Annotated in this window: 43 protein-coding genes and 1 pseudogene (1 of these 44 running past the window's edge); 10 read left to right on the top strand and 34 right to left on the bottom strand. The window is 35.3% G+C overall.

The window, feature by feature from the left end; all coding sequences use genetic code 11:
• A protein-coding gene (ligA, locus tag A9G34_RS04260) for an NAD-dependent DNA ligase LigA (RefSeq protein WP_442902682.1) crosses the window boundary here: on the bottom strand, nucleotides 1-1779 show its 5' portion. Its footprint begins 252 nt before the window's first position; only the first 1779 of its 2031 coding nucleotides appear in the window; the start codon lies at nucleotides 1777-1779; the stop codon falls past the left edge of the window.
• A 236-nt stretch (nucleotides 1780-2015) separates the two neighbouring features.
• Nucleotides 2016-2957: a cell division protein ZipA gene (zipA, locus tag A9G34_RS04255; protein ID WP_442902681.1), complete on the bottom strand. Its 942-nt coding sequence runs from the start codon at nucleotides 2955-2957 to the stop codon at nucleotides 2016-2018.
• 409 nt (nucleotides 2958-3366) lie between these two features.
• On the opposite strand from zipA, the gene A9G34_RS04250 reads away from it, so the two are divergent.
• Entirely contained in the window at nucleotides 3367-4563 is a 1197-nt protein-coding gene (locus A9G34_RS04250) for an efflux RND transporter periplasmic adaptor subunit (RefSeq protein WP_051825294.1), read from the top strand.
• 19 nt (nucleotides 4564-4582) lie between these two features.
• Nucleotides 4583-7789, top strand: coding sequence for an efflux RND transporter permease subunit (locus A9G34_RS04245; RefSeq protein ID WP_034946618.1), 3207 nt, complete (start codon nucleotides 4583-4585; stop codon nucleotides 7787-7789).
• Nucleotides 7790-8100: 311 nt separating this feature from the next.
• Here the strand turns inward: A9G34_RS04245 and ruvC are convergent, their stop codons facing one another.
• The 7 genes from ruvC to A9G34_RS04210 form a co-directional block, all read right to left on the bottom strand.
• Nucleotides 8101-8586, bottom strand: a complete 486-nt coding sequence (gene ruvC / locus A9G34_RS04240; protein ID WP_065568971.1) for a crossover junction endodeoxyribonuclease RuvC — start codon at nucleotides 8584-8586, stop codon at nucleotides 8101-8103.
• A complete protein-coding gene (locus tag A9G34_RS04235; RefSeq protein ID WP_034946615.1) occupies nucleotides 8586-9329 on the bottom strand; it encodes a YebC/PmpR family DNA-binding transcriptional regulator in 744 nt (247 codons plus the stop codon). Before A9G34_RS04235 ends, ruvC begins: the two co-directional genes overlap by 1 nt.
• Nucleotides 9330-9518: 189 nt before the next feature.
• Nucleotides 9519-9815, bottom strand: coding sequence for a DNA-binding transcriptional regulator Fis (fis, locus tag A9G34_RS04230; RefSeq protein ID WP_025315996.1), 297 nt, complete (start codon nucleotides 9813-9815; stop codon nucleotides 9519-9521).
• Nucleotides 9816-9822: 7 nt separating this feature from the next.
• Nucleotides 9823-10830, bottom strand: coding sequence for a tRNA dihydrouridine synthase DusB (dusB, locus tag A9G34_RS04225; protein ID WP_034946608.1), 1008 nt, complete (start codon nucleotides 10828-10830; stop codon nucleotides 9823-9825).
• Nucleotides 10831-10867: 37 nt separating this feature from the next.
• Nucleotides 10868-11734 (bottom strand): 50S ribosomal protein L11 methyltransferase, encoded by an 867-nt coding sequence (gene prmA / locus A9G34_RS04220; RefSeq protein WP_065568970.1) that lies wholly within the window; start codon nucleotides 11732-11734, stop codon nucleotides 10868-10870.
• Nucleotides 11709-13160: a sodium/pantothenate symporter gene (panF, locus tag A9G34_RS04215; RefSeq protein WP_065568969.1), complete on the bottom strand. Its 1452-nt coding sequence runs from the start codon at nucleotides 13158-13160 to the stop codon at nucleotides 11709-11711. Before panF ends, prmA begins: the two co-directional genes overlap by 26 nt.
• Nucleotides 13161-13166: 6 nt before the next feature.
• Nucleotides 13167-13403 (bottom strand): YhdT family protein, encoded by a 237-nt coding sequence (locus tag A9G34_RS04210; RefSeq protein ID WP_065568968.1) that lies wholly within the window; start codon nucleotides 13401-13403, stop codon nucleotides 13167-13169.
• A gap of 178 nt (nucleotides 13404-13581) precedes the next feature.
• Between A9G34_RS04210 and ilvC the strand changes: the two genes are divergently transcribed.
• A complete protein-coding gene (gene ilvC, locus A9G34_RS04205) occupies nucleotides 13582-15060 on the top strand; it encodes a ketol-acid reductoisomerase (protein WP_065568967.1) in 1479 nt (492 codons plus the stop codon).
• A gap of 293 nt (nucleotides 15061-15353) precedes the next feature.
• Nucleotides 15354-15929, top strand: coding sequence for a cell division protein ZapC (locus A9G34_RS04200; RefSeq protein ID WP_051825289.1), 576 nt, complete (start codon nucleotides 15354-15356; stop codon nucleotides 15927-15929).
• 647 nt (nucleotides 15930-16576) lie between these two features.
• Here A9G34_RS04200 and A9G34_RS04195 read toward each other — a convergent pair.
• The 3 genes from A9G34_RS04195 to greB form a co-directional block, all read right to left on the bottom strand.
• Nucleotides 16577-17698 (bottom strand): YcbX family protein, encoded by a 1122-nt coding sequence (locus tag A9G34_RS04195; RefSeq protein WP_065568966.1) that lies wholly within the window; start codon nucleotides 17696-17698, stop codon nucleotides 16577-16579.
• Nucleotides 17699-17792: 94 nt separating this feature from the next.
• A complete protein-coding gene (locus A9G34_RS04190; RefSeq protein ID WP_141670588.1) occupies nucleotides 17793-18377 on the bottom strand; it encodes a hypothetical protein in 585 nt (194 codons plus the stop codon).
• Nucleotides 18378-18420: 43 nt separating this feature from the next.
• Entirely contained in the window at nucleotides 18421-18903 is a 483-nt protein-coding gene (gene greB / locus A9G34_RS04185; RefSeq protein ID WP_034946589.1) for a transcription elongation factor GreB, read from the bottom strand.
• Between the two features lie 44 nt (nucleotides 18904-18947).
• On the opposite strand from greB, the pseudogene A9G34_RS04180 reads away from it, so the two are divergent.
• Nucleotides 18948-21119: pseudogene (locus A9G34_RS04180) on the top strand (Tex family protein); the annotation flags it as partial.
• 859 nt (nucleotides 21120-21978) lie between these two features.
• Complete coding sequence (locus tag A9G34_RS04175; RefSeq protein ID WP_065568963.1) at nucleotides 21979-22746, top strand: hypothetical protein; 768 nt, start codon at nucleotides 21979-21981, stop codon at nucleotides 22744-22746.
• A gap of 323 nt (nucleotides 22747-23069) precedes the next feature.
• On the opposite strand, the gene A9G34_RS04170 is transcribed toward A9G34_RS04175, so the two are convergent.
• From A9G34_RS04170 to A9G34_RS04130, 9 genes are all read right to left on the bottom strand, one after another.
• The gene (locus tag A9G34_RS04170) at nucleotides 23070-23936 is read right to left on the bottom strand and encodes a YjjW family glycine radical enzyme activase (RefSeq protein ID WP_034947026.1); all 867 of its coding nucleotides are present in this window, start codon (nucleotides 23934-23936) and stop codon (nucleotides 23070-23072) included.
• A complete protein-coding gene (locus A9G34_RS04165) occupies nucleotides 23911-25452 on the bottom strand; it encodes a YjjI family glycine radical enzyme (RefSeq protein ID WP_065568962.1) in 1542 nt (513 codons plus the stop codon). The genes A9G34_RS04170 and A9G34_RS04165 overlap by 26 nt, the downstream gene beginning before the upstream one ends.
• A 231-nt stretch (nucleotides 25453-25683) precedes the next feature.
• On the bottom strand, nucleotides 25684-26985 hold the full coding sequence (locus A9G34_RS04160; protein WP_065568961.1) for a pyrimidine-nucleoside phosphorylase: 1302 nt from the start codon (nucleotides 26983-26985) through the stop codon (nucleotides 25684-25686).
• 163 nt (nucleotides 26986-27148) lie between these two features.
• A complete protein-coding gene (locus A9G34_RS04155) occupies nucleotides 27149-27568 on the bottom strand; it encodes a cytidine deaminase (protein WP_442902658.1) in 420 nt (139 codons plus the stop codon).
• A gap of 8 nt (nucleotides 27569-27576) precedes the next feature.
• On the bottom strand, nucleotides 27577-29550 hold the full coding sequence (locus tag A9G34_RS04150; RefSeq protein ID WP_065568960.1) for a bifunctional 2',3'-cyclic-nucleotide 2'-phosphodiesterase/3'-nucleotidase: 1974 nt from the start codon (nucleotides 29548-29550) through the stop codon (nucleotides 27577-27579).
• A gap of 48 nt (nucleotides 29551-29598) precedes the next feature.
• Nucleotides 29599-30750, bottom strand: coding sequence for an adenosine deaminase (gene add / locus A9G34_RS04145; protein ID WP_065568959.1), 1152 nt, complete (start codon nucleotides 30748-30750; stop codon nucleotides 29599-29601).
• Between the two features lie 240 nt (nucleotides 30751-30990).
• Nucleotides 30991-32244, bottom strand: a complete 1254-nt coding sequence (locus A9G34_RS04140; protein WP_034946566.1) for a nucleoside permease — start codon at nucleotides 32242-32244, stop codon at nucleotides 30991-30993.
• 236 nt (nucleotides 32245-32480) lie between these two features.
• Entirely contained in the window at nucleotides 32481-33197 is a 717-nt protein-coding gene (gene deoD / locus A9G34_RS04135) for a purine-nucleoside phosphorylase (protein WP_034946563.1), read from the bottom strand.
• A 56-nt stretch (nucleotides 33198-33253) separates the two neighbouring features.
• Nucleotides 33254-34483, bottom strand: a complete 1230-nt coding sequence (locus A9G34_RS04130; protein WP_065568958.1) for a phosphopentomutase — start codon at nucleotides 34481-34483, stop codon at nucleotides 33254-33256.
• A gap of 633 nt (nucleotides 34484-35116) precedes the next feature.
• Here A9G34_RS04130 and murB point away from each other — a divergent pair.
• From murB to birA, 3 genes are read left to right on the top strand one after another with little or no spacing between them, the layout of a single operon-like run.
• Nucleotides 35117-36124, top strand: a complete 1008-nt coding sequence (gene murB / locus A9G34_RS04125) for a UDP-N-acetylmuramate dehydrogenase (protein ID WP_065568957.1) — start codon at nucleotides 35117-35119, stop codon at nucleotides 36122-36124.
• A 58-nt stretch (nucleotides 36125-36182) separates the two neighbouring features.
• A complete protein-coding gene (locus A9G34_RS04120; RefSeq protein ID WP_065568956.1) occupies nucleotides 36183-37316 on the top strand; it encodes an MFS transporter in 1134 nt (377 codons plus the stop codon).
• Nucleotides 37300-38253 (top strand): bifunctional biotin--[acetyl-CoA-carboxylase] ligase/biotin operon repressor BirA, encoded by a 954-nt coding sequence (birA, locus tag A9G34_RS04115; RefSeq protein WP_034946554.1) that lies wholly within the window; start codon nucleotides 37300-37302, stop codon nucleotides 38251-38253. Before A9G34_RS04120 ends, birA begins: the two co-directional genes overlap by 17 nt.
• A 64-nt stretch (nucleotides 38254-38317) precedes the next feature.
• Here the strand turns inward: birA and A9G34_RS04110 are convergent, their stop codons facing one another.
• The gene (locus A9G34_RS04110; RefSeq protein WP_034946548.1) at nucleotides 38318-40642 is read right to left on the bottom strand and encodes a zinc/cadmium/mercury/lead-transporting ATPase; all 2325 of its coding nucleotides are present in this window, start codon (nucleotides 40640-40642) and stop codon (nucleotides 38318-38320) included.
• 363 nt (nucleotides 40643-41005) lie between these two features.
• Between A9G34_RS04110 and A9G34_RS04105 the strand changes: the two genes are divergently transcribed.
• Entirely contained in the window at nucleotides 41006-42208 is a 1203-nt protein-coding gene (locus tag A9G34_RS04105) for an MFS transporter (protein ID WP_034946546.1), read from the top strand.
• A 321-nt stretch (nucleotides 42209-42529) separates the two neighbouring features.
• On the opposite strand, the gene ypfJ is transcribed toward A9G34_RS04105, so the two are convergent.
• From ypfJ to A9G34_RS04040, 12 genes are all read right to left on the bottom strand, one after another.
• A complete protein-coding gene (gene ypfJ / locus A9G34_RS04095; protein WP_034946540.1) occupies nucleotides 42530-43387 on the bottom strand; it encodes a KPN_02809 family neutral zinc metallopeptidase in 858 nt (285 codons plus the stop codon).
• Between the two features lie 1324 nt (nucleotides 43388-44711).
• Nucleotides 44712-45596: a putative type VI secretion system effector gene (locus tag A9G34_RS04090; RefSeq protein ID WP_065568955.1), complete on the bottom strand. Its 885-nt coding sequence runs from the start codon at nucleotides 45594-45596 to the stop codon at nucleotides 44712-44714.
• The gene (locus tag A9G34_RS04085; RefSeq protein ID WP_065568954.1) at nucleotides 45593-46480 is read right to left on the bottom strand and encodes a putative type VI secretion system effector; all 888 of its coding nucleotides are present in this window, start codon (nucleotides 46478-46480) and stop codon (nucleotides 45593-45595) included. The genes A9G34_RS04090 and A9G34_RS04085 overlap by 4 nt, the downstream gene beginning before the upstream one ends.
• A complete protein-coding gene (locus A9G34_RS04080; RefSeq protein ID WP_065568953.1) occupies nucleotides 46477-47358 on the bottom strand; it encodes a putative type VI secretion system effector in 882 nt (293 codons plus the stop codon). The genes A9G34_RS04085 and A9G34_RS04080 overlap by 4 nt, the downstream gene beginning before the upstream one ends.
• The gene (locus tag A9G34_RS04075; protein WP_065568952.1) at nucleotides 47355-48215 is read right to left on the bottom strand and encodes a putative type VI secretion system effector; all 861 of its coding nucleotides are present in this window, start codon (nucleotides 48213-48215) and stop codon (nucleotides 47355-47357) included. The genes A9G34_RS04080 and A9G34_RS04075 overlap by 4 nt, the downstream gene beginning before the upstream one ends.
• Nucleotides 48212-49099, bottom strand: coding sequence for a putative type VI secretion system effector (locus tag A9G34_RS04070; RefSeq protein WP_065568951.1), 888 nt, complete (start codon nucleotides 49097-49099; stop codon nucleotides 48212-48214). The genes A9G34_RS04075 and A9G34_RS04070 overlap by 4 nt, the downstream gene beginning before the upstream one ends.
• The gene (locus A9G34_RS04065; RefSeq protein WP_065568950.1) at nucleotides 49096-49944 is read right to left on the bottom strand and encodes a putative type VI secretion system effector; all 849 of its coding nucleotides are present in this window, start codon (nucleotides 49942-49944) and stop codon (nucleotides 49096-49098) included. Before A9G34_RS04065 ends, A9G34_RS04070 begins: the two co-directional genes overlap by 4 nt.
• Before the next feature lie 15 nt (nucleotides 49945-49959).
• Nucleotides 49960-52866, bottom strand: coding sequence for a T6SS effector BTH_I2691 family protein (locus tag A9G34_RS04060; RefSeq protein WP_141670336.1), 2907 nt, complete (start codon nucleotides 52864-52866; stop codon nucleotides 49960-49962).
• Nucleotides 52775-53200 (bottom strand): hypothetical protein, encoded by a 426-nt coding sequence (locus tag A9G34_RS04055; RefSeq protein ID WP_065568948.1) that lies wholly within the window; start codon nucleotides 53198-53200, stop codon nucleotides 52775-52777. The genes A9G34_RS04060 and A9G34_RS04055 overlap by 92 nt, the downstream gene beginning before the upstream one ends.
• Nucleotides 53201-53245: 45 nt before the next feature.
• Nucleotides 53246-54502, bottom strand: coding sequence for a type VI immunity family protein (locus A9G34_RS04050; protein ID WP_065568947.1), 1257 nt, complete (start codon nucleotides 54500-54502; stop codon nucleotides 53246-53248).
• 44 nt (nucleotides 54503-54546) lie between these two features.
• Nucleotides 54547-56109, bottom strand: coding sequence for a VRR-NUC domain-containing protein (locus A9G34_RS04045; protein ID WP_065568946.1), 1563 nt, complete (start codon nucleotides 56107-56109; stop codon nucleotides 54547-54549).
• Nucleotides 56110-56119: 10 nt separating this feature from the next.
• On the bottom strand, nucleotides 56120-57671 hold a 1552-nt coding region (locus tag A9G34_RS04040; protein ID WP_141670334.1), incomplete at its 5' end, for a DUF2345 domain-containing protein.

The following is a 57671-nucleotide window of genomic DNA, read 5'->3' as shown; positions in this document are numbered from 1 at the left end:
TTGTGGATCAACATTTTGCCAATGAATACCAATTTCGTCACTTGTTAGCTGTTCAATTATATTACGATTATGCGGTTCTTGAAAAAAGTCTACAATACTTTCGGCAATCACTATGCCAATATCATTAACCAATTGTAATTGTTCAAGTGTAGCATTTTCTATAGCGAGTAAATTACCAAAATGATTAACGAGATTTTCGGCTGTCACTTCACCTACGTTGGGTATGCCAAGAGCGAAAATAAAACGGCTTAATGTTGTGTTTTTAGATGTATTTAACGCATTAATTAAGTTATTAGCTGATTTTTCCCCTACTTTGTCTAAAGAGCAGAGTATAGGTACTGTAAGTTTATAGAGATCGGCTGGGGTTTTGACGTAACATTTATCAACTAATTGTTCAATAAGTTTATCGCCCATACCGTCAACATTCATCGCTCGACGAGAAATAAAATGTTTTAATGCTTCTTTACGTTGCGCAGGACAGATTAATCCACCTGCACATCGAGAAATAGCTTGACCTTCATCTCTAACAACAAGTGAATCACAAATAGGGCAGTGAGTGGGAAAAATTATCGCTTTGGTATCAGCAGGTCTTTTATCTAATAGTACCGAAACAATTTTTGGAATAACATCGCCAGCCCGGCGAATTGATACATAATCTCCTTCGCGTACACCTAATCTTTCTATTTCATCACTATTATGCAAAGTTGCATTACTGACAATCACCCCTGCTACTGAGACAGGCTCAAGTCTTGCAACAGGTGTGATTGCCCCTGTGCGCCCAACTTGAAAGTCTACTTTCTTTAATTGTGTGACTTCTTCTTGAGCAGGGAATTTAAATGCGGTTGCCCAACGAGGAGCTCGAGCAACAAAACCAAGTTCGTTTTGTAATGCAATACTATTGACTTTGATAACCACACCATCGATATCAAAATCTAATGACATGCGTTCTTCACCAATTTGTTTGAAATAATCTAACGCCGCTTTTGCACCTTGACGTAGTTGTACTTTGTCACTGATAGGTAAACCCCAAGTTTTAAATTGCATTAAACGTGCATAGTGTGTATCAGGTAATGGAGTTCCTTCTATGATTCCTACGCCATAACATAAAAAGGTTAATGGTCTTTTAGCGGTTATTTTAGGATCTAATTGTCTTAATGAACCTGCAGCAGCATTACGAGGATTAGCAAATATTTTTTCATTCCGTTTTACAGCATCGGCATTTAGCTTGGCAAAGCCTTTGTGTGTCATAAATACTTCACCGCGTACTTCCAATCGATTGGGGATATTTTTGCCTTTTAATACCAAGGGTATGGTTTTAATGGTTCTAACGTTTGTAGTTATATCTTCACCAGTGGTTCCATCTCCACGTGTTGCTGCGCGGACAAGATGACCTTTTTCGTATAGTAAACTGACAGCTAAACCATCTAATTTGAGTTCACAACAATATTCGATAGATTCATTTTCACTTAAGCGCAAACGATCTTTTATACGTTTATTAAATGCAATAAAACTTTGTTCATCAAAAACATTATCAAGTGAAAGCATTGGCAGTTCATGTTTTATGGATGCAAATTGTGATAAAGGTGAACCACCAACACGTTGGGTTGGAGAATCTGGCGTGATAAGTTCTGGATATAATTGTTCTAATGTTTGAAGTTGTTTAATAAGTTTATCGTATTCGGCATCAGGTATCTCTGGTGCATCTAACACATAGTAACAATATTCATGATGCCTAATCACATCACGTAAAGTTGTTAATTCTTTTGTTGTTTGTTGTATTGATATTAAACTGTTTGTTGCGTTTTCAGATTTATTTGATAGTGACATGATAATAGGCTCTTAAAATTAAAATGTGATATAGGAAATATCATTACACACATATCGCGTTAGCTTTATTAGATGTTATTTTTTAAAAAATATTTAAATTTTATTTACAAGTTGTACAACATGCAGACTATTGCCAACAACATAAGTTGGTGGCAATAGTGTTAAGAGATTTGTTAAAATATTGTTGTTTAAATTTCGTTACAAGCTTTTTTAATACGTTCTTTATAGCTATCAATTTTTTGTGGGGTTAACATATGTTGTTTATCATCCAATACTACACCGTCCACATCATCAGCAATACGTTGTGCTGTTTGTAACATTAATTTAAAGTTTTGTTGATTGTTACCTTGAGTTGGCGCAATCATAAAAATTGATACACCAGGGGTTGTAAATTCGTGCATTGTTTCAGGATCTAAATGCCCAGGATTAATCATATTCGCTAAACTAAACAAAACAGGACCGTTTCCGGCTGGATCAACATGGCGATGAAAAATTCTCATATCACCAAATTGAAAACCTGATTGCATAATACTAGCTAACAACACATCACCTTGTAACAATTTGCCATTTATACCTGTGACATTTAAAACAATAATTTCAGTTTTACTTTCTTCAGGATTTAGATTTAATTTTTCAGATGTATTATTTTTTATAGATAAGTCTGTTTTTGCCGTTTCTTTATTAGGCTGGTTTTTATTGACTTCATTTTTAACATTTTTATTAGATTCAGCTTTTTCACTACACCTTGTTTGTGGTGGATTAGCAACTGGTTCCTTGTCGAAAAGATCACTATGAACGCTGATTACAGGATCAGAAGTAAATTCTGTTTTAGTATCATTATTATTAGTAAAGAGATCTTCTTGTTGTGGAATAGGTTCTTTTTCAACTTCTTTAGATGTTTTTTCAATATTAATTGTATTTTTTGTTTTGATTAATACCACATCATCTTCTTCAGCTTCATTGATATAAAGATTCTCTTGCTGTTGAGTATTGGGTATAACTTTGTTTTTCTTATCAGAATCAAAGAGAGAAGAACGTTCTTTTTTATTAATCCAAAATCCATGTATCAATAATGCAATTATGACCAAGGATGCAATAACAATTAGAACAATACGTAAATTATCCATAATAACCATCTCAGAATTTAAATTAATATCGACTCATCTTATTCAATAATATTTTGAATAAAAATGATTACGGCGTAAAACAATGCAAAATTTTAATCATTTATTTGTAAATTAAATAATTTTTTATTGGATAACAGTACATAGATGCGTTGTATTATACCATTATCATTTTATATAAGATACTTTTTGCACCTCAAATCAACCGAAATATAATACTTTATTTCCAAGAAGAATCCTATTTATCAATACAAATTTTTTATAGGAACTCTATAAATTTATTTTTTAGAACTCTGTGCTATTAACTCGTAAAGATATTTACAATTTATGCCTGTTTTTTGTAAAATCATCCGTTACTTTTAAATAAGATTCATTGTCTTAAAAATAACAATTAAGTTACTGAGGTCATTTTTATATGAGATTTAACAAGCTACTATTAACTGTGCCAGTGGCACTAACCAGCTTATTTTTATTAACAAGTTGTGATAATACGCAATCACAAAATGGTAGTAATCAAACGCCGAAAGTAACCGTATTTAAAGTGGAACCATTAACTTATACTTTAAAAATTGGATTACCAGGTCGAGTTGTTGCATCTCAAATTGCTGAAATTAGACCTCAGGTCGGTGGAATTGTTTTAAAACGTGAATTCGATGAAAGTTCGAATGTGAAAGCTGGTCAATCACTTTATCAAATCGACCCTGCCATTTATCAAGCTAATTACGATAGTGCTGTTGCCAGTGTTGCTAGTGCTAAAGCTAATGCAAGTATTGCGCAACTGACTTTAAAACGTTACGCAGGTCTACTGAATACCAAATCCATCAGTCAACAAGATTATGATAAAGCTGCAGCAGATGCTAAACAGGCTGAAGCTAAAGTGCTTGTTGCGCAAGCAGCTGAGCATACCGCAAAAGTAAATTTAGATTATACTAAAGTGTATTCACCAATTAATGGTTATATTGGTAAATCAAGTGTTACTGAAGGGGCTTTGGTTTCAGCAGGTCAATCAACTGCATTAGCCTTAGTTCAACAACTTGATCCAATTTATGTGGATATGACAGAGGCTGCGACACGTTATAACAAATATCTACAAGATCAAAATGTCATTTATGAGCCGGCTAAAGAAAACAATGTTGAACTCTATTTTAGTGATGGTTCAAAATACGCTTATTCTGGTAATATTAAATTTTCCGATATGACAGTTAATGAAACAACTGGTACTGTAACTTTACGTTCTCAATTCCCTAATACTGAAGGTAAAATTCTCCCTGGTATGTTTGTTAAACCGCAAATGACTCTTGGTTATATTAAAAATGCAGTTATAGTTCCTCAACAAGGTATTACGAGTAATAAACTTGGGCAATATACCGCTAAAATTTTAAAACCTGATAACACGATTGAATATCGCCAAAATATACAAGTTTATACGGGGATTAACGGATATTGGATTATAACTAAAGGTATTGATATTGGTGAACAAGTTATTACAACTGGATTACTTAATTTAACTGGAGTTGAGATGGGTAAACCAATGAAAGGTAAAATAGTTGGTGAACCAGCAATGCTTACTCAAGAGCAGTTAGATAGTATCATCAAAAACAGTGTGAAATAAAGCAGGGGTAGATTTAATTATGGCTAAGTTTTTTATTGATAGACCTGTTTTTGCATGGGTAATCGCTATCATGATGATGCTCGGCGGTGCTTTATGTATAAAGCTTTTAGCTGTCGAACAATATCCAGATATCGCTCCACCAGCAGTCACTGTTACCGCAAGCTATCCAGGTGCGGATGCTCAAACAATCGAGAATACTGTTACCCAGCTGATAGAACAGAATTTAACTGGACTTGATAATTTAATATACATGAAATCAACCAGTAGTGCACAAGGTGTGGTTCAAACAACGTTAACCTTCTCACCAGGTACGAGTCCAGATTTTGCGCAAGTACAAGTATTAAATAAAGTAGAGAGTATAAAATCTCGTTTACCTGAAAGTGTACAAAAAAATGGTGTTTCAGTAGCTAAAAATAATACTAACTTTTTAAAAGTTATTGGTTTCTATTCGACTAACCCATTAAAAACACAAGCAGATATTGCTGACTTTGTTTACTCAACGGTACAAGATCCAATTCGACGTGTGCAAGGTGTTGGTGATACACAGTTATTCGGCTCAGAATATGCGATGCGTATTTGGCTTGATCCTAATAAATTAACTTATTTTAATTTATCTATTGAAGAAATTACTGCTGCTATTCAATCTCAAAATGCTCAAGTAACTGCAGGACAACTAGGTGCATTACCGGTAATTGATGGTCAACAATTAAATGCTACTATTACTGCCCAATCACGTTTAAAAACACCTGAGCAATTCCAAAATATTTTACTTCGTGTTAATACGGATGGTTCTAACATCTTATTAAAAGATGTGGCAAAAGTTGAAATAGGCGCTGCTGATTATAGTTTTATCTCTCGTTATGATGGTAAGGCATCAGCAGGTCTTGGGATATATTTAGCAACTGGCGCTAACCAATTAGATACTTCTGAACAGGTAGATAAGAAGATTAAAGAGTTGTCTCAAATCTTTCCTGAGGATATTAAGTTTGCTTATCCATACGATACTACACCATTTGTTAAACTTTCCATTAACAATGTAATACACACACTTATCGAAGCAATTATTTTGGTTGTTATCGTTATGTATGTGTTTTTGCAGAATCTTCGTTCAACACTTATACCAACAATTACGGTTCCTGTTGTACTATTAGGGACGTTCGCCATTTTGTATATTTGTGGGTTTACCATCAATACATTATCGATGTTTGCTATGGTGCTGGCGATTGGTCTTCTGGTCGATGATGCAATAGTCGTTATTGAAAACGTTGAGCGTATTATGCATGATGAAGGTTTATCACCTTATGCTGCAACAGTTAAATCAATGGAGCAGATAACATCTGCGTTAGTAGGGATAGCCGTTGTTCTGTCTGCCGTTTTTGTACCAATGGCATTTTATGGTGGTGCTGCCGGAGGAATTTATCGTCAATTTTCTATTACTATTGTAACGGCGATGGGATTGTCAGTTATTATGGCAATTGTATTAACGCCTGCTCTTTGTGCTCAAATATTGAAAGCACCTTCTAAAAATAAATCTAATAAGACTTCATTTGTTGAAAATTTAGAAAATGTACCTCCATTTAGTTGGTGTTCTAAATGGACAAAAATATTTTTTGATTGGTTCAATCACTTTTATGATAAAAGTTTACGTGCCTATGAAAAAGGTGTAATAAAAGTAATTCGTTATCCTCTAATTGCTTTTGTTTGCTATGTGTTGATCATTGTAGGATTAGTATTTGGATTTAATCGTTTACCAACAGGATTTTTACCTAATGAAGATCAAGGGGTTCTTATTGTTTTGGTAGAATTGCCTCCTGGATCGACATTAGAACAAACCATGTCTGTATTAGATAAAACCACAAAATTCTATATGGAGAAAAAAGCTGATTCAGTGAAGGAAGTGTTTACTGTAGCTGGTTTTAGTATGGTTGGACGTGGGCAAAACATGGGGCTTGGTTTTATACGATTAAAAGATTGGGATATACGTAAACGTGCAGATCAAAAGGTGGATGCCTTAGCAAGAAGTGGTATGGGTTATGCTTCTACTATAACGGAAGGACGAGTCATTGTGACCAATTTGCCTGCAGTGCCTTCATTGGGTATGGCAAACGGTTTTTCTTACATGTTAAAAGATTCTGCTGGATTAGGGCATGATGCATTAGTCGGCGCATTTTTCCAAATTCTAGGTGAAGCTTCAAAACATCCTGATTTACAACAAGTACGTCCTGCAAGTATGTTAGATGTTCCACAATATAAAATTAATGTTGATTTTGAAACGGCACAAGCTCTTGGCATTTCGGTAAGTAGCGTTAATAATGTATTATCAACAGCCTTAGGTTCTGCTTATATTGATGACTTTGTTTATAATAACCGAGTTAAGAAAGTATATTTACAATCTGATGCACCATATCGTATGTTGCCTGATGATTTTAGTCATTGGCATGTAAAAAACAAAAATGGTCAGATGGTGCCGTATGATGCTTTTGCAACTACATCTAAAAGCTATGGTTCACCATCATTAGTCCGTTACGATGGTGTCGCTGCTATGGGTATTAGTGGATCTGCCGCTCCTGGTTTGAGTTCTGGTCAAGCAATGGCTGTGATGGAAGAGTTATCTAAACATTTACCGAAAGGGTTTACTTTTGATTGGACAGATATTTCTTATCAAGAACGTCAAACTGGTTCACAGACAACAACACTTTATATTATTTCTATTATAGTGGTGTTCTTGTCGTTAGCAGCTTTATATGAAAGTTGGAGTGTACCAATTTCGATCTTATTTGTTATCCCTTTAGGTATCTTAGGGACTGTGTTTGCAACTATGTTTAGAGGACTGGATAACGACATTTATTTTATCGTGGGGTTATTAACAACAATGGGGCTATCAGCAAAGAATGCTATCTTAATTGTTGAATTTGCCAAAGATGCTCTTGAAAAAGAGGGTAAATCATTAATGGATGCCACCCTTGAAGCTTGTCGGCTTCGTTTGCGTCCGATTTTAATGACTTCATTTGCTTTTATTTTAGGGGTACTACCTCTAGCATTAAATAGTGGTGCGGGATCTGCAAGTCAAAATGCAGTAGGTACTGGTGTAATTGGTGGTATGTTAACAGCAACCTTTTTAGCAATATTTTATGTTCCATTGTTCTTTTTGTTTGTAACAAAAGTGTTTACAAAGCATAAAAATAAAGTCGTTTTACCGACAGAGAGAACTAAATCTAAAGATTAGCTCATTGATTTAATTAGTATAGCTAGTTTATTTTAGCCATTATAAAGTTAAGAAATATGAGACCTAATTTGATACTAGTATTAGCTTAAGCTAAAAAATGCACCAATTTATTTGGTGCATTTTTTTGATAAATTAGTTTTTTAAAACAAGATATTATTAATTAATACGATTGAATGATTTTGTTATGTGTATTGGAATCTCGTGTATCAATTAAAATAGACTTATTGGAATTGTTTTAAAAGAGGATAAACGTAAATCATAATTAACACTAAGTTAGTATTAATTATGTAGAAGTAGTTAACTTGAATTTACTAATAAGATTTTACTGAATGTTGTATCATATGAGCATGCGTTATTGCTATTGCTAAAGCATCTGCTGCATCAGCTTGGGGGGAGGCTGGTAGTTTTAATAGTAATTTCACCATATGCTGAACCTGCTTTTTATCTGCTGCGCCTGTTCCTACAACACTTTGTTTAACCAATCGTGCAGCATATTCAAAGACCGGTAAGTCTTTGTTAACAGCTGCAACAATCGCTGAACCTCTTGCTTGTCCTAATTTTAAAGCTGAATCGGCATTACGAGCCATAAAAACTTGTTCAATAGCAAATATATCGGGTTGAAATTGGAAGATAATTTCACTAACACCTGCATATATACGCTTTAAACGTGTAGGAAGGTCATCTACAGCAGTACGAATACATCCACTACCAAGATAAGTTAATTGTCGCCCAGTTTGACGAATTACACCGTAACCCGTCAAACGAGAGCCAGGATCAATGCCTAAAATAATGGCCATTAAAGTGTTGCTGCAACTTCTTCCGAAACTTCACCATTATGGTAAACTTCTTGGACATCATCACAATCTTCAAGCATATCGATAAGACGTAGTAATTTTGGTGCCGATTCAATATCAAGATCTACTTTCGTTGCTGGAATCATTGATACTTCTGCTGATTCAGCCACTAATCCTGCTGCATCAAGCACATCTTTTATTTCACCAAATGATTCAGGTGTCGTAAATACATCAATTGCACCATCATCATAAGTTATTACATCATCTGCACCAGCTTCAAGTGCGGCATCCATCACTTTATCTTCATCAGTACCAGTTGGATAGGAAATAACGCCTTTTTTGGTAAATAAATAAGAAACAGAACCATCAGTACCTAAATTTCCTCCAGCTTTGGTGAAGGCGTGTCGTACTTCTGAGACTGTCCGATTACGATTATCACTTAAACACTCAACCATGACTGCTGTGCCAGCTGGACCATAGCCTTCGTAAATAATCGTTTCCATATTAGTATCATCCTCACCTCCGACTCCACGAGCCACTGCACGATTCATGGTGTCACGAGTCATATTATTTGATAATGCTTTGTCCATTGCTGCACGTAAACGAGGATTTGACGCTGGATCGCCACCACCTATTTTTGCTGCCGTCACCAGCTCACGAATAATTTTGGTAAAGATTTTACCGCGTTTTGCATCTTGCGCTGCTTTGCGGTGCTTGGTATTGGCCCATTTACTATGACCTGCCATAAAATTCTCCAGATTAAAAAATTTAAAAAATCGTCACATTTTAACAAACTTTTAGTAAAACTTCATTATCAATATGTCTATTGATTTTACTTCTCAAATCTGACAAATTTTTTAAAAATTAACTAATAAAAAAAGCGCCTAATAGATTAGACGCTTTTCAATCATGTACAACATGCCAATAAGTATTGATTAACTCATCCCATATTGTTTTAATTTTTTGCGTAAGGTGCCACGATTAATACCTAGCATGTTTGCTGCTCGAGTTTGATTTCCACGTGTATATTGCATAACCATATCAAGGAATGGGTGTTCAACTTCAGCTAACACTAATTCATATAAGTCATTAGGATCTTCGCCATTTAATTGTGATAAATAGTTTTTTAATGCTTGCTTTACAGAATCTCGCAAAGGTTTTTGTGTTATTTGGTCTTGTGAGTTTACAGTTGTAAATTTAAGTGCTGCAGCTGTAACGCGTTGTTCTGACATAGTATTCTTAACTCTTTTGTTTGTATCTAATTTGACTAAAAAATGCTTTTAGTGTTTTTACTTGCTCACTTGTATTGTTGAGTACACTAAATAAGCGCCTAAATTGATCGCTATCAGCATAGTTCTTGGTATACCAATTGACATGCTTTCTAGCAATCCGTAATCCTTTGTATTCTCCATAAAACTGATAAAGGTCATCAAGGTGCATAAGCACTACTTGTTCCACTTCATCAATCGTTTTTTCTTTTTGTAACTTTCCATGTGTTAAATAGAATGCAATTTCTTCAAATATCCAAGGTCGCCCTTGTGCCGCTCGGCCGACCATTATAGCATCAGCTTGCGTATATTGAAAAACATCTTTTGCTTGTTTAGGTGTACAAATATCACCATTAGCAATTACTGGAATTGTAACATTTTCTTTCACTGCTTTTATTGATTCATATTCTGCTACACCATTGAAAAAGCAATCACGAGTGCGCCCATGAATAGTAATAGCCTTTACTCCACAATCCTGCGCAATTTGTGCGATTTCAATGCAATTTCTATGATTTTTATCCCATCCAGTCCGCATTTTCAATGTTACAGGCACATCAACTGCGCCAACAACTTTTTGCAAAATGGTTTTAATCAGTTCTGGATACTGCATTAATACAGAACCGGCTAGTTTTTTATTAACTTTTTTAGCTGGGCATCCCATATTGATATCAATCAATTGGGCACCGTGTTTGACATTAAACTCAGCTGCTTTGGCCATCTCATCAGGATCGGATCCGACAAGTTGTACTGCACGTATACCTTTATCATCAGCTGAGATAATTCTTAATGCTGATTTATCAGTATGCCATACATCTGAATTTGCCAAAAACATTTCTGATATTGTCATGCCTGCTCCAAACCGGTAGCATAAATTTCGAAACGGTTTGTCACTGATTCCAGCCATTGGTGCGGCAATTAAGTTATTTCTTAATGTGACCTTACCAATATTTAGCAAATTTAAGTTGGCTATATTACGCATTTTTTCTCGAACTTAAAAGGGGAAAAACGTCAATTTTTCACTTTTTTTTACCAGTGATGCGACACCATTCTTCCTGTTCAATAACAGGATCAAGCTCAAAATGAGATCGATAAGCAGTGCAAACACTATGTGATTGGGTTGTAAGTATCCCAGATAAACCTAATAATCCGGATGGTTTAACAAGTTTATTTATATTTGGTTCAAGTTCTTTTAATGGACCAGCTAAGATATTTGCAACAATGACATCTGCTTGTAAAGCATCAGGAATATCTTTAGTTAAATAAAGTTCTAATTTATTGCTAACATTGTTACGAGCTGCATTATCACGGCTCGCTTGAATTGCTTGTGGATCAATATCAATACCAATTACACGTTTTGCGCCAAGTTTTAAAGCTGCGATAGCTAAAATGCCTGAGCCACAGCCATAATCTATAACTAATTTGTCTTTTAAATTTAAGCTATCTAGCCAAGTTAAGCATAAGGCAGTGGTTGGATGTGTGCCTGTCCCAAAAGCTAAACCAGGGTCTAGCATAACGTTAACGGCTTTAGGATCGGGAACTTCTTGCCAGCTAGGACAAATCCATAAGCGTTTACCAAATTGCATAGGATGGAAATTGTCCATCCATTCACGTTCCCAATTTTTATCTTCTAATCGCTCAATTTTATAAGAATATTGTTCAAGATCTAATATGACTTTTAATTCATCCAAATCAATTTGATCATCATACAGACCGATAACGTCAGTATTTCCCCAAAGTTTTGTTTCACCAGGTAACGGTTCAAAAACAGGCGTATCATAAGTATCTTCAAAGGTAACTGATAATGCACCTGATTCTTCTAATTGTTCACTAATTTGTTCGGCAAGATCACTAGTAGTATTAATTCTGAGTTGAATCCAAGGCATAATTTTTTCCTGTGTTACCAAACATATTGGCAATAATGAAAACAACCAATCCAATAATTAACGATGGAACTATTGGATGGAAAGAATAAATTTTAATATTATAAGCAGCCAATAAAGCATAACTCGTAGCACCAGCAAACATTGAGCAAAATGCACCAGTTGCATTGGCATTTTTCCAATAAAGCCCAAGAATTAATGGCCATAAAAATACCGCTTCTAAACCACCGAACGCAAGTAAATTTAACCAAATAATCATATCTGGTGGATTTTTGGCTGCTAATATGAGTAATCCACCAAAAATAAAAGTAATACTAATAGATATACGGGTTAACATTTTGTCACTATATTTTGTATTAGGCTTTATACTTAAATAAAGATCTTTAATAATAACAGATGAAACTTGTAATAATTGAGCATTGATTGTCGACATGATTGCAGCTAATGGCGCAGCTAAAAAAATACCTGCTGCTAATGGAGGTAATACATGGATAATTAATGTAGGTATAATTAGATCTGGAACGGTTAAATCATCAATAATTGCTCTCCCAAGAGCACCCGATAAGTGCATAGTTAACATAATGATGGTCACTACGATAGTTCCAATGATGATACCTTGATGTACAGCTTTACTGTTTTTGTAAGCCATACAACGCACAGCCGTATGTGGTAAACCTACAACACCAAAACAAACTAATACCCAAAATGATGCCATAAAAGGGAAATCCATGAAATCGTTAGGACCTTGTGGAGTTAACAAAGCAGGATCAATTTCTTTTAAACGATCAATAATTGTGGTAATCCCACCACCAGCATAAATAATTGCAGTTAATAGCAAAATTGAGCCGATGATCATCACTAAACCTTGGAAAGCATCATTTAAAATACTCGCTCTAAATCCACCAAATGCGGTATAAATGACAGTACCAATGCCGAAAATTAATAATCCAACGCGATAAGGTATGCCAACAGAAGATTGCAATAAACGGGCTCCACCGACAAACTGAACCGTCATAGCGCCAATAAAAGCAACGACAAGAGCAATACTGGCAAACCAGACAATCATCTTATTTTTATAATGAGCATAAAGCATATCACTTAACGTTATAGCATTATATTTACGTGCTAAAATAGCAAATTTTTTTCCTAAAATACCAAGTGAAAGCAAAACAGTAGGAACTTGAATCATAGATAATAATACCCAACCTAATCCATATTTATAAGCTGCTCCTGGGCCGCCAATAAATGAGCTAGCACTAATATAAGTTGCTGCTAGGGTCATTGCGAGTAAAAAGCCTCCCATAGTTCTATTACCGATAAAATAATCGGTAAATTGATTTACTTTTTTTCGTTTTACATAAGCATAAATAGATAAAGCAAACACAAAAATGAGATAAATATAAATCGGTAAAATAATGTCGGTATTCATCATTAATCACTTAGTTTGTTCTAAAGAAATATTTTTGAACTGAAATTTTACAATCCCCCAGCATAGCAAAATAAAACTCAAAGGAGACATAATACAAGAAAGTTCGAACCACATGGGAAAACCTAAAATGCCAGATTCATTGCCAATATTATAAGCAGTGACAACCCATGCAATCAAATAAATTACTGTAACTAATAAAGATAAAATCGCTTCTTTATTTGCTTGCTTATATCGTGTATCCATATTGTAAAAAATAGTTAATAGATGAAAGGTGGCTTAGAGTAAAAGAAAGTATATTATTTGGCAAGTATATTGCAATTTATGCAATGTAATATTTTAAATATATCAATTTTAGCAATAATAAAATTGATATATAGTGCCAGTTAACTAATTTTTAACAACTCAAATCATGGAGAGCGTTATGTCAAACTATTTTAATACCCTAAATTTACGAGAAAAATTAGAACAGCTAGGGCAATGCCGTTTTATGAAACGTGATGAATTTACATCAGAATCTGATTTTTTAAAAGGTAAAAAAATTGTAATTATTGGTTGTGGAGCACAAGGTCTTAACCAAGGTCTTAATATGCGAGATTCAGGTTTAAATATATCTTATGCATTACGTAAAGAGGCTATTGCTGAAAAACGTCCATCATGGAAGAAAGCAACTGAAAATGGTTTTAAAGTAGGAAGTTATGAAGAATTAATTCCAACAGCAGATCTTGTTATCAATTTGACTCCTGACAAACAACATTCTGCCGTTGTTCAAGCTATTCAGCCGTTAATGAAAAAAGGCTCTGCGCTTGGCTATTCTCACGGATTTAATATTGTTGAAGTAGGAGAAAAGATTCGTTCTGATATTACAGTTGTGATGGTAGCCCCTAAATGCCCTGGCACTGAAGTTCGTGAAGAATATAAACGTGGTTTTGGGGTACCGACTCTGATCGCAGTTCACCCAGAAAATGATCCAAAAGAAGAGGGGCTAGCGATTGCTAAAGCATGGGCTGCCGCAACTGGTGGACATCGAGCAGGTGTTTTACAATCGTCATTTGTTGCCGAAGTAAAGTCTGATTTAATGGGCGAACAAACAATTCTTTGTGGTATGCTACAAACAGGATCATTACTTTGTTTTGATAAGCTAGTGGCAGATGGTGTTGATCCTGCTTATGCATGTAAATTACTCCAATTTGGTTGGGAAACGATCACAGAAGCGCTAAAACAAGGCGGGATTACTTTAATGATGGATCGTCTATCTAATCCAGCTAAACTGCGCGCGAATGCTTTAGCAAAAAAATTAAAAGCGATCATGACAGATCTTTATCGTAAACATATGGATAATATTATTTCAGGAGAGTTTTCATCTACTATGATGAAAGATTGGGCAAATGATGATGCGAACCTACTTAAATGGCGTAAAGAAACAGGTGAAACCGCTTTTGAAAAAGCTGCTGACTATCAAGGTAAAATTGATGAACAAGCTTATTTTGATCAAGGCGTTGTTATGGTTGCAATGGTTAAAGCAGGTGTTGAACTTGCGTTCGAAACCATGCTTGAATCTGGCATTTTACCTGAATCTGCCTATTATGAATCACTACACGAGTTACCATTAATTGCTAACACCATTGCACGTAAACGTTTATATGAAATGAATGTAGTAATTTCTGATACTGCTGAATATGGTAACTATTTATTTGCCAATGCAGCAATACCATTATTAAAAGAAAAATTTATGCCAATGTTACAACCTGGTGATCTTGGTAAAGCAATCCCTGAAGGTAGCGTTGATAATGCACTATTACGTGATGTTAACGAACAGATCCGTCATCATCCAATTGAGATCATAGGACGTAAACTTCGTAGTTATATGATTGATATGAAAAGAATTAATGTAGCCAATTAATTATTCATCGATTTTACCATGTTAAAAAGTGCTTAATTGCACTTTTTTTATATTTATTATTTTTAAAAAAGAGTTGATTGCTAATTTTTGATATGAATTGTGCCATGATTAAAAAAGATCTAATAATTAAAAAAAAGATCTAACTTAGATCTTCTTGATCTTAGTTAATTGTTATTAAATTTTTTAAAAATTAATTAATTAAATAAAGTTTATTTTAAATTTTATTTATTTTTTATCTATATTATGTTATCTTTTCGCCTATAATTAGTTCAACTGAAGAGGATGACATATCAATGAAAATGACTTTCAGACCAACAGATTGTTGGCGTTGGTATTTTGATAATCAGTACGATAGTCTGATGCTTGAAGTTTCAAACGATATGTTATTCCGGTGTTGTTATTCAAGTAAAATGTTGATTCCTGATGTTTTTCGAGAATTTCCTTTTTCTGTCAGTGATGCAACAGCATATTATCAATTTTATGATAGTTGCCAGTTTTTAAACTTAACAGAATCACAAAAAATAGAGTTATCGATTAATGCCATTATTGCTGCTAATTTTATAAAACCACAGATGCCAAAGAGTTGGTATTTCTCTCAACAGCCTATGTTATATACACCAAAAACAGCGGATATTGTTAAAGTTAATATACAAGATGGTGGAAAAAAAGTTTATTTAATGGTGGTTGAGGCTGGCGAAAAGGCTTCCCTTTGTGTTATTGCTCAGCCTACCTTTATGGTCATGAATAAAACTTTTTATTTTTCTGAAGTAATTAAAGTGATGAATGATAGATTAGCACCATTACAGCAAAACTTAATCGATAAAGAAATCTCATCTTTAGAACAAGTTGAGTTAGAAGCCATTTCTTAAACAATTCAATTTCATTACTTCTTTTGGAAAATCAGCTATAAACTTAATTAAAAACTTTAAATTCGGTTTTTCTAAGTAGTATACATATTTAATGTACATATAATTAAATACGCTAAATTAAAATATGAATACTACTGAAAGTTTAGATAGTAATACTGTTGTTAATAGAGCGAAACAAAGAATATTAAAGATTTGAAAGACACAAGCTCTAACAGTGTATTTGTCTAGTGATTAATAAAATTGACTTTGAGATGCATAATGGTAAGCCAAATAATACTTACATGATCAATGCTGTCTTTAATTACAATCAGTACGTTTGAATTCTATTTATATAAATAATAAAAATTATATTGATTTAGATAGAAAATCAGTTGATGGCACATCAATAATTACCGCTAACTGTCATGATACCAATTTAACTTTATAATTTTGTTTCGTTAGAGATTAAAATCAATTATTAATATGTTGATACAAAATAAAATAAAGGCTTTCCTGAAAATATAAAAATATCACATTCCTAGCACTTTTTTAATTTATTATAAATAATGGCTACCAAAATTGTTATCAATTAGTTATAAACTAATTAAATTGAATAATACTAGTTTGTTTATAAATAATGATCGTTTTTATCTTCAAATTACGTTGAGCTAACTGTTTTTATTGGCTACTTTTTTTATTAGCCCAATTTCGATATTGCCATTAGGTAAACAGCTGCAAGCTAAAATATGATTATTTCGTTTCTCAGCTGATTGTTTTAATGTGCTTATTTTTCCTTCTTTCAACTTTATTAAACATCGACCACATACACCGGAACGACATGAATAGGGTAATGCTATTTTGTGATGTTCTAACTGCTCTAAAATAGTTTGTTTATTATTCCCTTTGAATGATCTACCTTCGAATGTAATGATGCATGGTTGTGTTTCATTTATTGTTTCTGTTGGGAAATTTTTTATATAATTTTTGGCTGGCTGTCGTTCTAATATTTCTATTGGATCATTAACTGAAATTGAACCATTATTTCGAGCGATCATATTCATACCAAAATCAATTTTACCTTGTTCATCAGCTCGAAAATAGCGCAGTGTATTGAGAGGTTCATTATTAGCTAATGGTTTAGCTGAATTAAAATTTAATGTGGTTAGCATACAGCGATTGCAAGGTTTGACGATATCAAATATAACATTACCAATTTTAATTGTCTTCCAAGCATCTTCAGCGAAAGGCAAGGCGCCTTTTACAATAATATTGCTACGAAATTGCCGAATATCGAGTTTTATAGGGCACTTTTGTTGTAAATAATTAAATGATGCTTCATTCAATAATAAATAAGGATAGCGATCGGCAAAACTAATTGGTATTTGTGGATATCGTTTAATTCGTCTTGTTAGGTTATTGCCAACCCAACGTATTTGAACATCTTTTCGTAGAAATTGACTAAAAAATTGATTAACTCTGATTGAAGCGATTTGAGATGTAAAATGATTGCCCCAAACTTCAGTTGGTTCATTGTTTTTTGAAAATTCGTCAAAATTAATCGTAATCGCTTTTTGAGAAGAAATAGAAACGTCAATATTATTATTCATCACTGAAGTTTTCAGTTTTAAAAGCTCAGGATATTGTCTTGCTGTAATAAATGTTCCATCAGGTTCGCTAATCATCAATACACGATCGTATTCAAAACCACCGTCAACCATTTTGTTTTTTTTAAGTGATATTCCTTGAAGCGATTTAATTGGATAAATATATAATTGATTGACAGAGATCATAATGTACCAATAAATAATAAACGTTATTATAATTTTAAAATTAATAAACCCTAAGTTATGAATAGTAAGCTGTACACTTATGGCTAATTAAGTGTTACATAGGAAGTTCCTTTAAAACTTTTGCATATTTGTCTGTATATGGCTTAGACATTTCAGAACTGTTTGTAAAGTAGAAAACAAAATGCCCATTACTAATGACTTTTGTAGGTGTTTTTAGCTCATTACATTCAACTATAGTACTGCTGTATAAAAATGAATCTCGAATAACTTTCTCATATTTATCGGCCTCAGACACCGAACTAAATGTTAATATATTGATTGTAAAACTTGGATAATAATCACCATTGATGGGGGTTTTGCTTTTAAATTTAAAGCTTTTCAAGCCTGAACCATTAAATTGATAGACTTGCTTTGATTTACAATCTTGAATACTTATTTTTTGAGATGTGTTGCTTGATTCTAACGAAAAATTATCTTGATCAAGCCTTTTAAAAAAAGGTATTATTTTTTCAAATTCAACACTATCAAAGTCAAGTATTAACTCATTTTTTAAAAATGATGAATTAGCATCCTTACTTGGATTAATTAAATAGTAAGAAATTGCCATAATCAATAATATAATCAAAAGCACACATTGTGCAACGATAACTCTTTTATTTCTCATGTTTATTTTTTGCATTCCTTCATTTCATGAATTATATAAACTATTAAAATAGTATATATCATATTAATTGCTTATAGCGAATTTCTAAAATATAAAAATAATTTTTGCCATTTGGTGTAATGACCGATATTTCATCATCAACTTTATGACCAATTAGTGCTCTGGCAACTGGGCTATTAATTGAAATCCAATTTTTCTTAGGATCAAATTCGTCTGGACCCACAATACGGTAAATATGTGAATCACCTGATTCATCTTCTAGCTTAACCCAAGCGCCAAAAAACACTTTGCCTTCTTGCCTAGGATCGGGATCCACAATTGTTAATATTTCTAAACGTTTAGTTAAAAAACGAATGCGCCTATCAATTTCACGTAACCTTCGCTTTCCATAGATATATTCAGCATTTTCACTGCGATCCCCAAGTGCAGCTGCATCGGAAACTGCTTGTGTGACACGAGGTCTTTCTTCTCTCCATAAATATTTGAGTTCGCGATCGAGTGCCAAGTAGCCCTCTCTTGTTATATAATTAGCTTTTTGCATAATAAGATTACATTCCGTTAATTGACAGAATATACAGAGATACCATGATAAATAACCAAATAAGCCATATTATAGCGAATGAACTGACTGTAAAACCAGAACAAGTTTTAGCTGCGATCCAATTATTAGATGAAGGCAGCACTGTTCCTTTTATTGCTCGTTATCGAAAAGAGGTCACAGGAGGACTTGATGATACCCAATTACGTGCTTTAGACAGCCGTTTAAGTTATCTGCGCGAACTGGAAGATCGCAAGCAAACCATTTTAAAATCAATTGAAGAGCAGGGTAAATTAACTCCAGAGCTTAGCCAAAGTATTACACAAACACTAAGCAAAACCGAACTTGAAGATCTTTATTTACCTTATAAACCTAAACGACGCACTCGTGGGCAAATAGCTATTGAAGCAGGTCTTGAACCATTAGCTGATGACTTATGGCAAAACCCGACGCTTGATCCTGAAAAAGAAGCAGAAAAATATTTTAATGTTAATAATGGTATTGCTGATACTAAATCAGCTTTAGACGGCGCACGCTATATTTTAATGGAACGATTTGCCGAAGATGCAGCACTGCTTGCTAAAATACGTCATTATCTTTGGAATAACGCTCATTTGGTTTCACAAGTGGTAAGTGGCAAAGAAGAAGAGGGCGCAAAATTTCGAGACTACTTTGCACAAAGTGAACTTATTTCTAAAGTGCCTTCTCATCGTGCATTAGCAATGTTTAGAGGTCGCAATGAAGGTTTTTTACAGCTTTCATTAAATGCCGATCCACAATTTGAAGAAGCGCCCAAAGAAAGCTATTGCGAACAGATTATTATCGAACATTTAGGCGTTCATTTTAACGCTCAGCCTGCTGACAAGTGGCGTAAAGCAGTCATTAATTGGGTATGGCGTATCAAAATTTTGATGCATATGGAAACCGAACTGATGACCACTTTACGTGAACGTGCCGAAGAAGAAGCAATTAATGTTTTTGCTGCAAATTTACACGACATGTTGATGGCTGCACCTGCAGGTATGAAAGTCACCATGGGGATGGATCCAGGGTTAAGAACCGGAGTTAAAATTGCGGTTGTTGATGCGACCGGCAAATTAGTTGCCACCGAAACTATCTATCCGCATACAGGACAAGCTGATAAAGCCGCTATGATTGTTGCTACACTTTGTATTAAATATCAGGTAGAGCTAGTAGCAATTGGTAATGGAACAGCATCACGCGAAACCGAACGCTTTTATCTTGATGTTCAAAAAAAATACCCAGAAGTAAAAGGACAAAAAGTAATTGTAAGTGAAGCGGGAGCATCAGTATATTCTGCATCAGAACTTGCAGCTCAAGAGTTTCCAGATCTTGATGTATCAATTCGTGGTGCGGTATCCATTGCAAGGCGATTGCAAGATCCATTGGCAGAGCTAGTTAAAATCGATCCTAAATCGATTGGAGTAGGTCAATATCAGCATGATGTAAGCCAAACTCAGCTAGCTAAAAAACTTGATGCAGTTGTTGAAGATGGTGTTAATGCGGTAGGTGTTAACTTAAATACCGCATCAATGATGCTACTTGCGCGCATTGCTGGACTCAATAAAGTTATCGCCCAAAATATAGTTGATTGGCGTAATGAAAATGGGCAATTTACCGATCGTAAGCAGTTATTAAAAGTATCACGCTTAGGTCCTAAAGCATTTGAACAATGTGCTGGCTTTTTAAGGATTATGGATGGTAAAAATCCGCTTGATGCATCAGCCGTTCACCCTGAAGCTTATCCTGTAGTAGAGCGAATTTTAGAAAAAAATCATAAATCATTAAAAGACATTTTAGGTGATTCAAACTACTTAAAATCACTGAAAGCCATTGATTATGTAGATGATCATTTTGGGGTACCAACCGTGACAGATATTATCAAAGAGTTGGACAAGCCAGGTCGAGATCCAAGACCAGAGTTCAAAACGGCGCAATTTGCGGATAATATCGAAACCATGGAAGATTTAAAGATTGGCATGATAATGGAAGGTGCGGTAACGAATGTAACCAATTTTGGTGCATTTGTGGATATTGGTGTGCATCAAGATGGCTTAGTTCATATATCGGCATTATCTGATAAATTTGTAGAAGATCCAAGGACGGTAGTAAAAGCAGGTGATATTGTTAAGGTTAAAGTTATTGAAGTCGATATTGCGCGTAAACGTATAGCTTTATCAATGCGACTTGATGATCCTGCAACATTAAAATCAAATGTTGATAAGCTTGGCCATAATAAATCTTTTGCCAATACCAAAAATAATCGCACATCATCTTTAGCAAACAGCACAATGGGAAATGCCTTTGCTGTTGCTTTTAAGAAAGGGAAATAGCCCAATACATTCCTATCATTAGGCTTTTTAATCTTAATGATAGGAATATCATTTCAAATTGGTCGTTTGTTAAAGACATTAGTGATGAAAAGCAACTTAGTAAACTTATGTTTTTGTCGATATATTATACGAATGTGTATGATTAAGTTATCTATCTAATTTTATATTCATTTGATTTAAATCAAATCTTCTATTTAAAAATATCTTTGATATTGATATCATCTATTGATGAAATATTTGCTTTTATAATTTTAAATGATTAAAATTGTACCAACTTATACGGTTTTATTAGTTATCTTTTTTCACGTCCCAATAATCTTTTTTATTAAGCCATCTTTAAAACGTATTGAATAATAAAATAAGTAATCATTTGTTGTTAGTGATATTGTACTAAAACGAACTCATCAAAGTTTTTAAAAATTTTTCTATATTAATAATTAAGTAACAAAATATTTATAACAGATAAAATTGGCTTTACAGCGTATTTTTTTAAAAATGGTGTTTAAAAATAGCCAATTAATCACTACGCCTCAAAAGCAAATATTTATTTAAAGGTTTATATTTTTCTTAATCGTGTCATTTTAAAACGTCTATTCCAGTTATTAAATAAAAGACATAGCGATTTTGATTCTATCTATTAATCATTAGCATTTTAAAAGTAAATTTGATGTTAATAACAGTAACCTAACTTTGGTTGTATGAAAGGTGTTAAGAGGGGGTAATAATGAATATTGATTTAATAACATTCAATAATAAAAATTATCAATTCTTACTAAATAAATTTGTTATTAATAAAGTAAAACAGATTCTTTTAATTCTTTTTATTTTTCCACAAATTACTTTTGCTAATTTATCGTTACATTCGGCTAATGTCTTAAATATTATTCATGGAAGTTCTCCATTAATTTTCCCCAGTGTGGATACTAAAATTTTTAATTATCTTATCGTAAAATTAAAAGCTCCAAATAGTGCTCCTTTAACTCTATTACCTCATGAAAGTGATAAGATTTATATTGCATATGATACTTCCCCAAGTGATTACTCCTTTAGTATTGATATATCCAGATTAAATGATACCGATATCTTAGACTCAAATGGCAATTATTTGCGATTGCAAAATGGCTATAAAATTGAAAGTATTAAAACTGAATGGAAAGATGCAAGCAATAATGTTTTAACTTCAGATTCAAAGGTTATTTTGGGAAATAATATCTGCAATGTAGAACAGTATAAAGATAATGTCCAAGTAAAAGTGACTGTTAATTATCGGACATTTACTGAATACGGTAATCCTAGCGTTTCTGATTTAAAAAAAGCCATTAAAACTTTTTCTGCTATTGCTAATGATGGAATTTGTTATATTCAACCTAGTTTACTGGCATTAAATATTCGTAATGGTTGGTTGGACGGTGGTAATTGGCTTGATATAGGCGCTAACCCAATTAATCGAAGAGAGCCTTATTATCTAAATCAGCTTATTATTCATAAATGATTTAAAACAACATTAATTGATACTAATTGTAATATTTTTCAACCTCGATATTTTCTGATAAATCATTATGATATTTATGTTGATATGATAGTTAAAAACCTGAGTTATTATTTAAAAAGTAGAAATTGCAGCTTAGTTACCGACTTGATAAATAAGTTTGCATTTACCGACAACTGATCAAACACGGTTGGTGAGTTTATTATTTTTATTGTAAGTATTCAGTCAAAAGCACAATTTTATGTGCATTTCTTATATCCACATATAGGAAATTTAAACGTTATCAATTGGAATGATGAAAATACTTTATGTTAAATAGATGAATATTACAAATAGAGGCTTGGTAATACGATATTATGCAGACCATATTGTCTTAATTGTGCGGCAAATTGTTCAACTTGTTGTTTGGTTGCAGGTTCCCAATTTTGGGCGATACCACGAATTCCACGATTATGAAATGCATTGATTCTAATTTTAATATTTGAATCAATTTTCATTAAGAAACAAGCAATATATTTGGCATTAACTTGTAAATCGGTGTGGTTGGGAATAAGCAAAAATCTAACTTCATATAATTTATTTATACTTGCAAGGTATTCAATGGTTTTTTTAACACGTAGGTTATCGCGACCAGTCAATTCTTTATTTATTTGATTGTCCCAAGCTTTAAGGTCAATCATTGCACCGTCCATCACGTTTTCTAATTTTTGCCATCCTGTTTGGTGTAAGTAACCATTGCTATCAATAAAGCAAGTAAGGTGATTTAAATCGTTGGCTTGTTTTATTGCTCTAAATAGTTTTTCAATAAAAGGAAGTTGCATAGTAGCTTCTCCTCCACTAAGGGTTATACCATTTAAAAATGGCAGATATTTTCGGATAATTTTTAATATATCTTCAACACTGTATTTATAAGTCATTGGAGTTGAGTGATGAACACAAGTATTAATACAAGTATCGCATTGTTGGCAAACTGAAGTTTGCCATATAACGCGGTGATTGTTAAAACTTAATGCCTGATGTGGACAAGTACTCACACAATCACCACAATCTTTACATAATGATATAGTGTAAGGGTTGTGGCAATTTAAACAACGAAAATTGCATCCTTGTAAAAATATGACTAACCGATTGCCTGGTCCATCAACACAAGAAAAGGGTAATATCTTATTAACGATTGCCCATGACTTGTTCATGACTGATAACTCTTGGTTTTCGACATAAATAACTATTGTTTTTAACGTCATTAGCAGCTTCTGCTCCTAAAAACGTTGTATTAATTCGTGATCCTTCTTGTTTATACTTTTTGATGTCCGATAATCTAACCATATAACCAGTTACTCGAACAAGATCATTACCACTGATATTAGCAGTAAATTCGCGGAAACCTAATTTAAAAGCTGCTTTACAAATTTGTAGTAAGGCTAGAGGATTATTTTTGATTGTTTCATCAATTGTTAAAATATCGCTGATACCTGATGTGTAGTAATGATGGTGTTTAAATAGCGCCATAATATGGGTAACAGGATCAGGTTCATGACCATAAGGAATGCGTAAACCAGGGGTTGTGCCTCTATCTGAACTAATACCAGATTGCGAGTGCAACATAGCCTTTCCTTTCCAAGCATTTTTTATTGTGTGTGTATCAATAAATTTGGCAACGAGTTGGGTAATGGTTAATGCTAGCTCATTGGCTTGTTGGTCAAAACCATAACGACCTGCTAAATTTGCTTTTTCTTGCAGGATATTGACCGCTTCAGCCATACTAAAGATACCAAACATGGGGGCAAATCGATTGGGATCGATTAATCCTTCTTGGACTAAAAAACTGCTATTAAAAAAGTTGGATTGATTATAAAGAAAGTCCGATCTTGCTTGAATAAGATTAAATTGTAACTGACAATAGTAAGGTAAGGTATTTGTCAAAAAATCCTCACTATTTTTACTGCGTAATGCTACTTCTTTTAAATTGATTCGTGAAAGCGTACTTCCTCCGCCGGCAACGGGTAGTGAATTATAGCAACTTACTACGCCATATCCTTGGTCATCAAAATCTTTTTTGATCATATTATTGTTTGCAATATGAGGTTTGCTTGTTTCACAAATATTTTCTATAGCGACTAATAATAGTGATTCTGGTGTAATGTCTTCATCATAGATAAAGGTTAAATTAGGTGCAACTTGTTTAAGCTCTCTATCTACACGTAAGATTACCCGACAGATAATATTATCAGTTGGGCCAATATTGGCATGCATAAACGCATCGGGCAAATTACGATCAAGCATGATCCAAAAACGCTTTAATCGTTGATAAATTTCATCTTCAGTAAGATTACCAATGTAAGGAAGTAAAATTTGATCTAAGCATCCTAAATAAACAGGCATACCTGTTACCGAAGGAACATGATGATAAGCAATAGTTAGCATATTTAGTGCATCATCAAAAGTCTTGGCAGGTTCAAGTTCAAGCCATTTTGAACCTTGTTGTAAGAATTTAGCATAATCAGGGAGCACATAGCGTGGTTTATATGGAGCGTGCCCCTCATACATGTCACAAATAACACGTTCATCTAAAGCTTTTTGGGTTTCACTATCAATATCAACATAAGGCAAATTATTTTCTGCTGCTAGTGCGAGCAAATTGGCTTTTTGTTTTGGTGACAAATTTGGGTCGGTCACGATTTGATAACAACTATTTTGAAATTCTGTCATGTGAATGTTAACCTCGATACTAAAAAATATAGTTTAATTCTAAATTTTTACCAATTTATTCTTTGTTAGCAATAAATTACTTTTGTTGATTATTCAAATGTTAATGGGTGATCAAACTTATTTTGCAAAATTAAACATATAATTATTAATTTTATCATCCTTAATCTGATCACCATTTTTTATTAAATCTTAAACAATACTGATGTTTTTTAAATCTGCTTGCTCAATTAGTTATTGTGTAATGATTTTATAGATGAGCTGAGGCTCTTTTGCACTATCACTAATTGTAATATTGTCATAAAGTTTTTGTTTGATTGCATCAATCTTATCGGTACTGGCATGGATCGTTAACAATGCTTCACCTTCGGTCACTTTATCGCCCACTTTTTTATGTAACACAATTCCAACAGCAGGATCGATAATATCTTCTTTAGTTGCACGGCCTGCACCTAATTGCATAGCAGCAATACCAATTTGATCAGCAATGATTCTTGAAACATAACCTGATTTAAGTGCAGGTAAAGCAATTTGGTAAGGTGCACTAGCCAATTTTTCAGGATGATCAACAACTGAGCTATCCCCACCTTGTGCTTCAATCAGTATTTTGAACTTCTCAACAGCTTTGCCATTCTTAATAACTTCTTGAAGTTTTGCTCTGGCTTCTTCTAATGTTTTGGCTTTATTAGCAAGTACAACCATTTGGCTACCTAATGTTAAAACCAATTCAGTTAAATCAGCAGGGCCGTGGCCTTTTAAGGTATCAATTGCTTCTTTTATTTCAAGTGCATTACCAATAGCGTAGCCAAGTGGTTGTGACATATCCGAGATAATAGCCATCGTTCTACGGCCAATTTGGTTACCAATATTCACCATTTCATGAGCTAATTTTTCAGAATCCGCCATATCTTTCATTAGTGCTCCATCACCTGTTTTAACATCAAGAACAATAGCATCAGCGCCAGCAGCTAACTTTTTACTCATAATTGAACTTGCAATAAGTGGAATAGAGTTAACCGTTCCTGTAACATCACGTAAAGAATATAACTTTTTATCAGCGGGGGTTAAATTGCCTGATTGACCAATAACGGCAAGCCCTTTATGATTAACTTGATCGATAAAATCTTGTTTACTTAATTCAATTTTAAATCCTGGAATTGATTCAAATTTATCGGTAGTGCCACCAGTATGACCTAAGCCACGTCCAGACATTTTAGCTACTGGTACATCTAAAGCGGCCACTAAAGGAGCAAGAACTAAGGTTGTTGTATCGCCCACACCACCAGTTGAATGTTTATCAACTTTAATACCTTTGATAGATGACAAATCAACGGTATCGCCAGAATACATCATTGCACTGGTTAAATCTGCGCATTCTTTTGATGTCATACCTTGATAATAAATTGCCATTAATAAAGCACTAACTTGATAATCGGGGATGGTACCATTAGTATAGTTAGTAATAAAAAATTGGATTTCTTCAGTAGTTAAAGAATGTCCATCACGTTTTTTTTCAATAATATCTACAAATCTCATAACGATTCTCTCTTAAAATCAATAAATCAAGTTAGTGTATTGCGCTGTTCATACAAGTATGACTGTTTAGTTCTTGTCGAAATAATCGACGAAAAATTGAATAGTATAAATAAACCTCATATTAGATTTACTATTTTTTATTTTGATCAAAAATAAACTAAAATTAATCAAGATCACTTGGTGAAAACGACCAAGGTAATAATTCCCCAACTGTAGTTTCTTGAATTTTTCCCTGCATATTGGTCAAAATAACCGGCATATCTTTAGCACAAAACTCACTAATCACTTGTCTACAAGCGCCACAAGGTGAGATAGGACCATCAGTATTGCCAATTACCACCAATTTTTTAAATTTTGTTTTACCTTCAGAAACCGCTTTAAAAATTGCCGTTCTCTCGGCACAATTTGCTAGCCCATAAGATGCGTTTTCAATATTACAACCTAAAATTGCTTCATCATCTTCAGTAATTAGCACGGCACCAACCTGAAATTTAGAATAAGGCACATAAGCTTTAGAACGGGCAGTTTTAGCAAGTTCAATCAGTTTTTCAATTTTCATATTAATAATCCTTTTGGTCGTAATAAATCTAACTAAATTTTAGGTTGAGCTTTAACAGGAGACTGTAAATCTATCTTATAAACACCAAAACCAGATGTATCTATGTCAATAAAGCGAATAGGGTATAGTGAATGTTTTTCGATATAGGATTTAGCTTCATCTGTTGATGATGATTCAAAGCGAATATCCAAATTTTTATTACTAGTAATCCGAGCAATTTGCCAATTATTATCGACAGTGACATCTACTATACCGTTCTTTTGGGTCATATTGGTGATATAAGCAGAAAGAATCAATCTTAAATCATCTGGTGAATTGAATTTAACATTTTTTTCGCCTGTGCCGGGAAATAAACCGCCATAAGCGCGATAGTTATTGGTGGCAATTAAGAATTCTTGGTTAGGATCAATTGTTTTTTGTTGATAAGTCAGATTCTTAATTCTTTCAGATGTTGGATTAATTAACTGGCAATTTGCATCGTAACGAGGTGGTTTAGTAACATCTATTTGATAATTAACCCCATCAATAATGTCAAAATTATAGGTTCTGAATTTATCCCAATTAATTAAATATTGTGGTTGTGATGAATTAGTATTAATTTGATTATACACACCAGCTGAACATTCCAACCACTCTTTAACATCTTTACCTGTAATTTTCACAGCAGATAACATATTAGGATAAAGGTAAATATCTGCAGCGTTTCTAAACGACAAATTGCCTTTTTTAACATCAACAAAAGCACTTGGATCGTTTTTTCGTCCGCCAGCTTTAAACGGTGCAATAGCTGATAAAATAGGTAATCCATTCAGATCAGGATCACCTTGAATAAATTGCTTAACATAATCGATCTGTGCATCGTTAATAATTTGTAGGGCTGAGCTATCTTCGACCAATGCTAAATAGCTAGTAATATCGGTTGAAACTTTACCTATTGGTTTGCTAACAAATTCACGTGTACCTTGGTGATCCTTGACTAGAATATCAACAATTTTGGCGTCTGCTTCAACTAGCGCTTTTTTGTTTTTTATATCATAAATTGGACGAGCTTCGGATTTTCCTGAAACTACTTGCCAATTTGCTTGTTCGCCTTCAAGAACTAAGTCAACTACTCCTAAGTGGCTACCCCAATGTCCGGGCATTACAGCAGGGACATGATTAATATTGCCCGTTTTAATATCTGTATTAGGTAATGATTTGAACGCTTCACTTGGAAACACGCTATGAGCATGACCAAACATAATGGCATCAATACCCTCTACTTGGCTCAAGTAGTAAACCGAATTTTCAGCTAATGCTTTATAAGGTTCAGTTGAAACACCAGAATGTGGAATAGCAATAATAACATCAGCGCCTTGTTTTTTCATTTCAGGGACTAATAGCTTGGCTGTTTCTGTAATATCTTTGACGACAACTTTGCCATCAAGATTAAGTTTGTCCCATTGCATAATTTGTGGAGGCACAAAACCAATATAGCCAATTTTAATAGTGTGTTTATTGCCGTTTCTATCAATAACAGGAGTATCTAAAATAATATATTGTGTAAAAAATGGCTTTTGAGTTTTGGCATCATAAACATTAGCGTTAATGTAAGGAAATTTAGCCCCAGAAAGACTTTTTTGCAGAAATTCCAATCCAAAATTAAATTCGTGGTTACCAATATTTCCCACAGTATAATCAAGCGTATTAAGTGCTTTATAAATAGGGTGAATATCATCATCATCAAGACCTTTATGTACGGCATAATCAGCCATCGGGCTACCTTGAATCAGATCACCATTATCAACAAGGACACTATTTTTTACTTCACTTCTTGCTTGATGAATTAAATTAGCAGTTTTTACTAATCCAAAAGAATCAACAGACTGATCTTTAAAATAATCATAATTCATCATGTTACCGTGTAAGTCGGTTGTTTCGATTATCCTTAAATCAACCGTTGCAGCATTAACAAAACCAGATATAAATAGGGTTAAGAAGTTAAGGATTAACTTGTTATTTTTCATACAAATCTCCTATTTATTTTTGATATATTGCTTATTTACATGTAGTGCTTATAAAAGTTCTTGATAAGTTTTAAACCTGTCAATAATAGCAAAATGGTATTTTTTATCAGTGATTGCTTGTTGAAGCATTTGTTTATCATTAGCAGTAAATAAGGATAAAACATAATGTGTTAATCTCACCTTTACTGACTCTTCAACAAAAGCAGCATCAATGCCACAAAGTGTAATATCAAGTAATTCTAACCTTGAAAACTGAAATACTGTTTGAGCAATGTGATACTCTTTTTCAATATCTGTACCAAAAATGCCAGCATCATCCGTATTAAGCGTTATACGTACACCTTGCTCATACAGTTTCCTCACTGGGTGATTATATATATTGCCATGAAGTTCGTTAACTAAAATACGGTTACTTGTTAATGCGATTTCTAATGTGATTTTTTTATCAATTAATTCTTGAATTAACTTTTGATTTTCAATGGCTCGAATACCATGCCCAATTCTATTTGCACCGTGTTTTAGAGCTTGAATAATACTTTCTGCTGAATCGATTTCGCCTGCATGATAAGATTTTTTTAATTTTAATTGTGATGCTAATTGATGAGCATCTTGAAAATCATCAAAATGCCCAGCTTTTTCGTTTCCAGCAATATTAAAACCGGTTATAAACTGATGAGGATTCTTTTCGATAAATCGCAATGTGTCATAAACAATTTTGGCGCCAAGGTGTCTAACCCCAATAACATGATATCTTACTGTGACATCAAATTCTTTCTGTACATCAATAATTGCTTTATCCATTTGCTCTAAGGTTTGATGAAATCTTTCTTGATTCCAAATAATTTCGCCATTAATTTCAGTTGTACAAATATGATAAGGAGAAAGGAACAGTTCGCAGTAAATTAATCCTTGCTTTGCGTTTCTATAAAGAAAATCGTAGGTGATTAAGTAATAATCTTCGGGTGTTTTAACAAAACTAGAAACCGTATCATAAGTTTGAATAAATTCAACAAAGTTAGTTTCGTCGTATCGATATCGACCATTTTTAAACTCATTTTTATCATACTCATTGGCTTGATAACATAATGAATTAGGAAAAATGATATGATTTTTATCGGCGAGCTTCTGAGCCATAAAAGGAGTAATACTGCCTTCAACATGCTCATGTAATATGACTTTTGGGATAATTTGATTATGCATTTTATATTTTTCAGTTTAATTCTGCCTATTGGATACCTGCAATAATAATATTTAAACGCCACTGGAAGGTTTGTGCAGTATAGTTAATTTATAATTGCATACACGCTATTGTACCTGGATAAATTACATGTTTTCCACACATTTTGTGTGCTTATTTTTTTCATTTTTTATCAGGGAAATATTAATTTAATTTTTCCTAAAAAGCAGCAATAGTACTAAATATTGCTGCTGATTCCTTTATTAATTAATAACCTGAAAAGCTTTTTCTTCTGTTTTTTCGTTTTTAAATATTAATAAAAATATGATTGCTAATACTAAAGAATAACTAGCAAAAATAAGCCAAATAGTGCGCCAATCAATAATTCCATCTGATGTATAATAATCAACGACAAAACCACTGATAGTTGAACCTAAATAAGCACCAATTCCATTGGTCATAATCATAAAAAGCCCTTGTGCACTGTTACGAATATTTGAAGATACCGATTTTTCAACATACATAGAGCCAGAAATATTATAAAAATCAAATGCACAACCGTATACGATCATTGATAATAATAATAACGTGAAGCCAACAGGAGAAGGATCACCATAAGCAAATAAGCCAAAACGAGCAACCCAAGCAATCATACTAATTAACATTACATATTTGATACCAAGGCGTTTCATAAAAAATGGAACAAACAGTATAAATACTACTTCCGATATTTGTGAAATAGAAAGTAAAACAGAAGGGTATTGTACTACTAAACTATCGGCATATTCTGGAACATTTTTAAATGAAAGCAAGAAAGGATTACCAAAAGTATTTGTAATTTGTAAAATTCCTCCAAGAAATACAGCGAATATGAAGAAGATTGCAATTCTAGGTTCCTTAAATAAAACAAATGCATCTAGACCTAAAGAGCTTACAAGAGACTTTCTTTTCGAATTATCTTTAGTTATTACAATTAATGGTAAAGTAAGTGAGTATAGGCTAAGTAAAATTGAACCGGTAGCGGCAATATAAAGTTGCATATTGCTTAATCCAAATTTTAAAAAGCTCACTAACCACATTGCAATAATAAAACCGATAGTACCAAAAATTCTTATATTAGGAAATTGAGTGATAACATCCAAACCTTGCGAAGCTAAACATGAGTAAGAAATTGAGTTAGAAATAGCTATAGTAGGCATAAAGGCAAGGCAATGAATTAACATAACAACAACCATCATCAAAGGTGATGTAATTGATGCTGCAATAAATAGGGTAATTGCACCAATTAGATGGCAAATCATAAATAACCTATTAGCAGGGATCCATCTATCTGCTACAACACCAAGTAAGCCTGGCATAAATAAAGAAGCGATTCCCATCGTACTATAAACTGAGCCTACTGTCGTACCGCTAAATTTTAGAGTCTCCATCATATAAGAACCTAGGGTGATAAGCCAACTTCCCCAGATGAAGAATTGTAAGAAAAATATAATCTTAAGTTTAAACTTAATATTCATTTCGATTCCTTATTAAATGAGATATTTGATAATCTATTGCCTAACAAATTATTAATGAATAAATTTAAATATTAGCGAATACTATGTTTGCTTATATAACGCTATGCTTATTAGTATGCGGTTAAAATAGCTTACTGATTTTTGTTTTAAAAAATGTTTTATCTAATTTAACTGTTAATATTTTTATTATTCTAAAAAATAAACTTAAAAAAAATGGCAATTGATCTGCCATTTTTTTAATTCTGATTTAATAATACTGATTCCAATGCTACTGTAATCATTTCTTTAAAGCCCAGTTGGCGTTGTTCTGCCGACATGGATTCTCCTTTTCGAATATGATCTGAAACTGTACAAATTGCTAGTGCCTTTGCACCATATTCTGAAGCAACTCCATAAATGCCAGCAGCTTCCATTTCAACGCCTAAAATATTGTATTTTTCCATAATATCGAACAATTCGGGTTCAACACTGTAGAATAAATCAGCTGAAAAAAGATTACCAACTTTTACATTTACACCCAATTGTTTCGCTGCATTAACTGCGTTACAGGTTAGATCAAAATCGGCAATTGCGGCAAAATCATGATCTTTAAAACGAATTCGATTGACTTTAGAATCAGTACAAGCTCCCATACCGACAATAACATCACCGATGTTAACATTTGGGCTAATTGCACCACATGAGCCGATTCGTATAATATTTTTAACTCCATAAAACTTTATTAATTCGGTTACATAAATAGAACAAGAAGGAATGCCCATTCCATGTCCCATAACTGAGACTTTTTGCCCTTTGTAATAACCTGTAAAACCTAGCATTGCTCTTACATTAGTGACTTCTTGTGCGTTTTCTAAAAATGTTTCTGCAATAAATTTTGCGCGTAGCGGATCGCCAGGCATTAAAACAGTTTCTGCAAAAGCATTATCAGCGGCATTAATATGCGGGGTAGACATCAAATTCTCCTGATCTTTGTTTCTAAAAAAGTATTACTTTAAAATGGATTAGTTATCTATTTTCTAATAAAAGATTGACCATAATCCATTGGCGACAAATCAAAATAATCAGCGACACTTTGCCCAATGTCGGCAAAAGTTTTCCGATGACCTAAAGATCCAACTGGCACGCTATCACCATAAACAAGCACTGGAATATGTTCACGTGTATGATCCGTTCCTGGCCATGTAGGATCGCAACCATGATCAGCACTGATAATCAGCAGATCACCTGGTTCAACCAGTGCTAGCATTTCAGGTAGACGGCTATCAAAATATTCTAAAGCTGCAGCATAACCTGAAACGTCGCGTCTATGTCCATAAGAAGAGTCAAAATCAACAAAATTAGTAAACACAATGGTATTGTCTCTAGCTTGCTTTATTTCTTCAAGCGAAGCATTAAATAGCGCTTCAATACCTGTGGCTTTAACTTTTTTTGTTATCCCAACGTGTGCATAAATATCGGCTATTTTACCGATTGAAATAACGTGACCATTTTTTTCATCAACTAACTTTTTAATCATTGTTGGTGCAGGTGGCTCAACAGCAAGATCATGACGATTACCAGTACGAACAAACTCACCTGCTTTTGCACCGATGAAAGGTCTTGCAATAACGCGCCCTATATTGTAATTGCCTTTATTAAGTTCATCACGTACTATTTCGCAAATTTCATATAATTTTTCTAAACCGAACGTTTCTTCATGACAAGCGATTTGGAAAACTGAATCTGCTGATGTGTAAAAAATTGGTTTACCGCTTGCCATATGTTCCTCGCCAAGTTCATCTAGAATAATCGTGCCTGATGAATGGCAATTACCTAGATAGCCAGGAAGATTTGCACGTGTAACAATTTTATCTAAAAGATCTTGAGGAAAGCTGTTAGTGGTATTAGTAAAATAACCCCAATCAAAAAGAACGGGTACACCTGCTATTTCCCAATGTCCTGAAGGCGTATCTTTACCCGAGGAAATTTCGCTTGCATAACCATAAGAACCAATGATATCACCTTCAGATTTCATGCCTTTTGGATAATGCCCTGTTGATTCATATGCAGCTTCTAGTAATCCTAACTTACCTAAATTAGGTAAGTTTAGCACTCCACTGCGTCCGCACTCAGCTTTGCCTAATGCACAGGCTTCGGCGATATGACCTAAAGTATTAGCGCCTTCATCGCCATATTTTTTCGCATCTTCAGCGCCACCTAGTCCGAAGGAATCAAGGATCATAATAAAAACTCTTTTCATAATTTCCTCTAACTTTCGAATACAACCTTACTCACATAAATTTATTGGCTTATATTATATGAAATAATAACATGTAAAAATGTGATCTAATACCCAATTGATTATTTTTATAATAATTCACAATAAATATAACAGACATTTTCGGGCTGATTAAATTTCTTCTAATTTAAAAAAGATCGAATGGTTAGCTATGATACATGATTAAAAAAAAACAAAAAAGATTTAAGCATTGTTTTAGCTGATTATTTGATTAATGTTAACGTTTAATAAAGAAATAGGGCAATCATTTGGGAAAAAGTGCATATATTAGGTTTTAATAGCCATAGTAATTATTTTTAATGTGTTTAAAATGGAGAATCATCGAAGTTTAGATAAAATACCCCATACTGTTGTGATAACATATTGCATTATATATATACTTAAATGATACAATAGTTATTTATCTTGCCATATGCATAAACATTTAGTCATTCTATTTACATATTAAAGTTGAAAATCCAACTTCAAATTTTAAAGTTAAAAGCTTTATAAAATTAAAAAGAAATAAAATGATTGAACAATACACTCACTACTGGCTAAATCAATTTCAAGGTATAACATATTTTTCTTCAAAGGAAATAAAGGTAGTTATTAATGAAACAAAAAATCCCGAATACTTTTGGGCTAGAAGCTTATGCTCAGCATGTCATTACTGTTACAACGGTTGAACAACTTAAAACTGTTTTTGAAAATCATAAAAATCAACCAATTATGATTATTGGCGAAGGAAGTAACACACTATTTACTTGTGATTTTAATGGCATAATTATTGTTAATCGTATTAAAGGGATAACCATTACTGAAACCGACCGAGAATGGCATTTAAAAGTTGGTGCAGGTGAAATTTGGCATGATGTAGTATCACAAACAATTGAAAAAAATATACCAGGGCTTGAAAACCTTGCTTTAATTCCTGGCTGTGTGGGTTCTGCGCCTATTCAAAATATTGGTGCTTATGGGATTGAGTTTCAAAAAGTGGCGGATTATGTGGAACTGCTTGAGCTTGCTACAAATAAAATCCTTACTATCACCGATGGTCAATATGGATACCGTGAAAGCATATTTAAAAAACAATATTTACAAGGTTATGCGGTGATTAATGTCGGTATAAAATTACCCAAACAGTGGCAACCAATATTAAATTATGGTGAATTACGTAACTTTGAGCCACAAACTGTTACCGCCAAAATGATTTTTGATAAAGTCTGCGAAATTCGCCGTAGTAAATTGCCAGATCCAAAAGTTCTAGGTAACGGTGGAAGCTTTTTTAAAAACCCTGTGGTCAATAAAATTGTAGCGGACAAACTACTTGAAATTTATCCAAACATGCCAATATATCCACAAGCCAATCACCAAACCAAATTAGCTGCAGGTTGGCTGATTGAACAGTGTGGTCTAAAAGGATACCAAATAGGTGACGCTGCGGTACATCAACAACAGGCATTGGTCTTAGTTAATAAAGGTCAAGCAACAGCACAAGATGTGGTTGAATTAGCTCGACATATAAAAAAATGTGTATTACAAAAATTCTCGGTGAATTTATCACCAGAAATCCGATTTATCGGCAACTCGGGTGAAATTGATGCAGACAGTTATTTATAATTAGCACCAAATTATAATTACCCACAAATTTTAACTTATAATTATACGCGATAACATTATGAAACATTCGTATTCATTTCCTATTTTATTAGCCAGCTTATTATTTGTGACAATCTCATTATCAGCGTTAAACACACAAGTACCTTTGTGGTTAGTGCGTAATGAGTTTTCGCTTGAACAAATTGGTCTAGTTGGCTCAAGTTATTTTACTGGCAACCTTATTGGTACCATTTTCGCCAATTGGTTTATTAATAAATTTAATGCGCGTCACACATACACTTATAGTTGCATTATTTTTGCCATTGCAACTATTGGATTAAGTTTTTCAATGAATTTTTATAGCTGGATAATGTGGCGATTTTTTATAGGGATTGCTTGTGCGGTCACTTGGGTGGTTATTGAAAGTTGTATATTACTCACTGGTCCGGTACGTACACGTGGAAAAATGCTTGCAGTATATTTAACTACTTATTATTTGGGTTCGGTTTTGGGACAAGCATTGTTACAGTATTTCCCGCAAAATATATTGTATTTTGGATTGGTTATTGCGTTACTGATGGGGCTTGCAATTTTATTTATTTTGCTGACTCATTATAAATTACCAAAAAGGAAAAAAAGCAGCTTTAACATCATGCCAATGATATTAAATAAACCCTCTCGACTTGGATTAACCGGTTGTATTATTGCAGGTATGTTAATTGGCTCATTATATTCGCTCTTACCGGCCTATTATTCGCACTTAGGCTATAGTGATGTTCAGGTGGCTAATTGGATTATTTTACTTATTTTATCTGGAGTAGTTGCCCAAATGCCGGCTAACTGGTGTGCAGATAAATTTGGGCGACAAACAGTATTACTAATCGAATCACTACTCATGTTGATTGCATGTATTATGCTGATATTTAATTGGTGTGATGTATTAGCAATTATCCTATTAGGCGTAACCATTTATACCATTTACCCCATATCTATGGCTTGGGCCTGCTCGTGTGTTAAAAAACAAGATATTGTGGCGATGAATCAAGCAATGCTATTAACCAACACATTAGGCAGCTTAATTGCTCCTGCAGTGATAGCATTCATTATGGATAAAACGAGTAATACCTATTTATTTGTCAGTTTTGCTATAATTTCGTTATACTTCATCATTTTATTAATCAAAAAAAGAGAAGCGGATGCGCAACCACAATAATCCACTTAAATTAATAGCAATACTTGCAGACGGCAAATACCATTCGGGCGAAGAATTAGCAGTAATATTTGGCATAACACGCGCAGGAATTAATAAATACATCAAACAACTGCGTGAGTGGGGGATTGAGCTAACTTCAGTGCAGGGTAAAGGCTATTGCTTGGCAGCACCTCTTAATTTGCTTAATAAAACTAAAATTGATCAGTATTACCAATCGAATAGTCGATGTGACATATTGCCAATTATTGATTCAACTAACCAATATCTACTGGATAGAATTGGTCAACTAACATCGGGCGATTGCTGTGTCGCCGAATTTCAATCCAAAGCACGAGGAAGGCGAGGGCGAAAATGGTTTTCGCCTTTTGGCACTAATTTATACTTTTCAATGTATTGGCGACTAGAACACGGTATCGCAGCGGCAATGGGGCTGAGTTTAGTTGTTGGTATTGTTATTGCCGACACCTTACGTACATTATCTGGTCAAGACATCAAAGTTAAATGGCCAAACGATCTATATCTTAACGATCAAAAACTAGCGGGTATTTTAGTTGAGCTTGCAGGTAAAACGGGCGACTGTGCCCATGTTGTGATTGGTGTTGGCGTCAACTTAACCATGACAAACCCTGACACCACCATAGTTAACCAAAAATGGGCTAATTTAGGTAATGTTGATCGTAACTTATTAGTTGCACAGATTGCCAAAGCTTTAAAAAGCCAATTAATCGAATTTGAAAAACATGGGTTGGCGCCATTTATTAATGATTGGAATAGACTAGATAACTTTGTTAACCGACCTGTAAAACTATTAATTGGCGATAACATTATTCAGGGAAAAGCAAAAGGCATAAATGATCAAGGAGCCTTATTACTAGAGCAAAATGGTAAAATTAATGCCTATATTGGTGGTGAGATATCACTAAGAATGGATGAATAATGATCCAAAGCCATTAAAAACTATTCCGCTTGTGACAAGCGGAATAGGGTAGGCAAACAACTTTTTAACTTTTATTTTTAAATTTCAAAACTCGAAGCGCATTAGCTGTCACAATCGCAGTCGTACCTGAATCAGCTAACACAGCCAACCATAGTCCAGTAAAGCCAAATAAACTAGTAATCAAAAACACTAACTTAATGCCCAACGCAATGGTAACATTTTGTTTAATATTACGAGAGGCAAAACGCGTTAAACCAATTAGCTTAGGCAAACTTAACAAGCTATTTTTAGTTAATGCGGCATCAGCAGCCTCTAGCGCAACATCAGTACCGCTACCCATAGCAATACTTACAGTTGCCGCTTTCATGGCTGGAGAATCATTAATTCCATCGCCCACCATAGCGATCGACGTTGAGATACGCATCTTTTCAATTTCTGCCAATTTATCAGCAGGCAACAGTTCTGCTCGGTAATCCATACCTAATTGAAAGGCAATAGCTTTGGCGGCTCGCTCATTATCGCCTGTTAACATCAAAGTTTTAACGCCAAGCTTGTTAAGCTCATTCATTGTAGTCATTGCATCACTCCGTAACACATCTTGCAATGCAATAATGCCCATCAATTGTTGACTTGTTACTACAACCACTACTGTTTTACCCGCATTTTCAAGTTCCTCAATAATTTTGGTATGTTCAGCCTTCAAAGGCGCTGAAACAGTTACAACCTTACTTGGTGATACAATATAAAAAGTTTGATTATCAACCTCGCCTTGAACACCAACCCCCGCAATTGCTTTACGATTATCGGCCTCATTGACATTTAATTGATTTAGCAATGCATAATCAACAATCGCCTTAGCAATGGGATGATGCGAACCACTTTCAATAGCGGCAACTAACTTTAATAATTCTTCTTTTGAAACATCTTCACTAATAACATCGGTGACTTGCGGTTTACCTTCAGTTAACGTACCGGTCTTATCGAACGCCACTAGCTTAACGGAACCAATATGCTCTAACGCTGCACCACCTTTAATTAGTACACCTTGTTTTGCTGCATTAGACAAAGCAGACGTTATTACCGCAGGTGTTGAAATCACAAGCGCACAAGGGCAACCAATTAACAACAGTGTTAAACCTCGATAAAACCAAGTATACCAATCAGCATTAAACAACAAAGGTGGTACAATAATTACTAACAGTGCAAATAAAGCGATTGTCGGCGTATAATAACGACTAAACTTATCAATGAATCGCTCAATCGGTGCTTTACGCTCCTCGGCATCTTCAATCAACTGTAAAATACGATCAACTGCGTTTTTTCCTTTTTCAGAAATAACTTTGAGTTGAATTGTATTATCAACAACTAGCGAGCCTGCCAAAATTTTATCACCAGCAAAATAATTAACCGGAATGGATTCGCCCGTTAAAGCACTCTCATCAATGCTTGCCTGTTCGCTGAGTAGAATTACATCAGCTGGTAAACGACCACCGGATGAAATTTCAATTATGTCGTCTGGTTGTAAACTATGGCTAGTAACAGTTTTTCGTTTACCATCAATAATAATAACCGACTCTTCAGGCATTAGCTCAGCAAGCGACGAAATGCCCTTTTTAGCTTTACTTGTTGCAACGCTTTCTAACATCTCGCCAATCATAAATAAAAATATAACCATAGTGGCTTCTTCGGCTGCACCAATAAACAGTGCACCAATTGCTGAAATGCTCATCAACGATTCAATAGAAAACGGAGTACCACTACGAGTTAAAATCAAAGCTTCTTTAGCGATTGGAATTATGCCGAATATGGCAGTTGCAATAAAGGCGCATTCACCAACATATTGATTAAATAAAAGAATAATATAACTGATAATAATTAAAATCCCTTGAATGACTAAGGGGATAAACGCTTTTTTATCAAAATGATGGGAATGTTTGTGGTGGTGAGCATATTGTGTTGAAGTTACTAATAAAGGTTTATAACCGAGTTCAATTACTTTATCCTCGATTAATTTAATCACTTTTTGGTTCTTTTCAGGGACAAAAACAATAAGTTTTTCAGTTGAAAAAAGGATCTTGGTATGAGTAATATTGGGTAAATTTCTGATGCCATTTTCGATTTTTTGTGCGCAACTGGCACAATCCATGCCTTGGATCTTCCATGTCAATTTAATATCTTTACTTTTTTGCTCAGACCCATCGGGAGGATCATCCGATTCATTTTGCTCAAGCTCTGTGTGCGTATTTCCCCCACAACTATCGGTTGATTCTTGGCTACAATAGGTATCATGATTAGAATAGTTATGATTATGCTTAATATTTTTGCAATTACTGTGACAACATTCATGGTTAACATGGTGATGATGTATATATTTGTTATTATATAACATAACGTTACCTCTATTTGTTGATGAGTTTGATTGTACGCTAAAACAGATAAAAATAAATCATTTTTTAAGTTTATTTACTACCACGGCTAAATTATTATATCCACTGATAAAATGAATTTATTGATATGGCAGTAGAACATTTAAATTAAATAGTATCAAACACACAAAACTTATAACTATTTTAATGGTTGAAAAGATCTAAAATAACCGAATGGATAAAATTTTATAGTGACATAACCGTAAGGTGATTGGTGTCTATTTGTGGCAAACAGTCTTCATACTACTAATTAGTATCCCCAAATTTCTATATAAGCATGGAATTTAAGTATATAATTACGACTACTTAAACGATTAGGAAAATCTATGTCTACAATTTCATCTTTTCGCCAACGGCAAAGTACCATTTTTATAGCCTTTCTTTTTTCCACGTTTATTATTGGTATCGCAGGCGCCTTACAATCACCGACGCTAAGTCGTTTTTTATCTTATGAAGTTAATGTTAATGAAATTTTGGTTGGTGCTTTTTATTCTGTTAATGCTATCGCAAGTATTATAGGTAGTTTCTTCTTAGCTAAATATTCTGATAATAAAGGTGATAGACGCAACATAGTTATTTTTTGCTGTCTAATGGGGATTACTAACAGTATTATTTTCGCTTTTGTTCGTCATTACTCTATTTTAATCACATTAGGGGTATTATTTTCAGCACTAACCTCTGCTGCCATGCCACAAATTTTTGCATTAGCGCGTGAATACGCAGTTAAAACAGGGCGAAATGTCGTTGCATTTAATTCCTTAATTCGTGCTCAGCTATCTCTTGCTTGGGTAATTGGTCCACCATTATCTTTTTTATTAGCTATTAACTATGGTTTTACCACCATGTACCTCAGTGCTATGACGATGTTTATTATCGCTATAGTTTTTATTGCTATTTTCTTGCCCTCTGTTGAAAAAAATCCCATAACAAAATTTGATAACCCTAACGAGTTATACGCAGCCAACCAGCCCCTTTTAAAAAATAAAAACGTGGTTTTCTTATTTCTTTCCACCGTATTTATGTGGACAGCAAACATGATGTACATCATTGATATGCCGTTGTATGTCGATTCTGTATTACACTTATCAGATGCATTACCTGGTCAATTAATGGGGTTAGCCGCAGGGATTGAAATTCCTATCATGCTAATTGCTGGTTTTTTAGTACCCTATTTAGGTAAACGAAACTTATTTATCATTGCAATAATTTGCGGTGCCTTATTTTACGTTGGGATTATTTTATTCTCATCAGAACTTGCATTATTTGTTTTGCAATTATTTAATGCACTATTTATTGGAATAGTTGCAAACATTGGTATTATCTATTTTCAAGACTTACTACCAACCAGAATGGGGGTTGCATCCACCTTATTTAATAATGGTATGACCTGTAGTGTTATTTTGGCTGGCATGATTCAAGGTTTTGTTTCTGAAGAATATGGGCATGAAGTGATTTATAAAATTGCCTTAAGCATGATAGTGATTTCATTACTATTTTGTTTACTGGTTAAAGATGTAAAAGAAAAATAAATAAAATACTGGATAAATGACGTTTTACAAATAATATATAAAACGCCATTAATTTATTACCTGCCATTAAAAATTTAATAACAAATAACGAAAAATCGGCAGAGCTAACTATAAACGCCATAACTTGTTTTAAAGCCTTAAGCGAAAAAAATGCTTTTAAGCACACCGAACAAGATGCATCACATTAATCAACAACTCGAATCACACTAAAACTTTGTGTAATATTTTTAAATATTCCAATGTCTATCATCTTAACGCCAGCATTATTGACTGATAAAACGAGATTGACTAATTTTTGAGATATACTGCCTACTTTATTTTTTATTCAGTAAAAGTATTACATTGCTCAATAGAACCACTATCAAATCCTTTTTTAAACCAAGTATAACGTTGTTTAGATGAGCCATGGGTAAAGCTATCAGGAACAACATATCCCGCACTTTGGCGTTGCAAACGATCATCACCAATAGCTTGTGCTGTATTTAATGCTTGCTCAATATCACCAACATCAAGCAGATTTTGTTTTTGCATAGCATTGCCCCATAAACCGGCATAACAATCTGCTTGAAGTTCTAATTTAACCGACAACTGATTATTATTTAACTCAGATTGGTTTTGCTTTAACTGCTCTATTTTATTGAAAGTGCCCAACAAATTTTGTACATGATGACCAATTTCATGGGCGATCACATATCCTTGGGCAAAATCACCACCACCACCTAAACGTTGTTTCATCTCTTGATAAAATGACACATCTAAATAAACGGTTTTATCTGTACTGCAATAAAATGGTCCCATAAAGGATTGACCTGTACCGCAAGAAGTCTGAGTTAAACCGGTATAAAGCACTAATTTAGGCGGAATATAAGTTTTACCTAACCGATTAAATTCTTTGCTCCAATAATCTTCAGTACTAGCTAAAATGACTGATGTAAATTTAGCAGCATCAGGATCATCAATAGCATATTCAGTAGTGGATTGTTGTGGATTATTAAGATCAATAAGATCAGAGTTAAGCAAACCGGTTAAGTCAACGCCATAATACCCAGCAATTAATACAACAAAAAATAAAACAACTTTACCTTTACCACTAATTGGAATTTTTGTTCCCAAATCACCTGTTGATTGCGAACGGCGATCTTCAATATTATCACTCTCTCTTTGGTCTCTCCAACGCATAGTAATTATCTCATCAGTTTTGGTAAGTTTATTTTAAAGGATAATAGAAAAGGATACTAGGTTAAAGTTTCTACAATTTTGGTGTGATTTTGATTTTATGCGTATTACGTTTTGAGCATAAAAATTATTGTTAGTCTAAAGATTAACCCTTACGAAAGTAAAACCGATTCCTTATTAAAAGGTCGGAAACTATAACCATAAAAAAATCGGTAAGAATTAATATTTTTTTATCTAACTATTGTTTAATTTACGTATCATGATGAATTTACATTAAAAATTGGTACATTTTGGTAAAACGACATAAATTAAAGTAATCTTACTTATAGTATATTAAAAATCAATAAGTTAAAAATCTTTAAAAATTTAAAAAATCTGGTAGAATTTATCGGTCGCTATAACTGTAAATAAAACAGATAGCTACAATTAGAGTGTTCCCTGTATACACAGGGATAAACCGCCCTGCAATCGCTCGCATTCAACTGGTGTTAAGTGTTCCCTGTATACACAGGGATAAACCTGCAGTCAGAGCTACAACATGGTAACCCTGTACGTGTTCCCTGTATACACAGGGATAAACCGAGGTGATAAGATTTAATTCTTATTCATTAACTGCGTTCCCTGTATACACAGGGATAAATTCTAAACAGCATTAGTTAGCGTTGTTTTAAAATAGTCATGATTGGATGCAGCAAGCTTTAAATTCTTTTGTGGTTAGGTTTCGGACGTTTAGTCTTTAGTGACACTAAAATGAATGTAGTGTTCACGTCCGAGTAAAGGAAATTTAGCGTGAAATTTCCTTTACAATCCTAAGCTCGCCGCCAGAAGTACTGGTCACTGCGTGACTGCCCTCGCTTTGTTAATTAGCATTAAACGAACCGATGAGTATTGCACTTCCTTGTGCGCCCTCATCTCATTTGGCATCCTGCCCAATGTTCTATGCTAATTAACTCACTCGGCAGTACTTAAGCGGAAATACAAATTCAATGATTTAATTAGATTTTTAACATCATTAATAAAAATTTATTGTCTATCCACTTAATAATTGTTTGTGCTAATTCCGTGCCATACAAAGTGCTGACAACTAAGGCTGGTTAGCAAGTCAAACAAGGCGGTTTGGCAAGTTCGTGTTTTGTTTGGAACAAATCACCAACGGGCGTTAAAACCTGACAAAGGAAGAAGACAATTGCAAAGCGATCACTTTGTTTTAGGCATCAGCGTGGGGATTATAAAGGGGGATTGGCAATTCCTTTTGCTCGGACGTGAACGCTGATTTTATTTTTGTTTCACAAACGGTTAAAACATCCGAAAATAAAGCCTTATTTGTTCAGCTTTTGATTGTGGCGTTATTTTTTCCATACTTTCGCTTATCTTCATCCTTTCCCGTGTGGATCACGGTAATGTAATCGGGAATGGGTGGGGCTTTGCGGTAGAAGGCGACCCATTTGACGCCAGGGGGATCTTTGCGTTTAAATTCATCGGTGTTCACGTCGATATAAAAATTAGGTTCGTTCATGGATTTGTTATTGAAAAACATCTCCATATATTCTTGTTCCATATTAACCGTTTTTGGTTTGGGGTAACCTAAAGTAGCAAATATTTTATCGGCGTCTTTGGAGCCTCCGCCAAGCATACCTTGATCACAATAAAATAAGATTAAAAAAATTGATCCTCCAACTAAAATATCAAGCGCAAACATTAAGGTTAAAAAAACTAAATCATCACCAGAAGCTATTGTGAAAATAACCATACTTAGGATAAAACAAGGAAATGTAATTTTCCCAGCAAATTTAAAAGATTCTTTATTACTGGCTTTGGTTCCTTTCATAGCCCAAGGGTATAACCATAGGCGGTGATCGATGGGGCGGCGAAGGGCATAGGCGTAGTAGCTGCCATCGTCGAGCGGTTCGACCACCACTTCGACCTTGTCGCCATTGCGGAAAAAAGCCCGACAAAAAATGCCGTGTACGGTGAATTCACCCAGTTTACAGCGAAAGTATTGCACGCTGTTAAGGTAGTCGGCGGCTTCTTGTTGACCGCTTGCCATGCCAACTTGGCTAGCAGCTTCGGCGCTGTTGCCAAGCGCCAGTTGCCCAAGTAGTGGCAAACTGGCAAAACTGCCGCCGCCAAAGTGTGATAAGTCGGTATCTATCACTTCTAGCTCAGTGATTTTACCGGTAATGATTTGATAATAGTCACTATTTACTTTCATTTTTTCCGCTTATTTTTATTATTGTTGGTTTTTTCCGTGTGGATCACGGTAATGTAATCGGGAATGGGTGGGGCTTCACGGTAGAAGGCGACCCATTTGACGCCAGAGGGATCTTTGCGTTTAAATTCATCGGTGTTCACATCGATATAAAAATTAGGTTCGTTCATGGATTTATTGTTGAAAAACATCTCCATATATTCCTCTTCCATATTAACCGTTTTCGGTTTGGGATAACCTAAAGTAGCAAATATTTTATCGGCGTCTTTGGAGCCACTGCCAAGCATACCTTGATAACTATAAAATAAAATTAAAAAAATTAATCCATCAACGATAAAAGCGCCAATGCACGTTATAATAAAATAAAATAATTCTTTACCATTTGTTATATTTGCGAAGCTAATACATATTGCTGCGAAACTAATACTTAAGATATATATACCAAGTGAAATAGAACCAGCAAACTTAAGTGATTCTTTATTACTTGCTTTGGTTCCTTTCATAGCCCAAGGGTATAACCATAGGCGGTGATCGATGGGGCGGCGAAGGGCATAGGCGTAGTAGCTACCATCGTCGAGTGGTTCGACTACCACTTCGACCTTGTCACCATTGCGGAAAAAAGCCCGGCAAAAAATGCCGTGTACGGTGAATTCACCCAGTTTACAGCGAAAGTATTGCACGCTGTTAAGGTAGTCGGCGGCTTCTTGTTGACCGCTTGCCATGCCAACTTGGCTGGCGGCTTCGGCGCTGTTGCCAAGCGCCAGTTGCCCAAGTAGTGGCAAACTGGCAAAACTGCCGTTGCTAAAGTGTGATAAGTTAGTATCTATCACTTCTAACTCAGTGATTTTACCGGTAATGATTTGATAATAGTCACTATTTACTTTCATTTTTTCCGTTTATTATTATTGGTTTTTTCCGTGTGGATCACGGTAATGTAATCGGGAATGGGTGGGGCTTCGCGGTAGAAGGCGACCCATTTGACGCCAGGGGGATCTTTGCGTTTAAATTCGTCGGTGTTCACGTCGATATAAAAATTAGGTTCGTTCATGGATTTGTTGTTGAAAAACATCTCCATATATTCTTGTTCCATATTAACCGTTTTTGGTTTGGGGTAACCTAAAGTAGCAAATATTTTATCGGCATCTTTGGAGCCTCCGCCAAGCATAGCTTTATCACTATAAAATAAAATTAAAAAAATTAATCCATCAAATATAAAAGCGCCAATGCATCCTATAAGAAAATAAAGTAATTCCCTACCACTTTTTATTGTTGCGCAATTGATAGATATTGCTATACATATAATTGTTGCAATAAAAATGCCTCCTGAAATAGTGCCAGCGAACTTAAGCGAAGATTTATTACTTGCTTTAGAGCCTTTCATAGCCCAAGGATATAACCATAGGCGGTGATCGATGGGTCGGCGTAAGGCATAGGCGTAGTAGCTACCATCGTCGAGTGGTTCGACCACCACTTCGACCTTGTCACCATTGCGGAAAAAAGCCCGACAAAAAATGCCGTGTACGGTGAATTCACCCAGTTTACAGCGAAAGTATTGCACGCTGTTAAGGTAGTCGGCGGCTTCTTGTTGACCGCTTGCCATGCCGACTTGGCTAGCAGCTTCGGCGCTGTTGCCAAGCGCCAGTTGCCCAAGTAGTGGCAAACTGGCAAAACTGTTGCCGCCAAAGAGTGATAAGTGGGTATCTATCACTTCTAACTCAGTGATTTTACCGGTAATGATTTGATAATAGTCACTATTTACTTTCATTTTTTCCGCTTATTATTGTTGGTTTTTTCCGTGTGGATCACGGTAATGTAATCGGGAATGGGTGGGGCTTTACGGTAGAAGGCGACCCATTTGACGCCAGGGGGATCTTTGCGTTTAAATTCGTCGGTGGTGACATCGATATAAAAATTAGGCTCGTTCATCGATTTGTTATTGAAAAACATCTCCATAAATTCTTGTTCCATATTAACCGTTTTCGGTTTGGGATAACCTAAAGTAGCAAATATTTTATCAGCTTCTTGGGAGCCTCCGCCAAGCATATTCTTATAACACCAGAACAAAGCTAGGAAAATTAAAATATCAACTATACTAAATACAACAAAAGAGAGACAAAAAAATATAAAATCATCATGCGATAATATTCCTATCATAATCATACCAATAATAAAAATAGAACCCATTAAAGTACCAGTATATTTAAATGCACCTTTACTATTAGCTTTAGTTCCTTTCATAGCCCAAGGGTATAACCATAGGCGGTGATCGATAGGTCGGCGAAGGGCATAGGCGTAGTAGCTACCGTCTTCCAGTGGTTCGACTACCACTTCGACCTTGTCGCCATTGCGGAAAAAAGCCCGACAAAAAATGCCGTGTACCGTGAATTCACCCAGTTTACAGCGAAAGTATTGTACGCTGTTAAGGTAGTCGGCGGCTTCTTGTTGACCGCTTGCCATGCCGACTTGGCTGGCTGCTTCGACGCTGTTGCCAAGCGCCAGTTGCCCAAGTAGTGGCAAGCTGGCAAAACTGCCGTTGCCAAAGTGTGATAAGTTAGTATCTATCACTTCTAACTCAGTGATTTTACCGGTAATGATTTGATAATAGTCACTATTTACTTTCATTTTTTCCGCTTATTTTTATTATTGTTGGTTTTTTCCGTGTGGATCACGGTAATGTAATCGGGAATGGGTGGGGCTTCACGGTAGAAGGCAACCCATTTGACGCCAGGGGGATCTTTGCGTTTAAATTCGTCGGTGTTTACATCGATATAAAAGTCTGGTTCGTTCATGGATTTGTTATTGAAAAACATCTCCATATATTCTTGTTCCATATTAACCGTTTTTGGTTTGGGGTAACCTAAAGTAGCAAATATTTTATCAGCGTCTTTGGAGCCTCCGCCAAGGATATCTTTATTACAGTAAAATAAAATTAAAAAAATTAATCCGTCAACGATAAAAGCAGCAATGCACGCTATAATAAAATAAAATAATTCTTTACCATTTGTTATATCTGAGAAAATAATACACATCGTTATACAACTAATACTTAATAGATATATACTGAGTGAAATAATACTTGCATCTTTAAACGCTTCTTTATTACTGGCTTTAGTTCCTTTCATAGCCCAAGGGTATAACCATAGGCGGTGATCGATAGGTCGGCGTAAGGCATAGGCGTAGTAGCTACCATCGTCGAGTGGTTCGACTACCACTTCGACCTTGTCACCATTGCGGAAAAAAGCCCGACAAAAAATGCCGTGTACCGTGAATTCACCCAGTTTACAGCGAAAGTATTGTACGCTGTTAAGGTAGTCGGCGGCTTCTTGTTGACCGCTTGCCATGCCGACTTGGCTGGCTGCTTCGGTGGTGTTGCCAAGCGCCAGTTGCCCAAGTAGTGGCAAACTGGCAAAACTGCCGCCGCCAAAGTGCGATAAGTCGGTATCTATCACTTCTAACTCAGTGATTTTACCGGTAATGATTTGATAATAGTCACTATTTACTTTCATTTTTTCCGCTTATTATTGTTGGTTTTTTCCGTGTGGATCACGGTAATGTAATCGGGAATGGGTGGGGCTTCGCGGTAGAAGGCGACCCATTTGACGCCAGGGGGATCTTTGCGTTTAAATTCGTCGGTGTTCACGTCGATATAAAAATTAGGTTCGTTCATGGATTTGTTATTGAAAAACATCTCCATATATTCCTCTTCCATATTAACCGTTTTCGGTTTGAGATAACCTAAAGTAGCAAATATTTTATCGGCGTCTTTGGAGCCACTGCCGAGCATATTTTTATAACACCAGTAATAAATCAAAAAGAACAAGCCATCAACTATTGTAATAATAGTTAACATTAAAATGAAAAAAAATAAATCATCACTAATTATTGAAATTGCAATGAAACTTCCTAGGAAAATAAGAAGTGATAAAGGTGCTGTTGCTTTTACAGCATCAGTTTTATTCGCTTTAGTCCCTTTCATAGCCCAAGGGTATAGCCATAGGCGGTGATCGATGGGGCGGCGAAGGGCATAGGCGTAGTAGCTGCCATCGTCGAGTGGTTCGACTACCACTTCGACTTTGTCGCCATTGCGGAAAAAAGCCCGGCAAAAAATGCCGTGTACGGTTAATTCACCCAGTTTACAGCGAAAGTATTGCACGCTGTTAAGGTAGTCGGCGGCTTCTTGTTGACCGCTTGCCATACCAACTTGGCTAGCAGCTTCGGTGCTGTTGCCAAGTGCCAGTTGCCCAAGTAGTGGCAAACTGGCAAAACTGCCGCCGCCAAAGTGTGATAAGTCGGTATCTATCACTTCTAGCTCAGTGATTTTACCCGTGATAATTTGAAAGTAGTGATTCATTGATTTATCCTGCTTTTAGTTTATACCTTGGAAATAATCGGTAATTGCATTGGGATTAAATGGGTAGTTTGACTTCGGTTGATTTTTGATTGCTAGCGCCTCTCGTTTTGCTTGGTGGCGGCGCTCTAAATCGTTAGTGATTAGCATTAAGGCATCAAATTCGTTAAAATCGTGCTCGGTTTCGCTATCCGGTTGTTGCGCCGTAGTTGCTTTGGCGGTGAGTTGGTTTTGTTGATTTAGTTCAACGGTGGATTTGTCAATTCCAAACATTTCTTGTAGTGCCTCTTTAAATGCGTCTTGTTGTTCGATAAGATTTTTATAGGCTTCGGCATTATCATTTTTTACGCCTAGCGCACTGAGTTTTATCCACGATTCTAACTCATTATCACTTATATACCAGATCAATCCTTCAATCAGCAGGCTAAGCACACCAACCCAAAAACCAAGCGCTAATAGTATCACCCTTCTTGCCATAATTTGCGCAGTATAAATGGCAATGGCTCGGGCAATGACTTCTCGGCTTAGCCCTTTGGCTAACGCCCGTTTGGTTAATCGGTGCATTAGCCAAGGGATATGATATGTAATAGAAGTTCCAGATGTTATTCCAGCATTTACAAAATATAATGCGCCATTTAGCCCATTCAAGATAGTTAAACTTATATTTCCTTTTTCTGCTTCTTCCTTCGCCTTCATAAACTTCTGACAAGAAACATACAACCCCGCCGCTGCCCCGAAGAACCCTGACATCACCTTTATACGCCCTGCGGCAACCGAGCCAGATCCTGTAACTGTTTTGACAAATTGATACATTAATTCGGTGGTTGCCGATGTCATCGCTAGTGATGCACCAATCATTTCTGCCGACCAGAAACTGTCGTTATGGTCGCCTTGGGTTTTATCTTTAATTTGTAGCCAGTTATATATTTCAAAGGCGGCAATAACAAAGGCTAAGCGGATATCTTTAAACCCTTTACTTGGTTGGCTACGGGTGACTTTGATGTTGTCGATATCTTCTTTTTTGGCTTTTAATATTTTTGTATTGCGTCCGGCTTCTTTTATATCTAAAACTCGGGAAATCACTCTATTTTTGTTATGAAGTTGTTTAACGTACTCACTTTTCGCTTTTAGATCGGATTCTCGCATTTTTTTGGTTAGTTGCATCACCACGCCACCTGGTAAGGTTTGGGTTTTAGGTAAGGCGTTTTTAAACCATTGCGAGTTGACCACGGCATTGCTGACGTTGTTTTCTGCCTGTAAAATCGCTTGCTGCGCTTTTTTATATAAGCCAAAAAATGACAAATTTAGCATAAGGCAGGCATGGTGGTTAATTTTATTGATTGTAGATGAATTATTCAGGGGGGAGAACATAATATTGCATAAGCGCACAGCCAAATTGTTGACGCTTAGCACGGGTTTACTTAAAAAGATTTTTAATAAACGTTCATTACCGGGCATTTTTATTCCTAATTTTGCCACATTCCCCAGTGTGTCGGGGTGGTTTTTTAATACGTTTTTGGCTTTATCTAGCTCTTTATAGTAGTTGTTTACTGCGTTTAAAAACCCTTGTGTTTTTTTGTAATACGCCGCAATTTTACCCACTTTAGAGGTGGCGATCACTTCGCTTAGTTCTATCGGTTCATGGTGATTTTCGATCTGTTCAAGCATGGCTTGAATGTCGGTTAATAGCGTTTCACTGTTGTTTGCTAACGCACGCACCATTATGCTGTCACTGGTGTCTTCACTTGCGTTACTTGCTTGTAACCATATTTTTAAGTTTAATTTGCCGATGTCGGTTAATTCTAAGCCTGAAGTGCATTTATCGATTACGGCTGAGTAGTAGATTCCATATAGGTTAAGTTGTTCCGCTATTTTTTGCTGCGCATCCCCCGTTAGTTCATTATCGGCAATGGCTTGTTCTACTTCAAATTGGTTGTCGATCCGTTTTTCGTTAGGATCTGTATCAGAAACGGATTCCCAAATGTCGCCGTCAAAATCTTTCATATGCTGGTAAAAGTTACTCATTTTTAACCAACTTATTAGTTGTTGTGCCCGTTGTTCGGCTAGGGTTGTTATTTGTTGTTGTAACTTTTCATATTGCTGATTTAAGTTATTTACAGTTTGCGTGTCTAAACATTTGGCATATTTTTTTCTGATGCTGTTTATTTTATCTATTTTATCTTGTTGGTATTGGTCTTCTTTTTTCCGATAACTCTCTAAGTAACTGCCTAAAAATTTTTCCGCTTTAAAATAACTCGTTAAGTTTTGCTCGTTTCGGTTGGATTGGGGGGAGTTAAAGTATTTGATATAACCTTTGTCTATAAAATAAGGATTATAATATTTGTTGTTGTTAGATACTAATGCGATCTGATACGCCGAATAGTTTTTACCATGTAAAAAGTAGTTACGTTCCCATTCATAATATTTTTCTTGTCTATATCTTATTGCTATAAAGTTATCATACATTCCGGTACAATCTTGGTAGTTTTTACTGTACGGTTTGCCGTAGAGTTCTTCTTGTATCAGTACCGATAGCTGATTAAAGGTTGAAAAAACAGGCAGCTCTTCGGTTTCGGGCAGTTTCTTCTCTTGCATTACCCGTTTAAAATAAGGGTGATTGGTATAGTTGAATTTAAAATCATCAGCAAATTCTTTATGAATTAATAGCTCTATGCCGTATTCGTAAGAAGCATAGGCATCAAATTCTTGTGCCCGTTCTTGGCGGTATTGATCGTTTTTGGCATAGAGTTCGTTACAATAGCCATTTAGTTCTTTTGCTATGCCGATTGGGTCATCAATAGCGATAATTAACGGTGAGTAACCAGCACTGTACTTATCCATGGTGTTGGCTATGGTTGCTGATAGCCCTTGTTGTTTTGTCCATGGCGTAGTTGTGGTGTTTTTTTTTGAGTACTTTGCTGTCATATCCAAAGGGTTGGTTGCCACCTTGTTTGGTGTTACTGTCAACGCCTTGGCGGTTATAACTTAGGGATTGAGAATAATGAACTTTTATTTGTGATTGTTTTTTAGGCTCTTCTTGGTTGTCAATAAGGTAGCTGGTGACAATGCTGTCGCTGTGATCATCTTGACCGATAGCTTGGCGCTTTTCGGGCTTATAGGCTTTATCTAAGTAAAAACAGCCAACTAACCCTGTTTTTATTGCATCTTCAATATTATCAGGATCTAAATAGTGACCATAGGTAAACTTATTATAATTTTGTTGATATTCGTCTAATAATTGCTGTAATTTATCTTTCATGGGATAGCCTATAACACAAGGTAGATATCGTTTAACGCTATTTGTTTAATTTTTAATATAAACACTGCCACCGTCATCCCGACGCAATAATGTCCATGTAATATCGGTATAGGTTTGCTTTGTATCGCTATCAATAAACGGCGCCACTTTATCTCCGTTGATTAATTCACGGTACTCAATTTTACCGTTAATGGTTGCAGAATAAAGCCCAGTATGGGGGCAAAGTTCACCTGTTTTTATACGAATGGGCACAGCTAACCCCGTTTGGTCGGGTGTTTGCTCTATTTGTTCATCTGTTTTAGGTAAGTCGGTTGCAGTGACATCATCAAAGCGGCATTGCCACTCTTTTGATGTGCGATCATTAAAGCGAATTTCCCCATTGATTGAGCCAAAACCCAATGAGGCAATTTCAGGCGCTCGCGCTGGTTTTAATAGCGCGTTAACGTTGACATAGTGCTTAGGGTAAGGGTTACGGCTTACATCGCCTAGTTCAGGAACTTCACCAGCCCGAACAACAACCCCACCCTTGTACGGATAAAAAGTAATTGCTTCGTCTTGATTGCGTTGTTTTAATTCATCAAGGCTACCTAATTTATCGGTAATCAGCTGATCACTAAGGATAGTGAGCCAGTTAATGCATTTAAAGCCACCTCGAAAGCGTAAATCACTTTCAACATTGGAAATATCAAGCCCTAAGTATTTATGTGCTAATTCATACTCTAAATATTGATAATCATAATACTCATGGCTATGTTGAATACCTAAACCAAAAAAACCATGCATAGGCTGTAAAATTTCGCTGATTTGACGTATTAACTCCACAAGTGAGTCCACACCAAAACTTTTAAGCTCATTAATTGGTAAATAAAATTGAACATAACTGATTTCTTTATGTACCTTTTCATACCACTCTGGGCTTGAAAATGTTTTAATCAAATATTCAGGGGTAAAATCTAAATTATCAACATTACTCCAATAAAAATTTAATGTATCTAAAGCATATTCGTTAATCAACTCCAGTTTTTGCGCTAAACTAAACGCTTGATAAGGATATAATTTATTTGGGTCAGCATTAAAAAAACCATATTTAAGTTTATCGCCCCAATACTTATCATAGAGCGCTAACACTTGACCGATAGCTTGGCGCTTTTCGGGTTTATAGGCTTTATCTAAGTAAAAACAGCCAACTAATCCTGTTTTTATTGCATCTTCAATATTATCAGGATCTAAATAGTGACCATAGGTAAACTTATTATAATTTTGTTGATATTCGTCTAATAATTGCTGTAATTTATCTTTCATCATTTATCCTATAATTAAGGCTAGCTTAACTGCCTATAGTTACATTAATCTGTTGTTGGTTCATCGCCAGGCGTAAAATAGTAGTAAAACTGTTGTCGATAAGGGTAGTAGTGAATCAATCTTTCATTTTTGCCCATTCTTACTCTGTCTCTACTCTGTTTTGTTGAAGTTGAATCATCTTCAAATTCAAGAAGACTCTCTAACTTATTAAAATGATATTTCTGTTGATAGCGATAGTCAATTTCAATTAGGCGATCATCTTCGTACTTTTGCTTTTCTTGCTCGGTAATTTGGGCGTAATAGGTAAGTTGTTGATTCGGTTCTAATACATAATTGTTTGTTTGGGGTTGCTTAGCAGCCAACGGTAGCGAGGCTGTTGTCGCTGCTGCGGCCACAGTGGTTTTTGTTATAGGTGAAAACTTAATAACTTCAGCCCCATTGCGAACAACTGATGTTGTCGCCACCATTTCAGGAATCGATGCTACTAAAGGTGCCGTGCTCATTGCGCCTATAATGGAAACCCCAACTGCTGCTAATGGGGCGTTAACAACCGCTTCATGCCGTTGTTCATAGCGCTGTACAGCGTCTACTGCTAGTTCAAAATTATAATTATCAGGAGCTAACAATTGTGGGCGGCTGTACTCAAACTCTTGCTGGTTAACCCATTTTATAATGTGTTTTGATATCGCATCATATTCTTGCTTCATCTGTTGTTCAATGGTTAATGCTAGTTTAGTGCTAGTCATTGCCTTTTCGCCTACAATTGCATATAAGGGATCTGCTTTGGCATTGGCGAGCATCTCTTCTTCCTCTTTCCCTTTACGCCGACGAAATTCACACTGTTTTAAAGTCATTAAGCGAAATTTTTTAATATCCCCACTTGCAATTTTTAAATAATCTCTACGTTGATCTTCATTAAGTCGATCACCAGGAAATTTTATCTCAATGACGGTATCAATATTATCAGGGTGGTATCCTGCGGCACCTAATAATCGGTAGTTCTTTTTCTTTATGACATCTGGAATGCGGATCATGCCACGCCCATTTGGGAACCATTCTTTTGCAACATCAGGGTTGATGGTTCGATAAGCTTCAACAATATCATTATCACCACTTCGCTTTAGCGATAATTCGTTTTCAAGTGTGGTTTTATCTACCATGGGATCAACCACGCCAACCTCGCGAAAATCAAATAAATAACTTCCTTCAGGATCGCCGTATCTATTCAGTTTGCGGTATTCTCGGTAAATCATACGAAACTTTGATAAGGGATATCTACTAGGTCTAAATGGCTCTTTATTACTGGTAAGTGGTACTGGTGGTTCTTGAGTCATATTGTATCCAACTTCACCACAGTAAGGAAATTTATACTCAGAGTTTTCAGCATCTTGCCTAATCCACATTGTCACTTGCCGTTGATAGCGTGGTGTTCCGTTTTTTGCAATGAATGGAAATTTTTTCGCTGCTTCCATTTTTTGGCATAAATAAACAATATCAAACGGATGTGTTACAGGTAGTACGGTTCCTGATGTATTCTTTTCTGTAGTAGCCGACTGACTACGTCTGGATGTCGGTCTTGCCCTTGGTTTATCAATCATTGTTGTCATTTTTATTATCCTAAACATCATTAAAATCAAACTGAACAATTTTACCTGTTGCGATATGTTTTGCCTTGAAAGTATTTTTAGGGCTTTCTTCTTGTGCTGAACCTGTAATGGTTTGCGGTTCATCGGTAAACACACGCTTTGTCCGTCCTTGAGCATCGGTTATACCAGTCAGTGTCTGTCCATTTACTTCGATTTCATAGGGATAAAAAGCTAATGGTTCACCCGTTTCATGATCGGTTAATATAAAAAATTCACTGTAACCATTAATGCCCGGCAAATTAACATAAGGAATGGATAATGTCGCCACCCCCATCTTTTGCATCACATTACACTTCAGATAGATATTATCTTGGGTGCCCAGTTCAATGCCTTCACTGCTGATTTTTATGTATGAGCCGCCACACATTAACGTAAGCTGTTCGCTTGCGGTGACAGTGAGCTCACCATCGACACTGTCAATTTTTATATCTTGCTTGGCGGCCATGTTGAGGTTGGCGTTTTGGGCTTGCACCGCAATATCGCCTTGGTTGGCAAACAGTTTCATGCCTGATTTGTGGGCAAATAAGCCCATCGCTTCGCCCGATGAGAGGGTAAGGTTTTTTAAGGCGGCAATGTCAGTTTGGTTTTCACTGGTTAAAGTAACGCTGTTGCCGGTGGAGAGTTGAATGTTTTGTGGACTGGTTAAGGCAATGCCTTCTTGGGCATAGGCAAGTATGCCGCTTTGGGTCAGTTGGCTTAATGTTTTGTTAAGTTGTTCTTGGCTGTCAGTGTCTGCACCGTGGGCTTCAGACTGAGTAGCCGCATTTTGTAGGGCTTTGGCAATGGATAGCGCATTTTCAAGCTGGGTAATGGCGGCTTGCATGTCGAGCTGTTTGCCTTGCGCTTTCGGCTCGGTTTGGGTGGTTAAGTATAATCCCCGTGCAGCTGCTATGGCGCCCCATTCGTCGGTTCTTAGCTCAAAGCCTTCGCCACGCTGCGCTTTACTTTGGTCAACTAAGTGACCTAAATTCAGTTGGGTTTTGCCGTATTCGGTGGCGAGTTTGATGTGCTCTTGCCCCCGTTTGTCGTCCATGCGTAATTTATTATTCGCTGGGGTGCGTATCACATTGCGGTGTTTGTTAATGGCGGTGACAGGGTCTGGGTGAGCACTGTCGTGCATTGCATGGGCAATATACGGTCTGTCAGGGTTGCCTTGCATAAAAGCTATTGCTACTTCAGTACCGTCAATCAGTGGAAAGTGAAAACCGTATTCACTGCCAGCATAGGGTTTGGCTAACCTTATCCATAAGCTTTCTTCGCCATTTTTCCAATCTGTTAGGTCAAAGTTAAATTTAACCCGGTAGCGCCCTTGGGTATCAATATAGCCATAGGTGTCATTATCGGGACTGGTGACCCGTGCCGGTAAGGTGCCACTGACTTGTGGCCAAGCAAGGGGCGCTGGGCGATACGGTTTTAATACCTTAAAAGGTATCGCAGTAAAACTGAGCTGGTAAGCATCAGTGCGGCTGCCGCTGCCCGTAACACTTAAAATAATAATGCCTTCATCAATATCAATCAGCGGG

This window comes from Gilliamella sp. Choc4-2 (assembly GCF_001690355.1).
Lineage (GTDB): Bacteria > Pseudomonadota > Gammaproteobacteria > Enterobacterales > Orbaceae > Gilliamella > Gilliamella apicola_A.
This window is presented reverse-complemented; position numbering and strand designations above follow the sequence as displayed.

Coding starts and splice junctions, on each gene's coding strand:
- A9G34_RS04250 (WP_051825294.1), top strand. CDS start 3,367: ATGAGATTTAACAAGCTACTATTAACTGTGCCAGTGGCACTAACCAGC.
- A9G34_RS04245 (WP_034946618.1), top strand. CDS start 4,583: ATGGCTAAGTTTTTTATTGATAGACCTGTTTTTGCATGGGTAATCGCT.
- ruvC (WP_065568971.1), bottom strand. CDS start 8,586: ATGGCCATTATTTTAGGCATTGATCCTGGCTCTCGTTTGACGGGTTAC.
- A9G34_RS04235 (WP_034946615.1), bottom strand. CDS start 9,329: ATGGCAGGTCATAGTAAATGGGCCAATACCAAGCACCGCAAAGCAGCG.
- fis (WP_025315996.1), bottom strand. CDS start 9,815: ATGTCAGAACAACGCGTTACAGCTGCAGCACTTAAATTTACAACTGTA.
- dusB (WP_034946608.1), bottom strand. CDS start 10,830: ATGCGTAATATAGCCAACTTAAATTTGCTAAATATTGGTAAGGTCACA.
- prmA (WP_065568970.1), bottom strand. CDS start 11,734: ATGCCTTGGATTCAACTCAGAATTAATACTACTAGTGATCTTGCCGAA.
- panF (WP_065568969.1), bottom strand. CDS start 13,160: ATGAATACCGACATTATTTTACCGATTTATATTTATCTCATTTTTGTG.
- A9G34_RS04210 (WP_065568968.1), bottom strand. CDS start 13,403: ATGGATACACGATATAAGCAAGCAAATAAAGAAGCGATTTTATCTTTA.
- ilvC (WP_065568967.1), top strand. CDS start 13,582: ATGTCAAACTATTTTAATACCCTAAATTTACGAGAAAAATTAGAACAG.
- A9G34_RS04200 (WP_051825289.1), top strand. CDS start 15,354: ATGAAAATGACTTTCAGACCAACAGATTGTTGGCGTTGGTATTTTGAT.
- A9G34_RS04195 (WP_065568966.1), bottom strand. CDS start 17,698: ATGATCTCTGTCAATCAATTATATATTTATCCAATTAAATCGCTTCAA.
- A9G34_RS04190 (WP_141670588.1), bottom strand. CDS start 18,377: ATGCAAAAAATAAACATGAGAAATAAAAGAGTTATCGTTGCACAATGT.
- greB (WP_034946589.1), bottom strand. CDS start 18,903: ATGCAAAAAGCTAATTATATAACAAGAGAGGGCTACTTGGCACTCGAT.
- A9G34_RS04175 (WP_065568963.1), top strand. CDS start 21,979: ATGAATATTGATTTAATAACATTCAATAATAAAAATTATCAATTCTTA.
- A9G34_RS04170 (WP_034947026.1), bottom strand. CDS start 23,936: ATGAACAAGTCATGGGCAATCGTTAATAAGATATTACCCTTTTCTTGT.
- A9G34_RS04165 (WP_065568962.1), bottom strand. CDS start 25,452: ATGACAGAATTTCAAAATAGTTGTTATCAAATCGTGACCGACCCAAAT.
- A9G34_RS04160 (WP_065568961.1), bottom strand. CDS start 26,985: ATGAGATTTGTAGATATTATTGAAAAAAAACGTGATGGACATTCTTTA.
- A9G34_RS04150 (WP_065568960.1), bottom strand. CDS start 29,550: ATGAAAAATAACAAGTTAATCCTTAACTTCTTAACCCTATTTATATCT.
- add (WP_065568959.1), bottom strand. CDS start 30,750: ATGCATAATCAAATTATCCCAAAAGTCATATTACATGAGCATGTTGAA.
- A9G34_RS04140 (WP_034946566.1), bottom strand. CDS start 32,244: ATGAATATTAAGTTTAAACTTAAGATTATATTTTTCTTACAATTCTTC.
- deoD (WP_034946563.1), bottom strand. CDS start 33,197: ATGTCTACCCCGCATATTAATGCCGCTGATAATGCTTTTGCAGAAACT.
- A9G34_RS04130 (WP_065568958.1), bottom strand. CDS start 34,483: ATGAAAAGAGTTTTTATTATGATCCTTGATTCCTTCGGACTAGGTGGC.
- murB (WP_065568957.1), top strand. CDS start 35,117: ATGAAACAAAAAATCCCGAATACTTTTGGGCTAGAAGCTTATGCTCAG.
- A9G34_RS04120 (WP_065568956.1), top strand. CDS start 36,183: ATGAAACATTCGTATTCATTTCCTATTTTATTAGCCAGCTTATTATTT.
- birA (WP_034946554.1), top strand. CDS start 37,300: ATGCGCAACCACAATAATCCACTTAAATTAATAGCAATACTTGCAGAC.
- A9G34_RS04110 (WP_034946548.1), bottom strand. CDS start 40,642: ATGTTATATAATAACAAATATATACATCATCACCATGTTAACCATGAA.
- A9G34_RS04105 (WP_034946546.1), top strand. CDS start 41,006: ATGTCTACAATTTCATCTTTTCGCCAACGGCAAAGTACCATTTTTATA.
- ypfJ (WP_034946540.1), bottom strand. CDS start 43,387: ATGCGTTGGAGAGACCAAAGAGAGAGTGATAATATTGAAGATCGCCGT.
- A9G34_RS04090 (WP_065568955.1), bottom strand. CDS start 45,596: ATGAAAGTAAATAGTGACTATTATCAAATCATTACCGGTAAAATCACT.
- A9G34_RS04085 (WP_065568954.1), bottom strand. CDS start 46,480: ATGAAAGTAAATAGTGACTATTATCAAATCATTACCGGTAAAATCACT.
- A9G34_RS04080 (WP_065568953.1), bottom strand. CDS start 47,358: ATGAAAGTAAATAGTGACTATTATCAAATCATTACCGGTAAAATCACT.
- A9G34_RS04075 (WP_065568952.1), bottom strand. CDS start 48,215: ATGAAAGTAAATAGTGACTATTATCAAATCATTACCGGTAAAATCACT.
- A9G34_RS04070 (WP_065568951.1), bottom strand. CDS start 49,099: ATGAAAGTAAATAGTGACTATTATCAAATCATTACCGGTAAAATCACT.
- A9G34_RS04065 (WP_065568950.1), bottom strand. CDS start 49,944: ATGAATCACTACTTTCAAATTATCACGGGTAAAATCACTGAGCTAGAA.
- A9G34_RS04060 (WP_141670336.1), bottom strand. CDS start 52,866: ATGACAGCAAAGTACTCAAAAAAAAACACCACAACTACGCCATGGACA.
- A9G34_RS04055 (WP_065568948.1), bottom strand. CDS start 53,200: ATGAAAGATAAATTACAGCAATTATTAGACGAATATCAACAAAATTAT.
- A9G34_RS04050 (WP_065568947.1), bottom strand. CDS start 54,502: ATGAAAGATAAATTACAGCAATTATTAGACGAATATCAACAAAATTAT.
- A9G34_RS04045 (WP_065568946.1), bottom strand. CDS start 56,109: ATGACAACAATGATTGATAAACCAAGGGCAAGACCGACATCCAGACGT.